At 75.4% G+C, this 56,783-nt stretch carries 50 protein-coding genes, 2 tRNA genes and 3 pseudogenes (2 of these 55 running past the window's edge); 39 read left to right on the forward strand and 16 right to left on the reverse strand.

Annotated elements, in window-relative coordinates:
- The 13 genes in view from AC1050_RS04745 to AC1050_RS04805 are tightly spaced (at most 50 nt apart) and all read left to right on the forward strand, a layout consistent with a single transcriptional unit that may run on beyond the window.
- Positions 1-305: the 3' portion of a TRAP transporter large permease gene (locus AC1050_RS04745; protein ID WP_482386221.1), read on the forward strand. Its footprint begins 970 nt before the window's first position; only the last 305 of its 1,275 coding nucleotides appear in the window; its start codon lies off the left edge, out of view; the stop codon is at positions 303-305.
- A complete protein-coding gene (locus tag AC1050_RS04750; RefSeq protein ID WP_482386222.1) occupies positions 302-1,225 on the forward strand; it encodes a shikimate dehydrogenase in 924 nt (307 codons plus the stop codon). Before AC1050_RS04745 ends, AC1050_RS04750 begins: the two co-directional genes overlap by 4 nt.
- Before the next feature lie 13 nt (positions 1,226-1,238).
- Positions 1,239-2,276, forward strand: a complete 1,038-nt coding sequence (locus AC1050_RS04755; RefSeq protein WP_482386223.1) for a DctP family TRAP transporter solute-binding subunit — start codon at positions 1,239-1,241, stop codon at positions 2,274-2,276.
- Positions 2,273-3,295, forward strand: coding sequence for a phosphotriesterase family protein (locus AC1050_RS04760; protein ID WP_482386224.1), 1,023 nt, complete (start codon positions 2,273-2,275; stop codon positions 3,293-3,295). Before AC1050_RS04755 ends, AC1050_RS04760 begins: the two co-directional genes overlap by 4 nt.
- Positions 3,292-5,103: a TIM barrel protein gene (locus AC1050_RS04765; RefSeq protein WP_482386225.1), complete on the forward strand. Its 1,812-nt coding sequence runs from the start codon at positions 3,292-3,294 to the stop codon at positions 5,101-5,103. Before AC1050_RS04760 ends, AC1050_RS04765 begins: the two co-directional genes overlap by 4 nt.
- 50 nt (positions 5,104-5,153) lie before the next feature.
- Positions 5,154-5,912 carry a protocatechuate 3,4-dioxygenase subunit beta gene (gene pcaH, locus AC1050_RS04770; protein WP_482386226.1) on the forward strand — a complete coding sequence of 253 codons (759 nt, stop codon included), beginning with the start codon at positions 5,154-5,156 and terminating at the stop codon, positions 5,910-5,912.
- Positions 5,905-6,468 carry a protocatechuate 3,4-dioxygenase subunit alpha gene (gene pcaG / locus AC1050_RS04775; protein ID WP_482386227.1) on the forward strand — a complete coding sequence of 188 codons (564 nt, stop codon included), beginning with the start codon at positions 5,905-5,907 and terminating at the stop codon, positions 6,466-6,468. Before pcaH ends, pcaG begins: the two co-directional genes overlap by 8 nt.
- Entirely contained in the window at positions 6,465-7,664 is a 1,200-nt protein-coding gene (locus AC1050_RS04780) for a lyase family protein (RefSeq protein WP_482386228.1), read from the forward strand. Before pcaG ends, AC1050_RS04780 begins: the two co-directional genes overlap by 4 nt.
- Positions 7,661-8,923, forward strand: a complete 1,263-nt coding sequence (pcaDC, locus tag AC1050_RS04785; RefSeq protein WP_482386229.1) for a bifunctional 3-oxoadipate enol-lactonase/4-carboxymuconolactone decarboxylase PcaDC — start codon at positions 7,661-7,663, stop codon at positions 8,921-8,923. Before AC1050_RS04780 ends, pcaDC begins: the two co-directional genes overlap by 4 nt.
- The gene (locus AC1050_RS04790; RefSeq protein WP_482386230.1) at positions 8,898-9,680 is read left to right on the forward strand and encodes a CoA transferase subunit A; all 783 of its coding nucleotides are present in this window, start codon (positions 8,898-8,900) and stop codon (positions 9,678-9,680) included. The genes pcaDC and AC1050_RS04790 overlap by 26 nt, the downstream gene beginning before the upstream one ends.
- A complete protein-coding gene (locus tag AC1050_RS04795; RefSeq protein ID WP_482386231.1) occupies positions 9,680-10,327 on the forward strand; it encodes a CoA transferase subunit B in 648 nt (215 codons plus the stop codon). Before AC1050_RS04790 ends, AC1050_RS04795 begins: the two co-directional genes overlap by 1 nt.
- Positions 10,320-11,534, forward strand: coding sequence for an acetyl-CoA C-acetyltransferase (locus AC1050_RS04800; protein ID WP_482386232.1), 1,215 nt, complete (start codon positions 10,320-10,322; stop codon positions 11,532-11,534). Before AC1050_RS04795 ends, AC1050_RS04800 begins: the two co-directional genes overlap by 8 nt.
- Before the next feature lie 47 nt (positions 11,535-11,581).
- Positions 11,582-13,471, forward strand: a complete 1,890-nt coding sequence (locus tag AC1050_RS04805) for a phosphoenolpyruvate carboxykinase (GTP) (RefSeq protein ID WP_482386233.1) — start codon at positions 11,582-11,584, stop codon at positions 13,469-13,471.
- Between the two features lie 43 nt (positions 13,472-13,514).
- On the opposite strand, the gene AC1050_RS04810 is transcribed toward AC1050_RS04805, so the two are convergent.
- A tRNA-Pro gene (locus AC1050_RS04810) sits at positions 13,515-13,588 on the reverse strand.
- 102 nt (positions 13,589-13,690) lie between these two features.
- Here AC1050_RS04810 and AC1050_RS04815 point away from each other — a divergent pair.
- Positions 13,691-13,761, forward strand: a tRNA-Gly gene (locus AC1050_RS04815).
- On the opposite strand, the gene AC1050_RS04820 is transcribed toward AC1050_RS04815, so the two are convergent.
- Positions 13,733-15,013: a TIGR03862 family flavoprotein gene (locus AC1050_RS04820; protein WP_482386234.1), complete on the reverse strand. Its 1,281-nt coding sequence runs from the start codon at positions 15,011-15,013 to the stop codon at positions 13,733-13,735. The two genes, AC1050_RS04815 and AC1050_RS04820, sit on opposite strands and share 29 nt — an antisense overlap.
- A gap of 50 nt (positions 15,014-15,063) precedes the next feature.
- On the opposite strand from AC1050_RS04820, the gene AC1050_RS04825 reads away from it, so the two are divergent.
- The 4 genes and pseudogenes from AC1050_RS04825 to AC1050_RS04840 form a co-directional block, all read left to right on the forward strand.
- A complete protein-coding gene (locus AC1050_RS04825) occupies positions 15,064-15,765 on the forward strand; it encodes an MSMEG_4193 family putative phosphomutase (RefSeq protein WP_482386235.1) in 702 nt (233 codons plus the stop codon).
- A gap of 9 nt (positions 15,766-15,774) precedes the next feature.
- Positions 15,775-16,329, forward strand: a complete 555-nt coding sequence (locus AC1050_RS04830) for a DUF3090 domain-containing protein (protein ID WP_482386236.1) — start codon at positions 15,775-15,777, stop codon at positions 16,327-16,329.
- On the forward strand, positions 16,326-17,093 hold the full coding sequence (locus tag AC1050_RS04835; protein ID WP_482386237.1) for an SCO1664 family protein: 768 nt from the start codon (positions 16,326-16,328) through the stop codon (positions 17,091-17,093). Before AC1050_RS04830 ends, AC1050_RS04835 begins: the two co-directional genes overlap by 4 nt.
- An 86-nt stretch (positions 17,094-17,179) precedes the next feature.
- A pseudogene (locus tag AC1050_RS04840) lies at positions 17,180-17,539 on the forward strand (cupin domain-containing protein); the annotation flags it as partial.
- 104 nt (positions 17,540-17,643) lie between these two features.
- Here the strand turns inward: AC1050_RS04840 and AC1050_RS04845 are convergent.
- A complete protein-coding gene (locus AC1050_RS04845) occupies positions 17,644-18,630 on the reverse strand; it encodes an alpha/beta hydrolase (protein ID WP_482386238.1) in 987 nt (328 codons plus the stop codon).
- Positions 18,631-19,061: 431 nt separating this feature from the next.
- Here AC1050_RS04845 and cysK point away from each other — a divergent pair, with 431 nt between their 5' ends.
- Together cysK and epsC are read left to right on the forward strand one after the other, a co-directional pair.
- Positions 19,062-19,997: a cysteine synthase A gene (cysK, locus tag AC1050_RS04850; RefSeq protein ID WP_482386239.1), complete on the forward strand. Its 936-nt coding sequence runs from the start codon at positions 19,062-19,064 to the stop codon at positions 19,995-19,997.
- A 5-nt stretch (positions 19,998-20,002) separates the two neighbouring features.
- Positions 20,003-20,710 (forward strand): serine O-acetyltransferase EpsC, encoded by a 708-nt coding sequence (gene epsC, locus AC1050_RS04855; RefSeq protein ID WP_482386240.1) that lies wholly within the window; start codon positions 20,003-20,005, stop codon positions 20,708-20,710.
- A gap of 102 nt (positions 20,711-20,812) precedes the next feature.
- On the opposite strand, the gene AC1050_RS04860 is transcribed toward epsC, so the two are convergent.
- Positions 20,813-21,259, reverse strand: a complete 447-nt coding sequence (locus tag AC1050_RS04860) for a methylglyoxal synthase (RefSeq protein ID WP_482386241.1) — start codon at positions 21,257-21,259, stop codon at positions 20,813-20,815.
- 177 nt (positions 21,260-21,436) lie between these two features.
- Here AC1050_RS04860 and AC1050_RS04865 point away from each other — a divergent pair, with 177 nt between their 5' ends.
- From AC1050_RS04865 to AC1050_RS04900, 8 genes are all read left to right on the forward strand, one after another.
- Positions 21,437-22,477: an LLM class F420-dependent oxidoreductase gene (locus AC1050_RS04865; protein ID WP_482386242.1), complete on the forward strand. Its 1,041-nt coding sequence runs from the start codon at positions 21,437-21,439 to the stop codon at positions 22,475-22,477.
- Between the two features lie 311 nt (positions 22,478-22,788).
- Positions 22,789-24,003, forward strand: a complete 1,215-nt coding sequence (locus AC1050_RS04870; RefSeq protein WP_482386243.1) for a benzoate/H(+) symporter BenE family transporter — start codon at positions 22,789-22,791, stop codon at positions 24,001-24,003.
- A 721-nt stretch (positions 24,004-24,724) separates the two neighbouring features.
- Positions 24,725-25,561, forward strand: coding sequence for an ABC transporter ATP-binding protein (locus AC1050_RS04875; protein ID WP_482387241.1), 837 nt, complete (start codon positions 24,725-24,727; stop codon positions 25,559-25,561).
- 45 nt (positions 25,562-25,606) lie between these two features.
- Entirely contained in the window at positions 25,607-26,674 is a 1,068-nt protein-coding gene (locus AC1050_RS04880; protein WP_482386244.1) for an aliphatic sulfonate ABC transporter substrate-binding protein, read from the forward strand.
- 44 nt (positions 26,675-26,718) lie between these two features.
- Complete coding sequence (locus AC1050_RS04885) at positions 26,719-27,600, forward strand: ABC transporter permease (protein WP_482386245.1); 882 nt, start codon at positions 26,719-26,721, stop codon at positions 27,598-27,600.
- A complete protein-coding gene (gene acs, locus AC1050_RS04890) occupies positions 27,597-29,675 on the forward strand; it encodes an acetate--CoA ligase (protein WP_482386246.1) in 2,079 nt (692 codons plus the stop codon). Before AC1050_RS04885 ends, acs begins: the two co-directional genes overlap by 4 nt.
- A complete protein-coding gene (locus AC1050_RS04895; protein WP_482386247.1) occupies positions 29,672-31,111 on the forward strand; it encodes an O-acetylhomoserine aminocarboxypropyltransferase/cysteine synthase family protein in 1,440 nt (479 codons plus the stop codon). Before acs ends, AC1050_RS04895 begins: the two co-directional genes overlap by 4 nt.
- Positions 31,108-31,605: a CoA-binding protein gene (locus AC1050_RS04900; RefSeq protein WP_482386248.1), complete on the forward strand. Its 498-nt coding sequence runs from the start codon at positions 31,108-31,110 to the stop codon at positions 31,603-31,605. The genes AC1050_RS04895 and AC1050_RS04900 overlap by 4 nt, the downstream gene beginning before the upstream one ends.
- Before the next feature lie 104 nt (positions 31,606-31,709).
- Here AC1050_RS04900 and AC1050_RS04905 read toward each other — a convergent pair whose 3' ends face one another.
- On the reverse strand, positions 31,710-32,372 hold the full coding sequence (locus tag AC1050_RS04905; protein ID WP_482386249.1) for a TetR/AcrR family transcriptional regulator: 663 nt from the start codon (positions 32,370-32,372) through the stop codon (positions 31,710-31,712).
- A 134-nt stretch (positions 32,373-32,506) separates the two neighbouring features.
- Between AC1050_RS04905 and AC1050_RS04910 the strand changes: the two genes are divergently transcribed.
- On the forward strand, positions 32,507-34,000 hold the full coding sequence (locus AC1050_RS04910) for an MFS transporter (protein WP_482386250.1): 1,494 nt from the start codon (positions 32,507-32,509) through the stop codon (positions 33,998-34,000).
- A 110-nt stretch (positions 34,001-34,110) separates the two neighbouring features.
- On the opposite strand, the gene AC1050_RS04915 is transcribed toward AC1050_RS04910, so the two are convergent.
- The 3 genes and pseudogenes from AC1050_RS04915 to AC1050_RS04925 form a co-directional block, all read right to left on the reverse strand.
- The gene (locus AC1050_RS04915) at positions 34,111-34,440 is read right to left on the reverse strand and encodes an MGMT family protein (protein ID WP_482387242.1); all 330 of its coding nucleotides are present in this window, start codon (positions 34,438-34,440) and stop codon (positions 34,111-34,113) included.
- Between the two features lie 2 nt (positions 34,441-34,442).
- Positions 34,443-35,567, reverse strand: coding sequence for a PP2C family protein-serine/threonine phosphatase (locus AC1050_RS04920; protein WP_482386251.1), 1,125 nt, complete (start codon positions 35,565-35,567; stop codon positions 34,443-34,445).
- A 142-nt stretch (positions 35,568-35,709) separates the two neighbouring features.
- Positions 35,710-35,985: pseudogene (locus AC1050_RS04925) on the reverse strand (GNAT family N-acetyltransferase); the annotation flags it as partial.
- A 60-nt stretch (positions 35,986-36,045) separates the two neighbouring features.
- Between AC1050_RS04925 and AC1050_RS04930 the strand changes: the two are divergent.
- Positions 36,046-36,945, forward strand: a pseudogene (locus AC1050_RS04930) (sterol carrier protein domain-containing protein); the annotation flags it as partial.
- 30 nt (positions 36,946-36,975) lie between these two features.
- On the opposite strand, the gene AC1050_RS04935 reads toward AC1050_RS04930, so the two are convergent.
- Entirely contained in the window at positions 36,976-37,428 is a 453-nt protein-coding gene (locus AC1050_RS04935; RefSeq protein WP_482386252.1) for a ribose-5-phosphate isomerase, read from the reverse strand.
- Between the two features lie 140 nt (positions 37,429-37,568).
- On the opposite strand from AC1050_RS04935, the gene AC1050_RS04940 reads away from it, so the two are divergent.
- Positions 37,569-39,545: a M13 family metallopeptidase gene (locus tag AC1050_RS04940; RefSeq protein WP_482386253.1), complete on the forward strand. Its 1,977-nt coding sequence runs from the start codon at positions 37,569-37,571 to the stop codon at positions 39,543-39,545.
- A gap of 77 nt (positions 39,546-39,622) precedes the next feature.
- On the opposite strand, the gene AC1050_RS04945 is transcribed toward AC1050_RS04940, so the two are convergent.
- The gene (locus AC1050_RS04945) at positions 39,623-40,180 is read right to left on the reverse strand and encodes a hypothetical protein (RefSeq protein ID WP_482386254.1); all 558 of its coding nucleotides are present in this window, start codon (positions 40,178-40,180) and stop codon (positions 39,623-39,625) included.
- Between the two features lie 26 nt (positions 40,181-40,206).
- Positions 40,207-40,836, reverse strand: a complete 630-nt coding sequence (locus tag AC1050_RS04950) for a mycothiol-dependent nitroreductase Rv2466c family protein (RefSeq protein ID WP_482386255.1) — start codon at positions 40,834-40,836, stop codon at positions 40,207-40,209.
- 236 nt (positions 40,837-41,072) lie between these two features.
- Here AC1050_RS04950 and pepN point away from each other — a divergent pair, with 236 nt between their 5' ends.
- On the forward strand, positions 41,073-43,703 hold the full coding sequence (gene pepN, locus AC1050_RS04955; protein WP_482386256.1) for an aminopeptidase N: 2,631 nt from the start codon (positions 41,073-41,075) through the stop codon (positions 43,701-43,703).
- A gap of 205 nt (positions 43,704-43,908) precedes the next feature.
- Here pepN and AC1050_RS04960 read toward each other — a convergent pair whose 3' ends face one another.
- On the reverse strand, positions 43,909-44,466 hold the full coding sequence (locus tag AC1050_RS04960; RefSeq protein ID WP_482386257.1) for a P-loop NTPase family protein: 558 nt from the start codon (positions 44,464-44,466) through the stop codon (positions 43,909-43,911).
- Positions 44,467-46,626: a 4-alpha-glucanotransferase gene (gene malQ, locus AC1050_RS04965; protein WP_482386258.1), complete on the reverse strand. Its 2,160-nt coding sequence runs from the start codon at positions 46,624-46,626 to the stop codon at positions 44,467-44,469.
- Positions 46,627-46,713: 87 nt separating this feature from the next.
- Between malQ and AC1050_RS04970 the strand changes: the two genes are divergently transcribed.
- Entirely contained in the window at positions 46,714-48,927 is a 2,214-nt protein-coding gene (locus AC1050_RS04970) for a prolyl oligopeptidase family serine peptidase (RefSeq protein ID WP_482386259.1), read from the forward strand.
- Positions 48,928-48,933: 6 nt separating this feature from the next.
- Here AC1050_RS04970 and AC1050_RS04975 read toward each other — a convergent pair whose 3' ends face one another.
- On the reverse strand, positions 48,934-49,449 hold the full coding sequence (locus AC1050_RS04975) for a MarR family winged helix-turn-helix transcriptional regulator (RefSeq protein ID WP_482386260.1): 516 nt from the start codon (positions 49,447-49,449) through the stop codon (positions 48,934-48,936).
- Positions 49,450-49,556: 107 nt separating this feature from the next.
- On the opposite strand from AC1050_RS04975, the gene AC1050_RS04980 reads away from it, so the two are divergent.
- Together AC1050_RS04980 and AC1050_RS04985 are read left to right on the forward strand one after the other, a co-directional pair.
- A complete protein-coding gene (locus AC1050_RS04980; RefSeq protein WP_482386261.1) occupies positions 49,557-50,348 on the forward strand; it encodes an SDR family NAD(P)-dependent oxidoreductase in 792 nt (263 codons plus the stop codon).
- A 169-nt stretch (positions 50,349-50,517) separates the two neighbouring features.
- Positions 50,518-51,525, forward strand: coding sequence for a mechanosensitive ion channel family protein (locus tag AC1050_RS04985; RefSeq protein WP_482386262.1), 1,008 nt, complete (start codon positions 50,518-50,520; stop codon positions 51,523-51,525).
- 256 nt (positions 51,526-51,781) lie between these two features.
- On the opposite strand, the gene AC1050_RS04990 is transcribed toward AC1050_RS04985, so the two are convergent.
- Entirely contained in the window at positions 51,782-52,012 is a 231-nt protein-coding gene (locus AC1050_RS04990) for a PTS sugar transporter subunit IIB (protein WP_482386263.1), read from the reverse strand.
- A 239-nt stretch (positions 52,013-52,251) separates the two neighbouring features.
- Between AC1050_RS04990 and AC1050_RS04995 the strand changes: the two genes are divergently transcribed.
- The 3 genes from AC1050_RS04995 to AC1050_RS05005 are packed head-to-tail and all read left to right on the forward strand — an operon-like array spanning position 52,252 to position 54,661.
- Positions 52,252-52,671 (forward strand): globin, encoded by a 420-nt coding sequence (locus AC1050_RS04995; protein WP_482387243.1) that lies wholly within the window; start codon positions 52,252-52,254, stop codon positions 52,669-52,671.
- 51 nt (positions 52,672-52,722) lie between these two features.
- Positions 52,723-53,622: an acyl-CoA thioesterase gene (locus tag AC1050_RS05000; RefSeq protein WP_482386264.1), complete on the forward strand. Its 900-nt coding sequence runs from the start codon at positions 52,723-52,725 to the stop codon at positions 53,620-53,622.
- Between the two features lie 43 nt (positions 53,623-53,665).
- Entirely contained in the window at positions 53,666-54,661 is a 996-nt protein-coding gene (locus AC1050_RS05005; RefSeq protein ID WP_482386265.1) for a DNA topoisomerase IB, read from the forward strand.
- Between the two features lie 7 nt (positions 54,662-54,668).
- Here AC1050_RS05005 and AC1050_RS05010 read toward each other — a convergent pair whose 3' ends face one another.
- On the reverse strand, positions 54,669-55,343 hold the full coding sequence (locus AC1050_RS05010) for an O-methyltransferase (protein WP_482386266.1): 675 nt from the start codon (positions 55,341-55,343) through the stop codon (positions 54,669-54,671).
- A gap of 27 nt (positions 55,344-55,370) precedes the next feature.
- Here AC1050_RS05010 and AC1050_RS05015 point away from each other — a divergent pair, with 27 nt between their 5' ends.
- Positions 55,371-56,783 carry the 5' portion of an SDR family oxidoreductase gene (locus tag AC1050_RS05015; protein ID WP_482386267.1) on the forward strand. 312 nt of this gene lie beyond the right edge of the window, so the window shows 1,413 of its 1,725 coding nt (coding positions 1-1,413); its start codon is at positions 55,371-55,373; the stop codon falls past the right edge of the window.

Below are 56,783 nucleotides of genomic sequence, written 5' to 3' on the forward strand. Positions count from 1 at the left end.
TCGGTACGGCTCTCGACGCGATCGCGGTGCTGACCCTCACCGTGCCGATCCTCATGCCGATCGCGGCGGCCTACGACGTGGACCCCATCGCGCTGGGCGTCCTCATGATCCTCTCGCAGATGATCGGCCTGCTCACGCCACCGGTCGGCACGGTCATCTTCGTGCTGCAGGCGATCGCCAAGGCGCGCATGTCGGAGGTGTTCTGGGGCTCGCTGCCGTTCATGGTCCCCCTGCTGCTGCTGTGCGTCGCGATCATCCTGTGGCCCGACGCGATCCTCTACCTCCCGCAGAGGCTGGGGCTGTGACCGCGCGACGGTCCGTCCTCGCGGGCCTCCTCGGCCAGGGCGTCGGACCCTCCCTCACACCCGAGCTGCACGAGCGGGAAGCCGTGCGCCAGGGCCTGCGCTACGTCTACAAGACCGTGGACCTCCGGGACGACCGCCTGGGGCACGAGCGCCTGCGGGAGCTGCTGGGTGCCGCCGTGGAGCTCGGCTTCGACGGCCTCAACGTGACCCACCCGGTCAAGCGGGCCGTGGTGCCGCTGGTCGACGAGGTGTCGCCGGCGGTCGCCGCGATCGGGGCGCTGAACACCGTCGCCGTCCGGGACGGGCGCACCGTCGGGCACAACAGCGACGTCACCGGGTTCGCCGCGGCCTTCCGCGACGGCCTGCCCGACGTCGACCTCGGGGAGGTGCTGCTGCTCGGCGCGGGCGGCGCGGGGACGGCGGTCGCGCACGCGCTGGGCGGGCTGGGCGTCCAGCGGCTCCTCGTCGCCGATCCCGACCCGAAGCACCTCGAGGCGCTCCTCCGCTCCCTGGAGGACGCCCGTACGGAGATGCGCGTGGACGCCGTCCGGGGGCCCGACCTCGCCCAGGCCCTCGCCCGGGTCGCCGGCATGGTGAACACCAGCCCCGTGGGGATGGCCGATCACCCGGGCGCGCCGCTCGACACCGACCTCCTGCACCACCGGCTGTGGGTGGCCGACATCGTCTACCGCCCGCTCGACACCCCGTTGCTGCGCCGGGCGCACGACCGCGGGTGCCGGACGCTGTCCGGGGCCGGGATGGCCGTCCACCAGGCGGCAGACGCGTTCGAGCTGATCACCGGCCGACCAGCCGACCGGTCGGCCATGTTCCGCGACTTCGACGAGCTGGTCGCCGGCGAGCCCGGCGGTCGTCGCCACACCCCGGGGCTCCCGGCTCCGGGGACCTCCACAACGAAGTGAGGTCGAGATGTCCATGCGAGGGAACACCCGAGCCGCCCTGCTCGCGGGAGCGGTCGTCACGCTCACCGCGCTCACGGCGTGCGGCGGGAACGGCGATCCCGCCGACGAGACCGACGGGGGCGGTGGCGGTGCCACCACCGAGGAGGTCACGCTCCGGCTGGCGCACAGCTACACCGAGGCCCAGCCGCAGCACCGCTGCGGCGCGCAGGTCATCGCCGACGAGGTCGCGGCCGCCGACGTCGGACTCACGGTCGAGGTCTTCGCGGGCAGCCAGCTCGGCGGGGACGCCGACCGCATCGCCTCCGTCGTCTCGGGCGACATCGACATGGACATCCAGGGCGCTTCCGCCCTGGGTGCGGTCTACGAGCCGGTCAGCGTGCTCGACGCGGCCTACGCGTTCGACGACGGCGAGCACCTCGCGCGGTTCTTCGCCGACGACGCCTCCGACGAGCTCCTGACGGGCTTCGAGGACGCGACCGGCGTGCACACGCTCGGGGCCTGGTCCGCGGGCATGCGCCACTTCACCGCGAACGAGCCGATCCGCGCGCCCGAGGACCTCGAGGGGCTGCGCATGCGGTTCCCCGCCTCGGAGCAGTTCCTCATGAACGCCAAGGCCCTCGGGGCGGAGGCGACCGAGGTGGCGTACGAGGAGCTCTTCCTGGCGCTGCAGCAGGGGACGGTGGACGGCCAGGAGAACCCGATCGTCAACATCGACGCGAGCAACCTGCAGGAGGTGCAGGACTACATCAGCATGTCCTCCCACCAGGCGAACTCCAACCTCGTGATCATCGGCGAGGTGTGGGGCGACCTGTCCGCCGAGCAGCAGGACGCGCTGCAGTCGGCCGTCGACACGGCGATGGAGCAGGTGCCCGACTGCGTGACGGAGGACGAGGAGGCGACGCTCGCCGAGTGGCAGGAGACCGGCGCCATGGAGGTCGTCGACGACGTCGACGTCGAGGCGTTCCGCACGCAGGCCGACGAGTACCTGCGGGAGAACTTCACGCCGGAGCAGCTGGCCGTCTACGAGGCGATCAGGTCCGCCGCGGAATGACAGCCGACGGCCAGGTGCAGACGTTCCGGGGCCCGGTCCGCGCGGCCGACCTCGGCACGACGCTGGTGCACGAGCACGTGTTCGTGCGCGACCACGAGCTGGAGGTGAACCTGCCGGACCCGGAGTGGGACCGGGAGGCGCTGGTCACCACCGCGGTCGACGGCCTGCGCCGCCTGCACCGTCTCGGCGTGCGCACCGTCGTCGACCTCACCGTGCCGGGGCTCGGACGCGACGTCGCCCTGGTCGCCCGGGTGGCCGCCCAGGTCCCGGTCCACCTGGTGGCCAGCACCGGCTGGTACGCGCCGCAGGCGCTGCCGGTCACCTTCGCGGTGCGCGGTCCCGGTCGCCTGCTCGACGGCCCGGACCCGCTCGAGGAGCTGTTCGTGGACGACATCCGGCACGGCATCGCGGGCACCGGGGTGCGCGCCGCGATGCTCAAGGTGGTGCTGGACCGGCCGGGTGCGACGCCCGACGTGCTGCGCGTCCTGCTCGCGGCGGCCGCCGCGCACCGGCGGACCGGCGTGCCGGTCACCGTCCACACCGATCCGGCGACCCACCGCGGCCGGGAGGCGCTCGACCTGCTGGTGCGGCAAGGCGTCGACCCCGGTCGCGTCGTCCTGGGGCACAGCGGCGACAGCGAGGACCTCGACGAGCTGCGCGCCCTGATGGACGACGGCGCCACGCTCGGCATGGACCGGTTCGGCATGGAGCACCTGCTCCCGGACGACCGCCGCGTCCGCACGGTCCTGGCACTCCTGCGCCTCGGGTACGCCGACCGCATGGTGCTCTCGCACGACGCCGCGTACTACAGCCGGGTCACCCCGCCGTCCTGGCGGCGCACGCACGCGCCGCACTGGCACGCCGCCAACCTGCCGGACCGGGTGCTGCCGATGCTCCGCGCCGGCGGCGCGAGCGACGAGGACCTGCACCAGATGCTGGTGACCAACCCGGCCCGGCTGCTCGCCGGTCGACCGGCCGTGGCGCACGCCGGGACGGCGCGCGGGGAGGAGGAGCGGTGAGCCTGCGGACGTCGATCGCCACGGTCTGCCTCAGCGGGACGCTGACCGAGAAGCTGCACGCCTGCGCGGAGGCCGGGTTCGACGGCGTCGAGCTGTTCGAGCCGGACCTGCTGGCGTCACCGTCGAGCCCCGAGGAGGTCGCCGCGCTGGCCCGGCGGCTGGGCCTCGGCATCGACCTCTACCAGCCCTTCCGGGATGCCGAGGGCGTCACCGAGAGCGAGTTCGCCGCGGTCCTGCACCGGGCCCGCGCCAAGTTCCGGCTCATGCAGCGCCTCGGGGCCGAGACCGTGCTCGTCTGCTCGAACGTCGGCACCGCCTCCGTCGACGACGACGCCGTGTCGGCCGACCAGCTGCGCCGGCTCGGCGACGAGGCGGCGGCGCACGGCGTCAGGATCGCCTACGAGGCGCTCGCCTGGGGTCGCTTCGTCGACGACTACCGGCGCGCGTGGCGCATCGTCGAGCGGGCCGACCACCCGGCGGTCGGGGTGTGCCTCGACAGCTTCCACATCCTGTCCCGCGGCCACGACCCGGCCGCGATCGAGCAGATCCCGGCCGACAAGATCTTCTTCCTGCAGCTGGCGGACGCACCCAGCCTCACCATGGACGTCCTGTCCTGGAGCCGGCACCACCGGCTGTTCCCGGGCGAGGGCTCGTTCGACCTCCCGTCGTTCCTCGGGCACGTGCTCGACGCCGGGTACACCGGTCCGGTCTCGCTCGAGGTCTTCAACGACACGTTCCGGCAGACCGACGTCGAGCGCACCGCCCGTCAGGCCAAGCGCTCGCTGACCTGGTTGGAGGACCAGGTCGCCCGGCGGCCCCTGCGGACCCGGCGGCCCGACGGCCCGAGCAGCCTGCCGGACGTGGGCCAGCCGGTCGCGTTCGACTTCGTCGAGGTCAAGGCCGAGGACGCCGGCGAGGTGGACGAGATGCTCCGGCTCCTGGGCTTCACGTTCCGCGGCCACCACCGGAGCAAGCCGGTGCGCCTTTGGAGCCAGGGCACGGCCCGCGTGCTGTGCAACGAGCACCTGGCGCGCGAGTGGTCACCGACGCTCGCCGCGATCGGCGTGGAGGTCACCGACCCCGTCGCGTCCGTGCGCCGCGCCCGTCTGCTGGGGGCACCGTCGGTGTTCCGCCGCACCCGCGCCGGCGAGCAGGACCTGGTGGCGTTCCGGACGCCCGAGGGCACGGAGGTCTTCTTCGCCGAGCCCTCGGTCCGCGAACCCGCGTGGGTCCCCGAGTTCGACGGCGGGGACCAGCCGCGCCGCGGGCCCGCCCTCACGATCGACCACGTCAACCTCGCGCACCAGTGGCAGGCGTTCGAGGAGTCCGCCCTCTTCCACACCAGCGTGCTCGCGCTGCGCTCGCAGGGCACGCAGGAGGTCGCCGCGCCGACCGGGCTGGTGCGCAGCCGGGTGATGCGCTCGGACGACGGAGCCGTCCGGCTGGCGCTCAACGTGGCGCCGGTGCTGGACCACGGGCTGCCGCAGCACGTCGCCTTCCGCAGCCCGGACGTCATGGCGGCGGCGCGGGCCGCACGCGCGCGGGGGCTGCGTCCCCTGCCGATCCCCGCGAACTACTACGACGACCTGGCCGCCCGGTTCGACCTGCCCGAGGCGCTCCTCGACGAGATGCGCGAGCTCGGCGTGCTGTACGACCGCGACGACGCGGGCGGCGAGTTCCGGCACTTCTACACGCGCACGGTCGGTGCGGTGTTCTTCGAGCTCGTCCAGCGGGACGGCGGCTACGACGGCTACGGAGCAGCCGGTGCACCCGTCCGGCTCGCGGCCCAGCACCTGGCGCGGCGCTGACCGGGACAGGACCTCACCGCCCCCGACCCCGCACCCCCGAGAGGAGCGACATGACAGAGGCGACCCAGGAGCGCATCTCGGCCGAGATCGCCGAGGCGCACCGGAGCACGGACCGCGGCGGCGCCCTGCACCCCCGCCGGGACTTCGCGCCGTACCGGTCCTCCGTGCTGCGGCACCCGACGCACGAGCTCGTCCGCGCCGACCCCGAGGAGATCGAGCTCACCTCGCCCGCGTTCGGGCACACGGACGTGGCGTCGTCCGAGTCCGACCTCACCGTCCAGCACGCCGGCGAGCCGCTCGGCGAGCGCATCGTCGTCACCGGCCGCGTCCTGGACGGCGACGGGCGGCCCGTGCGGCGTCAGCTCGTCGAGGTCTGGCAGGCGAACGCGGCCGGCAGGTACGCGCACAAGCAGGACCAGCACCCGGCGCCGCTCGACCCGCACTTCACCGGCGTCGGCCGGATCGTCACGGGCGACGACGGCTCGTACCGGCTCACGACGATCAAGCCGGGTCCCTACCCGTGGCGCAACCACCGCAACGCCTGGCGCCCCGCGCACATCCACTTCTCGTTCTTCGGCACCGCCTTCACCCAGCGGCTCGTCACGCAGATGTACTTCCCGGGCGACCCGCTGTTCGGGCTCGACCCGATCTACCAGTCGATCGCCGACCCGGCCGCGCGCGCCCGGCTCGTCGCGACGTACGACCACGAGGTCGGCGAGCCGGAGCGGGCGCTCGGGTACCGCTGGGACGTCGTCCTGACGGGCCCGCGGTCGACCTGGTCGGAGCCGGAGCACGACCACGATGCCTGACCACCTGCCGACCCCCGGTCAGACGGTCGGACCGTTCTTCGGGTTCGCCCTCGCGTACGACGGCGGTCCCGTCGTCCGTGCCCCGTGGCAGCCCGACGCCGTCCGGCTGCACGGCCTCGTCCTCGACGGGGCCGGCGCGCCCGTCCCCGACGCCCTGATCGAGCTCTGGGGTGCCCGGGCGGGCGGCGAGCCGTCCCGCGAGCGCGGCTCGCTCGACCGGGACCCGCACGGGTTCACCGGGTTCGGCCGGGCGGCGACCTCGCGCGCCGGCGCGTACGCGTTCAGCACCGTCAAGCCCGGGGCGTCCCGCCGCGGTGCGGCACCGTACGTCGTGCTCGCCGTCTTCGCCCGCGGCCTGCTCGACCACCTGCTCACCCGCGCCTACTTCGCCGACGAGGACGCCGCGAACGCGGCCGACCCGCTCCTGAACCGCGTGGACCCCGCCCGTCGCGCGACGCTCGTCGCCGCCGTCGACGGCCCGCGGTCCTACCGCCTGGACCTCCGGCTGCAGGGACCCGGCGAGACCGTGTTCCTCGACTACGGCGCGCCGCGATGACCGCCGCCGACTGGGGCCTCCTGCAGCCCGTCACGGCGGGCACCCCCGACGCGCCGGGGGACGACGACGTGCTCGCGGCGATGGTGCGGGTGGAGGCCGCCCTCCTGCGGGCGTGGGTGGCCGAGGACGGAGGCGGCGACGACGACGCCGCCCGGGTGCTCGAGCAGCCGGCGACGCCGCAGCGCCTGGACCGCGACGCGCTCGTCGCCGGCGTCGCCCGCGACGGCGCCCCGGTCGTCGCCCTGGTCGAGCAGCTCCGGGCGCTGCTCGACGAGCACGGTGCCGCGGCGGGACGGCTGCACGCGGGCGCGACCAGCCAGGACGTGCTCGACACGGCGCTCATGGTCGTCGCGCGGGAGTCCTTCGCACGGCTGCGGGTCTCGCTGGTCGCGACCGGGAGGGCGTTGGCCACCCTCGCCGACGCCGAGCGGGCCGCACCCCGCCTCGCCCACACGCTGGGTCGTGCCGCGGCGCCGACGACCCTCGGGGCCCAGGCGGCGGTCTGGCTGGACGGCGTCAGCTCGGCCGTGGCGGCCGTGGACGCCGTGCACCTGCCCGTCCAGCTCGGTGGCGCGGTCGGCACGGGCGAGCAGGCCGACCGCGAGGCCGGGCGGGCCGGGACGGCCGCGTCGCTCCGGGCGTCCGTCGCCGCCGGCCTCGGGCTGGAGGACCCCGGCCGGTCCTGGCACACCGACCGGACGCCGGTGCTCGGCGTGGCGACGGCGGCGGCGACCGCGAGCCTGGCGCTCGGGCGGATCGGGCGCGACCTGCTCGCCGGCGCGCGCGACGGGGTCGACGAGATCGGGCTGGCGGGTTCGGGCACGTCGTCGGCGATGCCGCACAAGCGCAACGCGGTCGGCCCCGTCGCGATGTGCGCCGCCGCGGTGCAGGCCCCGGGCCTGCTGTCGACGGTCGCCCGCGCCGCCGTGGCGGTGGACGAGCGGCCCGCGGGCGAGTGGCACGCGGAGTGGCGCGCCCTGCTGGACCTGCTCCGGCTCGGCTGCGGATCCGCCGGCACCGCGGACCGCACGGCCCGGACCCTGGCCGCGCACCGCGAGGCCGCGCTGCGCAACCTGCGCGCGGCCGGACTGCCCGAGCCCGACGCGGTCACGCTCGTCGCGTGCGGCCGTGCGGTGGACGACGCCCTCGCGCGGTTCGAGCGCGTCGTCCACCGCTCGGACGGGGGCCCCCGATGAGCCCGCCCCGGCTGCGCGGCTCCTTCGCGCCCGGAGCCGTGCCCGCGACGCACCAGGACCTGCTGGTCCTCCTCCCCTCGCTCGGCACCACCGGCGAGCTGTGGGACGGCGTCGTGGCGCACCTGCGCGCCGACCCGGCCACCGCACCGCTGCGGGTACTGCGGGTCGACCTGCCGGGCCACGGCGCGAGCCCGCCCGCGCACGGGCCGTTCACCGTCGCGGACCTCGCCGACGGCGTCCTCGCCGTGGTCGACGAGGCCGGTGGCGGGTCGTTCCACGTCGCAGGGGTGTCGCTCGGCGGAGCCGTCGCGCTGGAGCTCGCCCTCGCGCACGCCGACCGGGTGCGGACGCTGACGATGTGCTGCAGCGGCGCGCGGATCGGCACCCCCGCGGGCTGGGCAGACCGCGCGGCGGGCGTCCGCGCCGGGGGGACGGCGTCGCTCGTCGCCGCGAGCGCCGCGCGCTGGTTCGCACCGGGCTTCCCCGAGCGGCACCAGCGCGTCGTGGCGCGCGCCCTCGACGCGCTGATCGGGGTGGACGACGAGTCGTACGCGCGGTGCGCGGAGGCGCTCGCGCGGTTCGACCGGTCGGCGGCGTCCGCGGCGGTCTCCGTCCCGACGCTGCTGGTCAGCGGCGGGTACGACGAGGTGACGCCGCCGGCGTCCGTGCGCGAGCTGGCCGCGGTCCTCCCCCGCTCCACGCACGTCACGCTCGAGCCCGCGGGCCACCTGGCACCCCTCGAGGCGCCCGCCGAGGTGGCCGCGCTGGTCCGCGACCACCTCGGCCCGTCCGCCGGCCCGGACGCCCCGGACGCCCGGGCGCGGGGGACGCGGGTCCGGCGTGCCGTCCTCGGAGACGCCCACGTCGACGCCGCCGTCGCGGCCACCACTCCCCTGACCGCCGCGTTCCAGGACCTGCTCACCCGGTACGCGTGGGGCGAGGTCTGGGACCGCCCGGTGCTGTCCCGGCGGGAGCGCTCGATCGCCACCCTGGCCAGCCTCGTCACGGGCGGGCACACCGCGGAGGTCCGGCTGCACGCGCGCGCGGCCGTCCGGAACGGGCTGCGACCCGAGGAGGTCGCCGAGGTGGTCCTGCACACCGCCCTCTACGCCGGCCTCCCCGCGGCGAACAGCGCGATGGCCGTCGTCCGGGAGGCCCTCGCCGATCCGGAGCACGTTCCCCCGGGCACGGACACGGGCACGGAGACGAACACGGACACGGACGGAGGCAGGCATGGACAAGACCGTCGCGACGGCTGACGAGGCCGTCGCGGACATCGCCCCGGGCTCGTCGCTCGCGGTCGGCGGCTTCGGGCTGTCCGGGGTCCCCGTCACCCTGATCCGCGCCCTGCTCGCCCGGGGCGTCGACGGCCTCGAGGTCGTCTCCAACAACTGCGGCCTCGACGGCTGGGGGCTGGGCGAGCTGCTCGCCGCGGGCCGGATCCGCCGGGTGGTGGCCAGCTTCATCGGCGAGAACAAGGAGTTCGCCCGGCAGTACCTGAACGGCGAGCTCGAGGTGGAGCTGATCCCGCAGGGCACCCTCGCCGAACGGCTGCGGGCCGGTGGCGTGGGCATCCCGGCCTTCTACACCCCCGCCGGGGCGGGCACCGCCGTCTCGGACGGCGGGATCCCCCTGCGGTACGCGACCGACGGCACCGTCGCCCGGGCGAGCCACCCCAAGGAGCTGCGTCCGTTCGCCGCGCTCGGGCCCACCCGCCACTACGTCCTGGAGGAGGCCATCCGCACCGACTACGGCCTGGTGCGCGCGGCGGTCGGCGACCGCCACGGCAACCTGCGGTTCGAGAAGTCGGCCCGCAACTTCAACCCGCTCGCGGGGATGGCCGGCCGGCTCACGGTCGCGGAGGTCGACCGGCTGGTCGAGCCCGGGGACCTCGACCCCGACGACATCCACCTGCCCGGCATCTACGTCGACCGGGTCGTGCTGCTGACGCCCGCCCAGGCGGCCGAGCTGCCCGTCGAGAAGACCACGGTCCGGCCCCGACCCGAGGAGTCCTGATGCCACGCACCCGCGACCAGATCGCCGCACGCGCGTCCCGCGAGCTGCCCGACGGCGCCTACGTCAACCTCGGCATCGGGCTGCCGACCCTGATCCCGAACCACCTGCCGCCCGGGGTCGAGGTGGTCCTGCACTCCGAGAACGGGATCCTCGGCGTCGGGCCGTACCCGTGGGAGGGCGAGGCCGACCCGAAGCTCATCAACGCGGGCAAGGAGACCGTCACGGTCCTGCCCGGTGCCGCCTACTTCGACTCCGCCGCCAGCTTCGGGATGATCCGGGGCGGACGCATCACGCACGCGGTGCTCGGCGCGATGCAGGTCTCCGCGCGCGGCGACATCGCCAACTGGGCGGTGCCCGGCAGGATCGTCAAGGGGATGGGCGGGGCGATGGACCTCGTCGACGGCGCCGCGCACGTGCTGGTGGTGATGGAGCACGTCGCCAAGGACGGGTCGGCCAAGCTCGTCGAGCAGTGCACGCTCCCGCTGACCGGCCGGGCCTGCGTCGACCGCATCATCACCGACCTCGCGGTGCTCGACGTCACCGACGAGGGCCTCGTGCTGGTGGAGCTCGCCCCGGACGTGAGCGTGGACGAGGTGCGCGACGCGACGGCGGCGCGCCTGACCGTGGCCCTCGACGGCGATGCCTGAGCTCCGCGAGGTCGTCGTCTGCGAGCCGCTGCGCACGCCGGTCGGGCGCCTCGGCGGCTCGCTCGCGCCGCTCACCGCCCGGGACCTCGCCACCACGGTGCTGCGGTCCCTCGTCGAGCGGACCGGGCTGGACCGCGCCGCCGTCGACTCGGTGGTCGGGGCGCAGAGCTACCCCACCATGGAGTCGCCGGCGATCGGCCGCGTCGCCGCCCTCGACGCGGGCTTCCCGGTGACCACGACCGGCTACCAGCTCGACCGGCGCTGCGGCTCGGGTCTGCAGGCCGTGCTCAACGCCGCCATGGAGGTGCAGACCGGGGTCGCCGACGTGGTGGTGGCCCTCGGCGTGGAGTCGATGTCGAACGCCCCGTTGTACACCGAGCAGGGCCGGCGGGGGCTGCCTCCCGGCGGTCTCGTGCTGCACGACGCGCTGTCCCGCGGGCGGCTGACCGTGGGCGGCGACGCCTACCCGACGCCCGACGGCAACGTCGGGACCGCGGAGGCGCTGCGCGCCGAGTACGGCATCGGCCGCCACGAGCAGGACGCCCTGGCGCTGCGCTCGCACCAGCGTGCCGTCGCGGCGCAGGAGGCGGGCGCGTTCGACGCCGAGACCGTCCCGGTCGTGGTGCCGGGCGGACGGGGTGACACCGTCGTCGATCGCGACGAGCACCCCCGGCCCGGCTCCTCCCTCGACGCCCTCGCGGCGCTGCGGCCGGTCCTCGCCGGCAGCGACCCCGAGGCGACGGTGACCGCCGGCAACGCGAGCGGGCAGAACGACGCCGCCGCGGCCTGCGTCGTGACGACTCCCGAGCACGCGCGCGCCCTCGGGCTCGTGCCGCGCCTGCGCCTGCGCTCGTGGGCGGCCGCCGGCGTCGACCCGCGGCGGTTCGGGGTCGCACCCGTCCCCGCCACCCTGCTGGCGCTCGACCGGGCCGGCGCGACCCTCGGCGACCTGGACGTCGTCGAGCTGAACGAGGCGTTCGCCGTCCAGGTGCTCGCGTGCCTGGCCGACTGGCACATCGACGCGGAGGACCCCCGCGTCAACCCGCGCGGGAGCGGGATCTCGCTGGGGCACCCGATCGGGGCGACCGGGATCCGGATCCTCGCGACCCTCGCCCACGAGCTGCCCGCCGTCGACGGCACCCTCGCGGTCGAGACCCTGTGCATCGGCGGCGGCCAGGCGCTCGCCGCCGTCCTCGAGCGGGTCTGACGGCCCGGCCCCCCTCCCCCGACCCCCCGACCCGAGGAGACCGCGAGATGAGCAGGCCCGCCGACGCCACGGCCACCCCGCCCGGTGCCTCGACCCTCGCCGAGGTCGCGGCCGTCGCCGCCACCGGGGACGTGCACGCCTGGGTGGACGCCGTCGCCGCCCTGACCGAGCCGGATCGGGTGGTGTGGTGCGACGGCTCGGAGGCGCAGCGCGCCGGGCTGCTCGCCGAGATGGTGCGCGCCTCGACCCTGATCCCCCTCGACCCGCGGCGGCGCCCCAACTCGTACCTGGCCCGCTCGGACCCCGACGACGTCGCCCGCGTCGAGTCCCGCACGTTCGTCTGCCCGCGCCGCCAGGCCGACGCGGGACCCACCAGCAACTGGCGCCCGCCGGACGCGATGCGCGCCGAGCTGGGCGAGGTGTTCGCCGGCGCCATGCGCGACCGCACGATGTACGTCGTCCCGTTCTCGATGGGCCCGGTCGGCGGCCCGCTGTCCCGGGTCGGCGTGCAGGTCACCGACTCGCCGTACGTCGTCGTCAGCATGGCGGTCATGACGCGGGTGAGCACGGGCGTGCTCGACCTCGTGGCCGCCGGCGAGCCGTTCGTGCCGGCCGTGCACTCCGTCGGGGCGCCGCTGGTCGACAGCGCAGGCGCCCAGCGCCCGGACGTGCCGTGGCCCTGCAACCCGACCAAGTACATCGTGCACTTCCCCGAGTCCCGGGAGATCTGGTCCTACGGCTCCGGCTACGGCGGCAACGCGCTGCTCGGCAAGAAGTGCTTCGCCCTGCGCATCGCCTCCGTCATCGGTCGCGACGAGGGCTGGCTGGCGGAGCACATGCTGCTCATCCGCCTGACCTCGCCGCGGGGGCGCCGGTACCACCTCGCCGGCGCGTTCCCGTCGGCGTGCGGCAAGACCAACCTCGCGATGCTCCGCCCCACCCTGCCCGGCTGGCGGGTCGAGACGCTGGGCGACGACATCGCCTGGCTGCGGCAGGGGCCCGACGGGACGCTGCGCGCGATCAACCCCGAGACCGGCTTCTTCGGCGTCGCGCCCGGCACCGGGCCGAGGACCAACCCGGCCGCCGTCGAGATGCTCGCCCGCGACGTCATCTTCACCAACGTGGCGCTGACCGACGACGGCGACGTGTGGTGGGAGGGCCTGACCCCCGAGCCACCCGCGCACCTGGTCGACTGGACCGGCGCCGACTGGACGCCCGCGGACGGCGCCGCCGGTCGCCCCGCAGCCCACCCGAACTCCCGCTTCACCGTGTCCGCGGACCGGTGCCCCACGATGGCGGCGGACTGGGACGACCCCGACGGTGTCCCCGTCGACGCGATCGTCCTGGGCGGGCGCCGGGCGACGACCGTGCCGCTGGTCCTGCAGGCCGAGGACTGGGAGCACGGCGTGCTCATGGGAGCGAGCATCGCGTCCGAGCGCACCGCTGCCGCCGAGGGCGACGTCGGCGAGCTCCGCCGGGACCCGTTCGCCATGCTGCCGTTCTGCGGGTACGACCTGGCCGGGCACTGGGCGCACTGGCTCGAGGTCGGGGCGCGGCTGGACCCCGCCCGCCGCCCCCTGGTGTTCCAGGTGAACTGGTTCCGCACGGACGCCGACGGCCGGTACCTGTGGCCGGGGTTCGGCGAGAACGTCCGCGTGCTCGCCTGGGTGGCCGACCAGGTGGACCACGCCCGGCAGGAGCACGCCGACGTCGGCGCGGTCGCGAGCCCCGTCGGCGTGCTGCCCGCGCCCGGCGCCCTCGACACCCGCGGGCTCCACCTGGGCGGGGCGACCCTGGCCGAGCTGCTCACGGTGGATCGCGTCGCGTGGCTGCGGGAGGTCGAGCAGACGGAGAAGTTCTTCGCCGAGCTCGGGGACCGGGTGCCCGCGGTGCTGCTCGCGCGGCTTGCGCGGATGCGGGCTGCGCTCGCCGCGTGAGCCGGGCCCGGCAGTGCGAGGCGGGCCTCTGGCCCGTCGGCGGTCGGGATGGCGGGATTCGAACCCACGACCTTCCGCTCCCAAAGCGGACGCGCTACCAACCTGCGCCACATCCCGTGTCGCGGGCGAGTCTAGTGGCGGCCCCGTCCCGGGGGCGCTGGTCCGAGCACCGCCGGAGGACCCGGTACCCTGGTCCGGCGGCCTGCTCGGCAGGCCCGCGCGGGTGTAGCTCAATGGTAGAGCCCCAGTCTTCCAAACTGGCTACGCGGGTTCGATTCCCGTCACCCGCTCCGACCCCCGGTCCGGCGTCCGATCCAGCCACCGCAGCATCCCGTGCGCCGCGGCCACCCCCGAGCTGAACGACGCCTGCAGCAGGTACCCGCCGGTGGGCGCCTCCCAGTCGAGCATCTCCCCCGCGACGAACGTGCCCGGCAGCGCGTGCAGCATCAGGTGGTCGTCGACCTCGGACCAGCGGATCCCGCCCGCGCTGGAGATCGCCTTCTCGATCGGCATCGTCCCGGCCACCGGCACCGGCACCGCCTTGACCAGCGCGGCGGCCGCGGCAGGGGCGTCCGGGACCGCGTTGCCCGTGGCCTCGCGCAGCAGCGCGACGGCGACCGGGTCCAGCCCGATCGAGCGCTGCAGCCACGTGGAGCGGGAGTCCTTGGGCCGGCGCCGCGCCAGCCGCTCGGTCAGCCGCTCGACGGGCAGGTCCGGCCGCAGGTCGACCTTGAGCGCGCAGGCCCCAGCGTCGAGCGCGGCGCGGACGGCGGCGCCGAGCGCGTAGACGGGACCGCCCTCGACGCCGGTGCGGGTGACCATCGCGTCGCCGCGGACGGGCGGACGGTCCTGGCCCCGCACAGCCAGCGCGACGCTCTTGAGCGGGACGCCCTCGAACCGGTCGGCGAACACCGGGCTCCAGCCGACCCGCACCCCCACGTTGGCGGCACGCAGCGGCGCGGACGCCACGCCGCGGGCGGCGAAGGCCTCGACCCAGCCGCCGTCGGAGCCGAGCCGTGGCCAGGACGCGCCGCCGAGCGCGAACAGCACCACGTCGTGCCGCACCTCGCGCCGCGTGCCCTCGGCGGCCGCGCCGACGCCCACGAGCCGCAGGCCGGTCCCGTCACCGGTCCAGCCGGTCCACTGCTGCCGCTTCTCGATCGCGACGCCGAGCGCCTCCAGCCGGGCCAGCCAGGCGCGGACCAGGGGCGTCGCGCGGAACGACAGCGGGAACACCCGGCCGCTCGACCCGACGAAGGTCTCCTCCCCCAGGCCCGCGCACCACTCCCGCAGGTCGGTCGGGGTGAACGCCTCGACCATCGGTGCGAGCCGCGCGGCCGCGTCGCCGTCGCCGTACCGGGCGAGCAGCCGCGGGAGGTCCTCGGAGTGCGTGATGTTGAGGCCGCCGTGGCCGGCGAGCATGAACTTGCGTGCGACGGACGGCATCCGGTCGTAGACGGTGACCGCCACGCCGGCCCGGGCCAGCACCTCGGCGGCGATCAGCCCCGCGGGGCCGCCCCCGACCACTCCTGCCGTCCGCACCGGGCGACGGTAGCCCACGCGGGCCGTCGACCGTGCCTAGGCTCGCCCCCATGGCCACCGTCCTCATCGTCCGTCACGGCCGCACCACCGCGAACGCCACCGGCGTGCTCGCCGGCCGCACCCCCGGCGTCCTGCTCGACGCCACCGGCCACGAGCAGGCGGCCCGCACCGCCGAGCGGCTCGCCGTCGTCCCGCTGGTCGCCGTCGTCACCAGCCCCATGGAGCGCTGCCGCGAGACCGCCCAGGCGATCCTCGACCGGCAGGACCCGACGCCCCCGACGCTGGTCGACGAGCGCGTGACCGAGTGCGACTACGGCACCTGGCAGAACCGCCCGCTCGCCGAGCTCGCGAAGGAGCCGCTCTGGCGCACCGTGCAGACCCAGCCGAGCGCCACGATCTTCCCCGGCGGGGAGTCGATGGCCGCGATGCAGGCGCGCGCGGTCGCGGCGGTCCGGGAGCACGACGCCGCGATCGAGGCCGAGCACGGTCCCGGAGCGGTGTTCGCGGTGGTGACGCACGGCGACATCGTCAAGGCGCTGCTCGCCGACGCGCTCGGGATGCACCTGGACCTGTTCCAGCGGATCGGCGCCGGCCCCGCGTCGGTGTCGGTGGTCCGGTACGGCGCGACCCGCCCCGACGTGGTGGCGACCAACACGGACGGCGGCGACCTGTCGTGGCTGCGCGCGGCGGCGCCGGCCGGGGACGCCCCGGTCGGCGGGGGCGCCGGTGCCGGTGTCGGCGTCCGCTCCTAGCATGGGGGCATGCCCACGCTCCTCCACCTGCACGACTGGCCGGACCGCGTCGTCATCGGCACCGTCGGCCGCCCCGGCTCGCGCACGTTCTACCTGCAGGCCCGCACCGGCCGCCGGCTGACCTCCGTCGCCCTGGAGAAGCAGTGGGCCGCGACGCTCGCGGAGAAGATCGACGTCATCCTCGACGAGCTCATGTCCGACGAGGGCAACCGGTACAGCGTGCCGGCGCAGGCCATGTCGGAGCTGATGGACGCCGACCCCGTCGAGCAGCCGGTCGAGGAGGACTTCCGCCTCGGCTCGATGCGGCTGAGCTGGGACCCGGCCACCGCGCAGATCGTCGTCGAGGCGTACCCGCTGGTCCAGGTCGAGTCCGAGGAGGAGGCCGAGGCGCTGGAGGAGGCCGAGCCCGAGGAGGCGATGGTCGTCCGGATGCCCGTCGGCACCGCCCGCGCCTTCGCCGAGCGCGCCCGCCGGGTCGTCGAGGCCGGACGGCCCACCTGCCCGCGCTGCGGCGAGCCGATGGACCCGGACGGGCACGTCTGCGGGACCACCGAGGCCCCGTGACCGAGGCCGCCCCGGTCGACGGCGAGCTCGAGGTCGTCGGCCGCATCACCGTGGCGTCCAACGCCACGTTCCTGGCCCGGATCGCCGACGTGCAGGTGGTCTACAAGCCGACCGCGGGCGAGAAGCCGCTGTGGGACTTCCCCGACGGCACGCTGGCGCACCGCGAGGTGGCGGCGCACCTGGTCTCCGAGCAGACCGGCTGGGGCGTGGTCCCGCGCACCTGGTTGCGCGACGGGCCCCTCGGCCGCGGCATGGTCCAGCTCTGGCAGGAGCCCGACCGCGCGCAGGACCCCGTCGACGTGGTGCCGTCGGACGCCGTCCCGGACGCGGGCTGGCGCACGGTGCTGGAGGGCGGCGACGAGGAGGGCCGGCCGGTGACCCTGCTGCACGAGGACTCCCCCGCGCTGCGCCGGATGGCCGTGCTGGACGTGCTGCTGAACAACGCCGACCGCAAGGGCGGGCACGTGCTGCCGATGCCCGACGGCCGCCGGCTCGGCGTCGACCACGGCGTCACGTTCCACGTCGAGCCGAAGCTGCGCACCGTGCTGTGGGGCTGGCTCGGCGACGAGCTGACCGACGACGAGGTCACCGGGGTGGCGGCCGTCCGCAGCGGGCTGGACGGCGACCTCGGTGCCCGCCTCGCGACGCTGCTCGCCGCCGAGGAGGTCGCCGCGCTGGCCGACCGCTGCGACCGGCTTCTCGACGACGCACGGTTCCCGGGCCCCGAGGGCGACATGCCCGCGGTGCCCTGGCCGCTGTTCTGAGCTGGGCCCAGGTCGCGCCACCGGAAGCCGGCGCCGCGGGCGGGCGAGCTGCGCGCGGGGCTGCGCGGGTCGATAGCGTGCGGCGCATGAGCGAGGACGTCCGCAACGTGCACGAGGCGCTCTCGGCGATCGCCGAGCACTGGCAGCCGCACCGCCTGACCAGCGTCAACGACTACGACGTCAAGGTGGTGAAGCTGCTGGGCGAGTTCGTCTGGCACACCCACCCGGACACCGACGAGCTGTTCCTGGTCGTGAGCGGGCAGCTGACGATCCAGCTGCGTGATCGTGACGTCGTGCTGAACCCGTCGGACGTCTTCGTCGTCCCGCGCGGGGTGGAGCACTGCCCGAAGGCGCCCGAGGAGGTCCAGGCGATCCTGTTCGAGCCGAAGGGCACGGTGAACACCGGGGACGCAGGCGGCGACATGACCGCCGAGCTGCGCGAGCTCGACCGAACGGCGCCAGGCTGCACCCGCGACAACCACCGACCCCGCACCGGCATCGACGGCGCCGTCCCCGCACACCGCGTTCCGGACGTCCCGCGGAGCTGCACCTACGCCCGCCCGCGCCCGGCGGACCGCGTCGCCAGGCTCACGTCGAGCCAGCCGACCACCTGGTCCAGGTACCGGGTGCGCGCCGGCAGCGGCGACAGCGCGAGGTCGTGCGCTCCCCCGGTGATCTCCTCGTACGTGACGTCGCGTCCCAGGCGCGGCGCCAGGCGGCGCATGTCGGCGGGGTCCAGCACGGAGTCGGTCGTGAGCAGGCGGTCGTGCCAGCGGTCGTCCGGGCCGCTCGCGTCCGAGGCCAGCACCAGCACGGGGACGTCGATGTCGAGGCCGCGCGCGACCTCGGCCTGCCCGCGCCGCACGGCCCGCACGAAGCCGGCGCGTACCGGGAAGCCCTCGTACGGCTTCCAGGTCAGGTCGTAGGCCCACTCGCCGCCGCCCTCGGCGTGCAGCGCCCGGCCGTAGTCCGGACCCACGTGCGACACCACCAGCCACGGGGCAACCCGGGCGATGCCGTGGTCGATGAGCGGGGCCAGCACCCGGCGCTCGAACCACGACCCCCGCACGGCCAGCCACGGGCTGTTCAGCACGACGGCGTCGACCAGCCCGCGGGCGCGGCGGTGGTGCGCCCACAGCGCGGCGACCAGCCCGCCGGTCGAGTGCCCCAGCAGCACCACCCGGGAGTGCGCGGCCCGGACGAGGCGCAGCGCGGCGTCGACCTCCTCGGCGTACACGGCGAGCGACCGGGTGTCGTTCGGCTCGCGGCCGCTGCGGATCGAGCGCCCGTAGTCCCGCAGGTCGAGCGCGTACAGGTCGTAGCCCCGGTCCGCGAGCGCGTCGGCGACGTGCGTCTGGAAGAAGTAGTCGACGAAGCCGTGCACGTAGAGCACGGCGGGCCGGCCCGGGTCCGCGCCCGCGTCGCGCCGGTGCACCAGCGTGGCGACCGCGTCGCCCTGGGCGTCGGGGACCAGGTGCAGGGTGCGCTGCACCCAGTCGTCGCCCAGCACGTCGGGAACCGCGTCGTCGACCCTCATGACCGGCATCGTCCCACCGCGGGCCCGCGCGGCGGCAGACCCCCGCCGGTGGCGGTCTCCGCGCCGGTGACGCACGGTGGGAGGGTGCGACGCCGACGCCCCGGGATTTCTTGGGGGCCGTCGCGTGTTGGGGCTACTGTCGGGCCTGTCGGACCTGACGCCGACCTGACGGGAGAGGGAGCCGGGCATGCGCAACGCGTCGAGCACCGCTCCGCTCGTGCCCGCCCCGGCCACGCCGCACGTCCCCGCCGAGCGCGGCTGTCGCTGTCCGTAGAGCCCTGGCCGCACCGCCGCACGCCGGCGGACGCCCACCGGACCCTCGCGGGCCCGCGTGACCGGCCAGCGCTCGCCCTCGACCCGCGGCCGGGCGTGTCCCGGCTGCGCCCTCCCGCTCTCCCGCCAGCTCGACCCGAAGGACGGATGGATCTCCCATGGCACGCATCTACGACGACGCGACGCAGCTCATCGGCAACACGCCGCTGGTGCGGATCAACAAGCTGACCGCGGGCGTCGACGCGACGATCGTCGGCAAGCTCGAGTTCTACAACCCCGCCAGCTCGGTGAAGGACCGCATCGGCGTCGCCATCGTCGACGCGGCGGAGGCGTCCGGCGAGCTGCAGCCCGGCGGCACCATCGTCGAGGCCACCAGCGGCAACACCGGCATCGCGCTGGCGTTCGTCGGCGCGGCCCGGGGCTACGACGTCGTGCTGACCATGCCCGAGTCGATGTCCAAGGAGCGCCGCGCGCTGCTGCGCGCCTACGGCGCCGAGCTCATCCTCACGCCGGCGTCCGAAGGCATGAAGGGCGCCGTCAGCCGGGCGGAGCAGGTCGTGGCCGAGCGCCCGGGCGCCATCCTGGCCCGCCAGTTCGCCAACGAGGCCAACCCCGCGATCCACCGCCGCACCACGGCCGAGGAGATCTGGGCCGACACCGACGGCGCGGTCGACATCCTGGTCGCCGGCATCGGCACCGGCGGCACCATCACCGGCGTCGGCCAGGTGCTCAAGGAGCGCAAGCCCGGCGTCCAGGTCGTGGGCGTCGAGCCGGCCGAGTCGCCGATCCTCAACGGCGGCGCCCCCGGCCCGCACAAGATCCAGGGCATCGGCGCGAACTTCGTGCCGGAGATCCTGGACACGAGCATCTACGACGAGATCATCGACGTGGACGCCGAGACCGCCGTCGCCGTCGCCCGCAAGGCCGCCACCGAGGAGGGCCTGCTGGTCGGCATCTCCTCCGGCGCCGCCCTGCACGCGGCGATCGAGCTCGGCAAGCGCCCCGAGAACGCGGGCAAGCTGATCGTCGTGATCATCCCCTCGTTCGGCGAGCGCTACCTCTCCTCCATCCTGTACGCCGACCTCCTGGACTGATCACCATGACCTCGACCGCACGGCTGCCCCGCCCGGGCGGCGCCTCCCGCCCCGAGGGACGGGACGTGCCCACCCCGGCGCGCGCGCCGTCCGACCCGCGCACGGCCACGGCCGGGCTGGGCGACCGCTGGCGGCGCGTCCGCCGGTTCGCTCGCACCCTGCGCGAGGACCTGGACGCCGCGCAGCGCCGGGACCCGGCGGCGCGGTCGCGGGTCGAGGTCGCGCTCGCCTACCCCGGCCTGCACGCCGTGTGGGTGCACCGGGTCGCGCACCGGATGTGGCGGGAGCCGGGCCTGCGCCTGCCGGCCCGGCTCCTGTCGCAGGTGTCCCGCGCCGCCACCGGGGTGGAGATCCACCCGGGGGCGACCATCGGGCACCGGCTGTTCATCGACCACGGCATGGGTGTCGTGGTCGGCGAGACCGCCGTGATCGGCGACGACGTGGTGCTGTTCCACGGCGCGACGCTCGGCGGCAAGACCATGAAGCGCGGCAAGCGGCACCCCACCGTCGGCGACCGCGTGGTGATCGGCGCGGGCGCCAAGGTGCTCGGGCCGGTCTGGATCGGCGACGACGCGCAGGTCGGGGCTAACGCGGTGGTGCTCAAGGACGTCCCCGCGGGCGCGGTCGCGGTCGGCGTGCCGGCGAAGATCCGGCAGAAGCCGGCCTCGGCGGCCCCGGAACCAGAGGTCGACGACCCGGCCATCTACATCTGACCGCCCCGCGCGTCCCCGCGAGGTCGAGGGTTCCGCGGGCGCCGACGGCGTGTCGCCGCGGCGTGTCGCGCAAACCCCTCGACCTCGGCGGCTCGCGACGCGTCAGGCGAGCGGGGCGCCGCCCTCCCACGCGCGGGGGGTGAACTCCGGGCGGCCGGTCCACGTCTCGCTGAGCATCGGCGACGAGATCAGCATGTCCGCGGTCGCGACGTTGGCGGCCATCGGGACGTTCCACACCGCGGCGATCCGCAGCAGCGCCTTGACGTCGGGGTCGTGCGGCTGCGGCTCGAGCGGGTCCCAGAAGAAGATCAGCATGTCGATGATGCCCTCGGCGATCTTCGCGCCGATCTGCTGGTCGCCGCCGACCGGGCCGGAGAGCAGCCGCGTCACGGGCAGCCCGAGCTCGAACTCGAGCATCGTGCCGGTGGTGCCGGTCGCGTACAGGACGTGCTGCGACAGCGTGCCGCTGTTGAACTCGGCCCAGCGCAGCAGCTCCACCTTCTTGTTGTCGTGGGCCACGAGGGCGATGTGGTGGGCGGCGCCGGACATGGCGGGGTCCTTCCGTGGGTGGTGCGACGTGCGCGGGCGCCCGGGGAAGCGCCTGGCCACAGCGTAGGGGGCCGTCGTGACGCGCCGGTGGAGCGGACGCTGTGCGTTCGGGCACCCGGCACGGCACGATGACCGGCGGACGCGCTCACCGGCGAGCGCGCCGGCGAAGGAGGCGGCATGCGGCTCGGCTACCACACCGGCTACTGGTCGGCGGGTCCCCCGCCCGGGGCGGCGGAGGCGGTGCAGGCGGCCGACCGGCTGGGCCTCGACTCCGTGTGGACGGCGGAGGCGTACGGCTCCGACGCGTTCACCCCGCTGGCGTGGTGGGGCGCGACGACGTCCCGGGTGCGGCTCGGCACGGCCGTCGCGCAGATCGCGGCGCGCACGCCGACCGCGACCGCGATGGCCGCCCTCACCCTGGACCACCTGTCCGGCGGGCGGTTCACGCTGGGGCTCGGCGTCTCCGGGCCCCAGGTCGTGGAGGGCTGGTACGGCCTGCCCTACCCGCGGCCGCTCGCGCGGACCCGGGAGTTCGTGGCGGTCGTCCGGGACGTGCTGCGCCGCGAGGGCCCCGTGCGGGCGGGCGGCCCGTTCTACCGGCTGCCGCTCCCCGAGGACGAGGGCGCCGGGCTGGGCAAGGCGCTGCGGTCGACCGTGCACCCGCTGCGCGCGGACCTGCCGATCCACCTGGCCGCCGAGGGGCCGAAGAACATCGCCCTGACCGCCGAGATCGCCGACGGCTGGCTGCCGCTGTTCTACACGCCGCGGCTCGACGGCGAGTTCCGCGGCCTGCTGGCCGAGGGGTTCGACCGGCGGCTGGCCGGCACCCGCCCCGTCGAGGAGTTCGAGGTCACCGCGACCGTGCCCGTGGTGCTCGGCCCGGACGTCGAGACCGCCGCCGACGCCGTGCGGCCGTTCGTCGCGCTGTACGCCGGCGGGATGGGCGCGAAGGGCGCGAACTTCCACGCGAACGCGCTGGCCCGGCTCGGGTACGCCGAGGCGTGCGCGGAGATCCAGGCGCACTGGTCCGCCGGCGACCGGGCGCGCGCCGCCGCTGCCGTGCCGACCGAGCTCGTGCGGGACGTCGCGCTGGTCGGGCCGCCGGACGAGGTCCGGGCGCAGGCCGCCGCCTGGCGGGACACCGCGGTGACGACGCTGCTGATCCAGGCCGCACCGGACCAGCTCCAGGACATCGCCGCGCTCCTGGCCGACGTCTGAGCCGGCCGGCGTCCCGCGCGGCCCGCTCGCGCACCGTCGCCCCCTCCGGCCCGTCGCCACGCGGACCTGGACCCGTCGCCCGACCGCCCGCTGCGCGACCGCCCGCCCGCCCCGAGGTCGTCATTCGTCGGCGAGGTCGTCACACGTACGTGACGACCTCGCCGACGTGTGACGACCTGGCCGCGCCGGTGGCGGCGGCACCGGCCGATGACGGCGCCGGCACGCCGTCGAGCGCCCGCCGGTGCCGGAGCGCGCACCCGGCGGGGCGCGGCGCAACGCCGGCGACACACGGGGCCGCTAGCGTCCGGCGGGTGACCCGGACCGCCCCGACCGACCTCCCCGACCGCGGTGCCGACCCGCGCGACGGCGCCACGCACGTCGCCGCCGGGGTGGTCACGGCGCTGGTCGGGTTCACCAGCGCGTTCGCGGTCGTGCTCGGCGGGCTGCGGGCGGTGGGCGCGTCCCCCGCGCAGGCGGCGTCGGGGCTGCTCGCCGTGACGCTCGCGATGGGGGCCGCCACCGTGCTGCTGGCGTGGCGGACGCGGCTGCCGATCACGGTCGCCTGGTCGACCCCGGGTGCCGCGCTGCTCGCGACCACCGGAGCGGCGGCGGGCGGCTGGGCGCAGGCGGTCGGCGGGTTCGTGCTGTGCGGGGTGCTGCTGGCCGCGGTCGGGCTGTGGCGGCCGCTCGAGCGCGCGGTGCAGCGCATCCCGGTGCCGCTGGCGAGCGCGATGCTGGCCGGGGTGCTGGTCGACCTGTGCCTGCAGCCCGTGCTGGCCGTGGCGGACCGGCCGCTGCTGGTCGGGCCGGTGGTGCTGGTGTGGCTGGTGCTGCTGCGGCTCGCGCCGCGCTGGGCGACGCCGGCGGCGATCGGGCTCGCGGTGGCGCTGGCGATCGCCTCGCCGGACGTGCGCGGGCTGGCCGCGCCCGACCTGGTGCCCTCGCTGACCTGGACGACGCCGGCGTTCAGCTGGCCGGCCGTGGTCTCGGTGGCGGTGCCGCTCTTCGTGGTGACGATGGCGTCGCAGAACATCCCGGGCGTCGCGGTGCTCGCCGGGTTCGGGTACGTCGCACCGCTGCGGCCCGTGATGCTGGTGACCGGCCTCGGCACCGTGCTGGCCGCGCCGTTCGGCGGGCACGCGATCAACCTCGCGGCGATCAGCGCGGCGCTCGCCGCCGGTCCGGAGGCCGGGCCGGACCCGCGGCGGCGGTGGCGCGCGGCGGTCGTCGCCGGGCTCGGGTACCTGGTGCTCGGCGTGGGCTCGGCCGCCGTCGCCGCCGTGGCGCTCGCCGCGCCCGCGGGGCTGATCGCGGCCGCGGCGGGCCTGGCCCTGGTCGGGACGCTGGCGTCGTCGCTCGGCGCGGCGTTCGGCGAGCCCGGGCACCGCGAGGCCGCGGCCGTGACGTTCCTCGTGACGGTCTCGGGCGTGGCCGTCGGCGGGATCTCCGCGGCGTTCTGGGGCCTGATCGCGGGCGTCGCGGTCCACCTGGTCCTCCACCCGATCCGCCGCTCCCCGGCCGGCTGACCAGGCGCGCCCGCCGCCGAGCGGGCAGCAGATGTCCCCTCGCCGCGGCACGAGGGGACAGCTGCTGCCCGCTCGGCGGTGCGCGCGGGAGCGGGTGCGCGCGGGGCGGGCGCGGGCGGGTTCCGGCGCGGCGGGGTTGTCCGGTGGCGCGCTCGGCGCTACTGTCGGCGGTGATCCCGAGACGTGAACGTTTGTGTCTCGACATGTAAGACGACGAGCGATGCGCGAGAGGAGGCGGCCCGTGACCCGGTCCACGCACCTGCGGACGACCCAGCGTCCGGGCCTGCCGATGGCCCCGCGCTGCCGCTGTTGTCGCCCCACGGCGAGCTGTCCGCGCTCCCGTCGCGCCGCCTGACCGCGTCCTCCCCGACACCCTCCGGCGACGCCCCGCGGCAGCACCCCCGCCGCGCCAGGCCCTGACCGCACCCGCGCGACCTCGCGCGTCCGTGCCGACGGTCACCCGGGCCGCGCCGGCCGCCCAGCGGCACGTGACCCCGCGGCCGCGCCCCGGTCCGCCCGGCGCACCGCGCACGCCGTCCCGCAGCACCCCCGACCGCCCGCGCCACCCGCGCGGCCCGACGTCCCGGGAGCCCCCGTGAGCCACGCCCGCACCAGCACCGCGCCGACCGGCACCGCCCCGGCCGGCGCCACGCCGGACGACGCCGTCCCCGCCGGCACCACGCCGACCGGCACCGCCCCGGTCGACACCGCGCCCGCCGACGTGCCCGCCGACGTGCCCGCCGACGGCGGCACCCTCGCGCGCCCGGTCACCCTGCGCGGCGTCGCCCGGACGTTCGCCACCCCGACCGGCCCGCGCCCCGTGCTGGCGGGTGTCGACCTGCAGATCGCCCCCGGCGAGATCGTGGCCGTCATCGGCCCGTCGGGCTGCGGCAAGTCGACGCTGCTGCGCCAGGTCGCAGGCCTGGACGCCCCCGACGCGGGCGAGATCCTGCTGGGCGGCTCCCCCGTCACCCCGTACGACGCCCGCACGGCCGTCGCGTTCCAGGAGCCGCGGCTGCTCCCCTGGCGGACGCTGGCGCACAACGTGGCGCTCGGGGTGCCGCGGGGCACGTCGCGCGCCGAGTCCCGCGAGCAGGTCGCCCGGCTGCTCGACCTGGTCGGGCTGTCCGGCTCGGCGGGCCTGCGCCCCCGGCAGGTGTCCGGCGGCATGGCGCAGCGCGCGTCGCTGGCGCGGGCGCTGGCCCGCCGCCCGGGCGTGCTGCTGCTCGACGAGCCGTTCGGCGCCCTCGACGCCCTGACCCGGCTCCGGATGCAGGACCTGCTGCTGGAGGTGCACGCCGAGCAGCCCACGACGGTGCTGCTCGTGACGCACGACGTCGAGGAGGCGCTGTACCTCGCCGACCGCGTCGTCCTGCTCGGCGGGCTCGAGGCCGAGCGCCCCGGTGCGTCGATCCGCTCGGTCATCACCGTCCCCGGCGACCGGCCCCGCGACCGCGCGGACGCCCGGCTCGGGGAGCTGCGCGCCGAGCTGCTGGACGGCCTCGGCGTGCCGACGCACCACCACCGGCACGACGCCGACGCGCACCACTCGATCTGACCCGCTCCCCCACCCGCGCACCACCCGACCACCCAGGAGACCGCCATGACCGCCCGAACCACCGCACGCCGCCTCGCGCGCCGCCCGATCGCCCTCGGCGCCGCAGCCGTCGCCGCGACCCTGCTGCTCGCCGGCTGCGTCGCCGGCGAGGGCGAGGCCCAGGCCGAGGAGCCCGCGGCCGACGCGTCCGCCGAGGGCTGGAGCGCCGACACCCTGACGGTCGACTTCGCCACGTACAACCCGCTGAGCCTGGTCATCAAGGACCAGGGCTGGCTCGAGGAGACGCTCGGCGACGACGTCACGGTCGAGTGGGTGCAGTCCGCGGGGTCCAACAAGGCCAACGAGGCGCTGCGCGCCGGCGCCGTGGACGTCGGCTCGACCGCCGGGTCCGCCGCGCTGCTCGCCCGGTCCAACGGCTCGCCCATCCGCACCATCGACGTCTACTCCCAGCCGGAGTGGGCCGCGCTCGTGGTGCCCGAGGGCTCGGACATCACGGACGTCGCCGACCTGGCCGGTCGCTCCGTCGCCGCGACCAAGGGCACGGACCCGTACTTCTTCCTGCTGCAGGCGCTGGAGGAGGCGGGCGTCGACCCGGCCGACGTCGAGGTGCAGAACCTGCAGCACGCCGACGGCAAGGCCGCGCTGGAGAACGGCTCGGTGGACGCGTGGTCCGGCCTGGACCCGCTGATGGCGGCGAGCGAGGCCGACGCCGGCTCGACGCTCGTGTACCGGAACGTCGACTTCAACACCTACGGGTTCCTCAACGCGACGCAGGACTTCCTGGACGCGAGCCCGGACCTGGCGCAGGTCGTCGTCGACGCGTACGAGAAGGCGCGCGCCTGGGCGCAGGAGAACCCCGACGAGGTCGTCAGCATCCTCGCCGAGGTCGCCGGCATCGACCCCGCGGTCGCGGAGAAGGTCATCACCGAGCGCACGACGCTGGACATCGACCCGGTCCCGGGCGAGGCGCAGCGCGAGGTGCTCGAGGTGGTCGGCCCGATCTTCGTGGAGTCCGGCGACGTCGCCAGCCAGGACCTGATCGACACCGCGCTCGAGGAGCTGTTCGAGCCCACGTACGCGGAGAACGCCGACCCGTCCTCGATCGCCGACTGACCCACCCCCGACCAACCCGAACCACGCCCAGGACGGAGCACGTGATGACCGACGCACCCGTGGTGACCGTCGCCGGCACCAGCGCACCGGTGACCGACGCGCAGGGTCGCCCCGTGCCCGGCCTGAACCCGTTCGCCCCCGGCGTCGCCCCGCGGCTGCGGCGCGGCCCGCTGGCCCGGCGGCCGGTCCGGGTCGGGCTCGGGCTGGTGCTGCCGGTGCTCCTGCTCGCGGCCTGGCAGCTGGTCACCAGCACCGGCCTGGTCGCGCCGTACCAGCTGCCCAGCCCCGCCTCGGTGTGGACGGCCGCGGTCGACCTCGCCGAGCGCGGGCTGCTGGGCCAGTACGTGGCGATCTCGACGCAGCGCGTCGTGCTCGGGTTCCTGACCGGGGCCGCGCTCGGCCTGGCGCTCGGGTCGGTGGTCGGGCTGTCCCGGCTGGCCGGCGCGGTGCTGGAGCCGACGCTCGGCGCGGTCCGGGCCGTGCCGTCGCTGGCCTGGGTCCCGCTGCTGATCCTCTGGATGGGGATCGGCGAGGACTCCAAGCTGACCCTGATCGCGATCGGCGCGTTCTTCCCCGTCTACACCACCGTCGTCGCCGCGCTGCGGCACGTGGACGCGCACCTGGTCGAGGCCGGGCGGGCGTACGGGCTGCGCGGGCCGCGGCTGCTGGCGGCCGTGCAGCTGCCGGCGGCGGTGCCGTCGGTGGTGGCGGGCCTGCGGCTGGCGCTCGCGCAGTCGTGGCTGTTCCTGGTGGCCGCGGAGCTCATCGCGTCGTCGATGGGCCTGGGCTTCCTGCTGATGGACTCCGGCAACAACGGCCGCGCCGACCGGATGATCCTCGCGATCGTCCTGCTGGCGCTGCTGGGCAAGCTGACCGACGCGCTGATCGGCCTGGCCGAGAAGTCGCTCCTGAGAAGGTGGGCATGACGAGCACGACGAGTACCGGCACCATCGACGCGCTGCAGAGCGAGACGCGGGCGTTCGGCCCCCCGGCGGGCGACTGGAACATCGGCCCGGCCGAGCACGCGGCGCTGCTCGCGCGCGCCGAGGCGGACCCGGTCGGCTTCTGGGAGGACGCGGCCCGGCGCCTGGACTGGGCCGAGCCGTGGCACACCGCGCACACCTGGTCCCCCGCGGCCCCCGGTCCCGACGGCGAGCTCACCGTGCCGGAGGCGCAGTGGTTCGTCGGCGGCCGGCTGAACGCCGCCGTGAACTGCGTCGACCGGCACGTCGCGGCGGGCCGCGGCGACAAGGTCGCGATCCACGCCGAGGGCGAGCGCGGCGACCGCCGGTCGTACACGTACGCGGACCTGCAGCGGGAGGTGTCCCGCGCCGCGAACGCGCTGACCGACCTCGGCATCGGCCCGGGCGACCGGGTCGTGGTCTACCTGCCGGTGATCGCGGAGACGATCATCGTGACGCTGGCGATCGCGCGGATCGGCGCCGTGCACTCGCTGGTGTTCGGCGGCTTCTCGGCCGAGGCGGTGCGGTTCCGAGTGCAGGACACCGGCGCCACGCTGCTGGTCACGTCCGACGGCCAGTTCCGGCGCGGCCAGGCCGTCGAGGTGAAGTCCGCCGCCGACGAGGCCGTCGCCGGGCTCGACCACGTCGGGCACGTGCTGGTGGTCCGCCGCACCGGGCAGGACGTGGCGTGGACCGAGGGCCGCGACGTCTGGTGGCACGACGTCGTGGACACCGCGCCGGACCGGCACGAGGCCCAGGCCTTCGACGCCGAGCACCCGCTGTTCATCATCTACACGTCGGGCACCACCGGGAAGCCGAAGGGCCTGGTGCACACCACCGGCGGCTACCTGACGCAGGCGTCCTGGACGCACTGGGCGATGTTCGACGCGAAGCCGGAGGACGTGCACTGGTGCACCGCGGACCTCGCGTGGGTCACGGCGCACACCTACGAGATCTACGGCCCGCTGAGCAACGGGCTGACCCAGGTGATCTACGAGGGCACGCCGGACACCCCGCACCGGGAGCGGCACCTCGAGGTCATCGAGCGGTACGGCGTCACCGTCTACTACACGGCGCCGACCCTGATCCGGACGTTCATGACCTGGTTCCCGGACGGGCTGCCCGCCGGGCACGACCTGTCGAGCGTCCGCCTGCTCGGCACGGTGGGCGAGGCCATCAACCCCGAGGCCTGGATCTGGTTCCGCGAGCAGCTCGGCGCCGGCACCGCGCCCGTCGTCGACACCTGGTGGCAGTCCGAGACCGGCGCGGCCGTCATCGCGCCGCTGCCCGGGGTCAGCACCCTGAAGCCGGGCTCCGCGACCCGCGCGCTGCCGGGGTTCTCGGCCAGGGTCGTGGACGACGCCGGCGCCGAGGTGCCTAAGGGCTCCGGCGGCTACCTGGTCATCGACCGCCCGTGGCCGGGCATGGCCCGGACCGTGTGGGGCGACCCGCAGCGCTACCGCGACTCCTACTGGCGGCCGTTCGCCGCGCAGGGCTACTTCCTGGCCGGCGACGGCGCGTCGTGGGACCTGGACGGCGACATCTGGCTGCTGGGCCGGGTCGACGACGTGGTGAACGTCGCGGGGCACCGGCTGTCCACGATCGAGGTCGAGTCCGCCCTGGTCGCGCACCCCGCCGTCGGCGAGGCGGGCGTCGCCGGCGTCGCGGACGCCGTGGGCGGGCAGGCCGTCGCGGCCTTCGTCGTCCCCGCCGTCGCGCCCGGACCGGTCGAGGACGTCGCCGCGTGGCGCGCCGCCGCGGCCGACCTGCGCGAGACGCTGCGCGACCAGGTCGCCCGGGAGATCGGGCCGGTCGCCAAGCCCAAGCACGTCGTCGTCGTGCCCGAGGTCCCGAAGACCCGGTCCGGCAAGATCCTGCGCCGCCTGCTGGCCGACCTGCACGACGGCCGGCCGCTGGGCGACGTCACGTCCCTGCAGAACCCCTGGGCGGTGGACCAGGTCGCCGCGCTGCTGCCCTCCGGGGCTATCGTCGCGGCCACGCCCGCACCCGACCCGGCCGAGGAGGCCTCTCTCGCATGAGCTCCGAGCACCGCTTCGGCTTCCGCACCCGCGCCCTGCACGCCGGGGCCATCCCCGACGCCGCCACCGGCGCGCGTGCCGTGCCGATCTACCAGTCGACGTCCTTCGTCTTCAACGACACCACCGACGCCGCGAACCTGTTCGCGCTGCAGAAGTACGGGAACATCTACTCCCGGCTCGGCAACCCCACGGTCGCGGTGCTCGAGGAGCGGATCGCCTCGCTCGAGGGCGGCATCGGCGCGGTCGCCACGTCGTCCGGCATGGCCGCGGAGTTCATCACGTTCGCCGCGCTGGTCGGCGCGGGCGACCACGTCGTCGCATCCGCTCAGCTGTACGGCGGCACGGTGACCCAGCTCGACGTGACGCTGCGCCGGTTCGGCGTCGACACCACGTTCGTCGCGGGCACCGACCCGGCCGACTACGCCGCGGCGATCCGGCCCGAGACCAAGGTGGTCTACACCGAGGTGGTCGCGAACCCGTCCGGCGAGGTCGCCGACCTGGCCGGGCTGGCCGAGGTCGCGCACGCCGCGGGCGTGCCGCTGGTGGTCGACTCCACGCTGTCGACCCCGTACCTGGTGCGGCCGATCGAGCACGGCGCCGACATCGTCATCCACTCCGCCACGAAGTTCCTCGGCGGGCACGGCACCACGCTCGGCGGCGTCGTCGTCGAGTCCGGCCGGTTCAACTGGGGCAACGGCAAGTTCCCGCAGATGACCGAGCCCGTGCCGTCGTACAACGACGTGAAGTGGTGGGAGAACTTCGGGGAGTACGGGTTCCTCACCAAGCTGCGCTCCGAGCAGCTGCGGGACATCGGCCCGTCGCTGTCGGCGCAGTCCGCGTTCCAGCTGCTGCAGGGCGTCGAGACCCTCCCGCAGCGGATCGACGCGCACCTGGCGAACGCCCGCGCCGTCGCCGAGTGGCTGGACGCCGACCCGCGCGTCACCTCGGTGCAGTGGGCGGGCCTGCCGTCGCACCCGCACCACGAGCGCGCGCAGCGGTACCTGCCGCTCGGCCCGGGGTCGGTGTTCGCGTTCCGGCTCGCCGCCACCCCCGAGCGCGACGGCCGCGAGGTCGGCCGGCGCTTCATCGAGGAGCTGCAGCTGGCCAGCCACCTGGCCAACGTCGGGGACGCGCGCACGCTGGTCATCCACCCGGCGTCGACCACGCACCAGCAGCTGTCCGCCGAGCAGCTGGCCGTCGCCGGCGTGCCCGAGGACCTGGTCCGGATCAGCGTCGGCCTGGAGGACCCCGAGGACATCCTCTGGGACCTGGACCAGGCGCTCACGGCGGCGACCTCGCCGGCCGCCGCGGACCCCGGGCGGGACGGCGCCACCGCCGCGGCCGCCCGCCCGAGCACCACCGCCGCACCCGTCCTGGGTGCGGCCGTCACCGGCCTCGGTGGCGACGCCTGCTCCGTCCCGGAGGCCACCCGATGAGCACCGGCACCCCCACCCGCACCTGGCAGGGCCCGTCGGCGCCCGACCGGCTCGCGCTGCTCCGGCGCACCCGGTCGATCGCGATCGTCGGCGCGTCCAACAACCCGGCGCGCGCGTCGTACTTCGTGACGACGTACCTGCTGTCCAGCACCCCGTACGACATCTACCTGGTCAACCCGCGCGAGACCGAGATCCTCGGGCAGCCCGTCTACCCGTCGCTCGACGCGCTGCCGGTCGTCCCGGACCTGGTCGACGTGTTCCGCCGGCACGACGACCTGCCGACGGTGCTCGACGAGACGCTGGCCGTCGGCGCGAAGGCCCTGTGGCTGCAGCTCGGCTCGTGGCACGAGGAGGTCGCGCAGCGCGGCGAGGCCGCCGGCCTGACCGTGGTGATGGACCGCTGCGTGAAGATCGAGCACGCCCGGTTCCACGGCGGCCTGCACCTGGCGGGCTTCGACACCGGCGTGATCAGCTCCAAGCGCGCCCTGGGCTGACGCACCCGCGCTCGCGCGCGCCGCGCCGAGATGGCACTCCTCGCCTGCGCCCCGGCGCCGCTCCGCAGGCCGGGACTGCCATCTCGGCGTCGTCGTGCGGGCGGTCAGCGGGGGTCGGGCAGCAGGGCGTCCGGGGCGACGGCGACCGCGGCGCGGCCCGTGGCCAGCGGCAGGATGATCGTGTCGATCAGCCGCTCGGCGAACTCCGCGTCCATCGGCCGGTGCGCGACGACCTTGCGGTAGTGCACCATCGCGGGCGCCACGGCGGCGACCATGTCGAGGTCGACGCCGTCGGCGGTCTCCCCGCGCAGTCGGGCCCGCTCGAGCACCTCGCGCGCCAGCCGCACGCGGCCCGCGACGAACTGCTCGTGGAACACCGCCCGCACCTCGGGCTCGTCCCGGATCGCCGTGAGCAGGCCGGTCATGAGGTCGTCGTTCTTCATCCGGCTGGCGATCGTGAAGATGCGCAGCAGGTCCTCGCGCAGGGAGCCGGTGTCCGGCACCTCGTCGATCGTCAGCTGCTTGGCGCACAGCAGGCTGTCGACGGTGAGCTGCGCCTTGGAGGACCACCGGCGGTACACCGTGGCCTTGCCCGCACCGGCGCGCTCGGCGACGGCGTCCATGGTCATGCCGTCGTAGCCGCGCTCGATGAGCAGCGCGCGTGCCGCGTCCAGGATCACCTCGTCGAGCGACTCGTCGCGGCGCCGGCCGGGCCGGCGGGCGGGCTCGGGCACGGCTGCGGTCACGGCGTCCTCGCGCGCGGGCATGGTGCTCCTCTCGACGCGGCCATTCTGCCTGCCGCGTCAGCCGGAAACAAATCGAGACCGGGGGGTTCCGGAACTGACCGGTCTTGGTTTACGGTCGTCGCATCCCACACCGACGTCCTTCCCGGAGCACCACCATGTCCTCACCCGCAGTCCCCGGTACGGCGGACCGCCGTCGCTGGCTCGTGCTGGCCACCGTCGCCCTCGCCCAGCTGATGGTCGTGCTCGACGCCACCATCGTGAACATCGCCATGCCGTCGGCCCAGGCCGACCTCGGCTTCAGCGACAACGACCGCCAGTGGATCGTCACCGCCTACGCCCTCGCGTTCGGCAGCCTGCTGCTGCTCGGCGGCCGCCTGTCCGACATGTTCGGCCGCCGCCGGATGTTCCTGATCGGCCTGGTCGGGTTCGCCGTCGCCTCGGCGCTCGGCGGGGCCGCCGGGTCGTTCGAGCTGCTGGTCGCGGCCCGCGCGCTGCAGGGCGTGTTCGCCGCGGTGCTGGCGCCGGCCGCCCTGTCCGTGCTCACCACCACCTTCACGGTGCCGAAGGAGCGCGCCCGCGCGTTCGGCGTGTTCGGCGCGATCGCCGGCATGGGCGGGGCCATCGGGCTGCTGCTCGGCGGCTACCTCACCGAGAACTTCAGCTGGCGCTGGAACCTCTACGTCAACGTCGTGATCGCCGTGGTCGCGCTGGTCGCCGGCGCCCTGCTGCTCGAGCGCCGGGGCGGCGCCGCGGGTCACCGGCTCGACCTGCCCGGCGTGCTGCTCGGGTCGGCCGGCCTGTTCGCCCTCGTGCTCGGCTTCTCGCAGGCCGAGCCGCAGGGCTGGGACTCCGTGCTCACCTGGGGACCGCTCGCCGCGAGCGTCGTCCTGCTGGTCGGGTTCGTGCTGCGGCAGCGCACCGCCGCCAACGCGGTGCTGCCGCTGGACGTCGTCCTCGACCGGGACCGCGGGGCGTCGTTCCTGTCGATCCTGGTCGCCGGCTCGGGGATGTTCGGCGTGTTCCTGTTCCTCACCTACTACCTGCAGTCGACGCTGGGCTACAGCCCCATGCGCACCGGCGTCGCGTTCCTGCCGATGGTCATCGCGATCATCGTCACCGCGCAGATCCAGTCGAACCTGCTCCTCCCCCGGTTCGGCCCCAAGCTCCTGGTGCCGATCGGCATGCTCGTCGCCGGGACCGGCCTGCTGACCTTCACGCAGCTGGAGATGGACAGCAGCTACGCGGCGCACGTCCTGCCCGGGCTGGTCCTCATGGGCATGGGGATGGCGTCGATCATGCCGGCGTCCTTCCAGCTCGCGACGCTCGGCGTGGCGCCCCGCCTGGCCGGCGCCGCCTCGGCGCTGGTGTCCACCAGCCAGCAGGTCGGCGGGGCCGTCGGCACGGCGCTGCTCAACACGCTCGCCACCACGGCGGCGACCGCGTACGTCGCGGACCACGCGCCCGCCACCCCGGAGGTGCTCGCCGAGGCCGCGCTGCACAGCTTCGACACCGCGTACGCGTGGTCGGCGGCGATCTTCGGCGGCGGCGCGGTGGTCGCGGCCCTGCTGTTCCGCCGCCGCGCGGACCGGCAGGCCCGGCTCGCCGCCGCCCCGGCGACGCCGGCCCCGGAGGTCGTCGCCGCGCACTGACCCGGCCACCCCGGCCACCCCGGCCACCGGCCGGTGACGAGGTCGTCGGTTCCGCAGCCCCTCACGGCGCGCAACCGACGACCTCGCGGTCGGGCCCGCACCCCGGGGTGTCACTCCTCGGGGAACCAGACCGCGCGGCGCAGCGCGACCCGCGTGCCGTCGGCCGAGAGCGGCGTCCCCTCGGCGCGCAGGTGCTCCAGCGCGGCGCGGGCGTGGTGCGCGGGCGGCGACCCCGCGGCGTTCACGACCCGCCACCACGGCACGTCCGACCCCCCGCGCGACATGACCTGCCCCACCTGGCGCGGGCCGCCCCGCGCGGGCAGCCCGGCCGCGACGAGCCGGTCGGCGACGACCTCCGCGATCAGCCCGTAGGTCATCGCGCGCCCGGGCGGGATCAGGTCCACCACGTCGAGCACGGCCTCCAGGTAGGCGTCGTCCACGGCTACCCGTCCCGCCGGACCACGACGAGCGCGCGGTCGTCGCCCTCGTCGGCGTCGATCCGGGCGATCACGTCGTCCGCGTCGCCACGCCGGGTGGACAGCACGTGCTCCGCCGCGCCGCGCAGCCGGTCGATCCCGAGGTCGAGGTCCCGGCCCGGCGTCTCCACCAGCCCGTCGGTGTAGAGCAGCAGCGCGTCGCCCGCGGCGATCCGCCCGGACGCCGTCGGGAACCGCGCGCCCTCGACGACGCCGAGCACGGGGCCGCCGCCGTCGGCGCGCACCAGGTCCTGGCTGCCGGAGCCGGCGTGCAGGTGCACGGGCGGCAGGTGACCCGCCGACGCCACGACGTAGTCCCCCGTGTCCAGGTCGACCACGACGTGCACCGCGGTCGCGAACCCCTCGTCCCAGTCCTGGGCGAGCAGGTAGGCGTTGGCGGCCGGCAGGAAGTCCGGCGGCGGCACCTGGCCGAGCAGACCCGCCAGCGCGCCGGACAGCTGGAGGGACCGCACGCCGGCGTCCTGCCCCTTCCCGGACACGTCGACCAGCGCGATCTCCAGCACGCCCCCGTGCGCGCGGACGGCGCTCACCACGAAGTCGCCGGAGAACGCCTCGCGGTGCGCGGCGTGCAGCGCGCTCTGCACCTCCCAGCCCCGGGGCAGCTCGGGCACCACGGCGTGCGACGCGAGCCGGTCCCGCAGGTCGACCAGCATCAGGTCGCCGGGCGCACCCTGCAGGCCGAGGCGCTCCCGGTGCGCCGCGAACGCCAGCAGCGCCCCGATCGCGATCGCCTGCAGCAGGTAGGTACCGGGGGTGAAGTCGCCCAGCCCGGCCAGGCGGATCGCCAGGACCTGCACCACGATCACGCCGCAGAGCAGGACCATGCCGCGGATCCGGAGCAGGAACGCGCCCAGCAGCTCGATGAGGATGAACGTCGACGGCGGCACCCAGGGCCGCGCCCAGACGATGCCGGCCGACGCGGCGAACGTCAGCGCCACCAGGACCACGACCAGCGCCTGCTGCGAGCCCAGGCCGTGCCGCCGCAGCCAGGCACGGACCGTCTGGAGCGCGCTCGGCGTCCGGCGACGCCCTGCCGGCACCGGCCGCTGCCTCGGGTCCGGACGCGTCACGACGTGAGGGTACCGAGCACGCCGATCCCGCGGACAGGTCCGCCCAGGGGACGGTCACGGCGGATTTCGGCGTGACGCGCCCGCGCCCCAGGTGCGTGCGGATCATCGTCGACAGCAGCCGGCGCCGGCGGTGGTCGGGCCGGACCCCTACCCAGGTCAGGCCGGAGCACGGCACCGAGCCGCCCGGCGTGGGCAGGGTGAACGCGTACGACCCGTGCACGGCGACCATCTCGCCGGCGTCGGTCTCGACCGCGACCGCCCGGTCCAGCGGGATCGCGAACGGCACCGCGGCGTCGGTCGTCGCGTCGGGCGCCGCGGAGGCGAACGCCATGGCGTCGACGGCGCGGAACTCCTCGACCCGCTCGGCGGTGAGGTCGGTCAGCCGGTAGCCGGCGGGCGCGGTGGTCATGCCCGCCATCCTGGTCGGCGGCGAACAGCGCCGAGACCGGCTCCCCGCGCCCGAGCGACCGGTCCCGAGCCCGGGATCTACGGCCGGTTCGGCTACGGCTCGGCCGCGGACCACGCCCGGCTGACCGTGCCGCGCGGCGCGGCCCTGCGAGACGTGCCGGGCTCGGAGGCGCTGACCGTCCGGTTCGCGACCCTGGACGCCGACCGGCACGTGGACCTGGTCGCCCAGGTGCACGAGGCCGCCGGCGCGGGCCGGCCGGGCTGGATCGCGCGCGGCTCCGACGTCCTGCGCCGGATCGCGGTCGCCGACCCGCCCGCGTGGCGCGGCGGCGGCGAGCCCGCGCGCCTGGTCACGGTGCACGACGCGGCCGGCGGTCCCCGCGGGTACGCGATCTTCCGCCGCAAGGACACGTGGAACGACCCCGGGCCGGAGTACCCGGTCCAGGTGCGGGTCGCGGCCGCGGTCGACGCACCGGCGGCGCACCGGCTCTGGTCGTTCCTGCTGGACCTCGACCTCACCTCGACGGTCACCACCGGGCTGCTCGCGGTGGACGACCCGCTGCTCGCGCTGCTGGTGGACGTCCGCAAGCCGGTGCCGAAGGTGTCGGACAACCTCTGGGTGCGGCTGCTCGACCTGCCCGTCGCGCTGGCCGGGCGACGGTACGCCGCGCCCGTCGACGTCGTGCTGGGCGTGCAGGACGACCTGCTGCCGGCGAACGCGGGCGCGTGGCGCCTGGTGACGGGCGGGGCGGCGGCGGACGGCACGTACCCCGCGCGGGTCGAGCGGACCGGCGACGCGCCCGACGTCGAGCTGGACGTCCGCGAGCTGGGCGCGGCCTACCTCGGCGGCCGGAGCCTGGTGGCGCTGGCCGCGGCGGGCCAGGTCACGGGCGCCCGGCCCGAGGCGCTGCACCGCGCGGCCACCGCGTTCGGCTGGCCGGTCGCCCCGGTCTGCCCGTGGGTGTTCTGAGGCGGGCCGGCCGCGGGCCGTCGTGCCGGCTCAGGCGCGCGCGGCCTCGTACGCGGCGAGCTGGTCGATGCGGCGCTGGTGGCGCGGGTCCTGGCTGAACGGCTCGTTCACGAACACGTCGACCAGCTCCAGGGCCTCGTCGACCGAGTGCTGCCGGGCGCCGATCGCGACGACGTTCGCGTCGTTGTGCTGGCGGCCGAGGCGCGCGGTGTCGGCGTTCCAGGCCAGCGCGGCGCGCACGCCGGTGACCTTGTTCGCGGCGATCTGCTCGCCGTTGCCGGAGCCGCCGATCACGACGCCCAGGCTGCCCGGGTCGGCCACGACGGCCTCGCCGGCGGCGAAGCACACGGCCGGGTAGTCGTCCTGCGGGTCGTACTCCGGGGCCCCGTGGTCGACGACGTCGTGCCCCGCGGCGCGCAGGTGCTCGACCAGCGCGACCTTCAGCTCGAACCCGGCGTGGTCAGCGGCGACGTGGATACGCATGGGGACATCCTGCCGCACTCCGGGCGGACGTCGACCCGGGCGTCCACCGACGGGTCCGTGTGCGGGGGCACCGGGGCGTCCTAGGCTGGCTCCCGGCGCGTGCCCGCGCGCCGGCCCGACGGAAGGGACCCCTCCTCACCATGACCCGCAGCGGCATCGACTCCTCGGCACTCGACCCGGACGTCCGCCCCCAGGACGACCTGTACGCGCACGTCAACGGCCGCTGGGTCGCCGCGCACGAGATCCCGGCGGACCGCGCGATGGACGGCTCCTTCCGCGCCCTGCACGACCAGGCCGAGGAGCAGGTCCGCGACATCATCACCGAGGCCGCCGAGCAGGCGGCCGGCGGCGGGGTGCAGGCGCAGATCGGCGCGCTCTACGCGTCGTTCATGGACACCGAGGCCGTCGAGGCCGCCGGCACCGACCCGCTGCGCCCGGACCTGTCCGCGATCGAGGCGGCGACCACGCGCCAGGACCTCACCGACGTGCTCGGCGCCCTGCAGCGCACCGGCGCCGCCGGCGGCACCGGCTTCTGGGTCGACAACGACGCCAAGGACCCCGAGCGGTACGTCGTCTACCTGTACCAGTCCGGGCTCGGCCTGCCCGACGAGTCGTACTACCGCGACGAGCAGTACGCGTCCGTCCTGGCCGCCTACCGCCCGCACGTCGCCCGGATGCTGCTGCTCGGCGGCTGGTCCGCCGACCAGGAGGCCGCCGACGCCGCCGCCGACCGGGTGCTCGCGCTGGAGACGAAGCTCGCCGCCGAGCACTGGGACGTCGTCAAGGACCGCGACGCCGACCTCACCTACAACCCGACGACGCTGTCGGCGCTGGCGACCACCGCGCCCGGTTTCGACTGGGAGGCGTGGTCCCGCGCGCTCGGCGCCCCGCAGGGCTCGCTCGACGACCTGGTGGTCCGCGAGCCGTCGTTCGCGACCGCCTTCGCCGGGCTGTGGGCGTCCGAGCCCGTCGAGGACTGGCAGGCCTGGATGGCGTACCACGCCATCACCTCGCGGGCGCCGTACCTGTCGTCCGCGCTGGTCGAGGCGAACTTCGACTTCCACGGCCGCACGCTGACCGGCGCGCAGGAGCTGCGCGACCGCTGGAAGCGCGGCGTCTCCCTCGTGCAGGGCGTGCTCGGCGAGGCCGTCGGCGAGGTCTACGTGGCCCGGCACTTCCCGCCCGCGCACAAGGAGCGGATGGAGGAGCTGGTCGGCCACCTGGTCGAGGCGTACCGGGAGTCGATCCAGGCGCTGGACTGGATGGGCGAGGACACCAAGGCCAAGGCGCTCGCCAAGCTGGACGCGTTCACCCCGAAGATCGGCTACCCCGTCAAGTGGCGCGACTACTCGGCGCTGCAGCTCGCCGCCGACGACCTGGTCGGCAACGTGCGCCGCGCCTCGGCGTTCGAGCAGGACCACGAGCTGCACAAGATCGGCAGGCCGATCGACCGCGACGAGTGGTTCATGACCCCGCAGACGGTCAACGCCTACTACAACCCCGGCATGAACGAGATCGTGTTCCCCGCCGCCATCCTGCAGCCGCCGTTCTTCGACGCCGACGCGGACGACGCGGTGAACTACGGGGGCATCGGCGCGGTCATCGGCCACGAGATCGGCCACGGGTTCGACGACCAGGGCTCCAAGTACGACGGCCAGGGCCGCCTCGAGGACTGGTGGACCGAGGCCGACCGCGCCGAGTTCGAGAAGCGCACCTCCGCGCTGATCGAGCAGTACAACGCGTTCTCCCCCGCGCAGCTGAACGGCTCCCACCACGTCAACGGCGCCCTGACCATCGGCGAGAACATCGGCGACCTGGGCGGCCTGTCGATCGCGCTCAAGGCGTACCGGATCGCCCTGGGCCGGCCGCTGGACGAGGCGCCCGAGGTCGACGGGATGACCGGCGTGCAGCGCGTGCTGCTCGGCTGGGCGCAGGTGTGGCGCGCCAAGGGCCGCGACGAGGAGGTCATCCGGCGGCTCGCCGTCGACCCGCACTCCCCGGACGAGGTCCGCTGCAACGCGGTGGTGCGGAACGTGGACGAGTTCTACGCCGCGTTCGACGTGCAGCCGGGCGACGGCCTGTACCTGGCGCCGGAGGAGCGCGTGCGGATCTGGTGACCCGTGGCACGAGGCCCCGCCGGCGGTCGTCCGCCGGCGGGGCCTCGTGCCGTCCTGCTCGGTTCAGCGCGCGCTGGTCACGGCAGCGTCGTCAGCGCCGCTGTCGCGACCCGGAACCCCTCGCCCGACTCGTCCACGACGCACGACATGCCGTTCGACGCGCTGGTGCAGGTGTACGGCCCGACCGTCTGCGACCGGCCGTAGTCGAGCACCGGGACGTCGGCGCCCGCGGCGGCGGGCGCGGGGCCCTCGACGCAGGGCGTGGTCAGGCCGTCGGACTCGTTCAGGACGATCGTGTGCCCGGTGGTGCCGGTGCAGCCCTCCGCGGCCGGGACGTCGAACTGCTTGTTCGCAATCGTGCAGGTGACGCCGTCGGCCGACATCGTGCAGGCGATGTTGCCCGTCGGGGACGCGAACGACTGCGGCTCGGAGCTGGTCGCCCCGTCCGTGGGCGTGCCGGACGCACCGCCGCCCGCGGCCGGCTGGGAGCTGCCGGCGGACGGGCTCGCCACGGGGGTCTCGTCATCGGGCCCGCCGAGGACGACGATCGCCGCGACCACCAGGGCCAGCACGAGCACGACGTCGACGGCGAGGAAGATCTTCACGCCGCGGCTCAGGTTCGCGAGGGCTGCCATGTCCTACCTCCGGGTGGTGCGGGATGTCAGTCGAAGACCGGGCCCTTGGTGCGCGTGCGCTTGAGCTCGTAGAACCCGGGCACGCCGGTCACCAGCACGAAGCCGTCCCACAGCCGGCCGGCGTCCTCGCCCTTCGGGGCGGGGGTCATGACGGGGCCGAAGAACGCGGTGCCGTTCACGGCGACCACCGGGGTGCCGACCTCGTCGCCGACCAGCGCGATCGCCTCGGCGTGCGAGGCGCGCAGCTGCTCGTCGAACTCGTCGGTGTCGCCGTACGCCCGCAGCGACTGCGGCAGCCCGACCTCGTCCAGGGACTCGCGGATGATCGCCCAGGTGTCCGTGCGGCCGCCCGGGTGCCGGCGGGTGCCCAGTGCGTCGTAGAGCGGCTTGAGGTGCTCGGCGCCGTACAGCTCCTTGGTGGCCGTGAGCACGCGCACCGCGGCCCACGAGTCGTCCATGAGCTCGCGGTACTCGTCCGGCAGGTCCCGGCCCTCGTTCAGCACGGACAGGCTCATCACGTGCCAGCGCACGTCCACGTCCCGGACCCGGGTCACCTCGTCCATCCAGCGCGACGTCATCCAGGCCCAGGGACAGGCCGGGTCGAACCAGAAGTCGGCGGTGTCGCGGACGGGCGCGGTCGGCTGCGTGTCGGTCACGGGGGGTGCTCCTCACGGGGCGGTCGTGGTGCGGGGTCGGGCTCGGGCGACTGCTCCGGGTGGACCGCCGCGCCCGCCATCATGCCCCGTGACCCGGGGTGCGTGTCACGCCGGGGGCACCCCGGGCGCACCCCGGGCCCACGCCGGGCGCCGCCTGCGCGGGCGCGTGCACCGGCGGGTTGGTGGAATGATGCGGCGGACGTGCGCCCGATCCGAACCCCACGAGGAGACACCGCGTGCCCGCAGAGAACCTGACCCGCGACGAGGCCCGCACCCGGGCAGCACTCGTCGACGTGCAGTCGTACGACGTGACGCTGGACCTGACGACGGGCCCGGCGACGTTCGGGTCGACGACGACGATCCGGTTCACCAGCCGGGAGGCCGGCGCCGGCACGTTCCTGGACCTCGTCGCGCCGACGGTGCACCGCGTCGTCCTCAACGGCACCGAGCTCGACCCCGCCGACGTGGTCGCCGACTCGCGGATCCGCCTGGACGGCCTCGCCGAGCAGAACGAGGTGGTCGTCGTCGCCGACGCCGCCTACATGAACACGGGCGAGGGCCTGCACCGGTTCGTCGACCCGGTCGACGACGAGGTCTACCTGTACTCGCAGTTCGAGGTCGCCGACTCCCGCCGCGTGTTCGCGGTCTTCGAGCAGCCCGACCTCAAGGCGACCTTCGCGTTCACGGTGACGGCGCCGGCGCACTGGGTCGTCGTGTCGAACTCCCCCGCGGTCGGCGACCCGGTCCCCGTCGAGGGCGGCACGAACCGCAACGGCGGCGTGGACCAGGGCACCGCGACCTGGACGTTCGAGCCGACGCCGCGCGTCGCGTCCTACGTCACCGCCGTCGTCGCCGGCCCGTACCACCACGAGCACGGCGAGCTGACCTCGAGCGACGGGCGCACGATCCCGCTCGGCGTCTACTGCCGCGGGTCGCTCGCGCAGCACCTCGACACCGACAACATCCTCGAGATCACCCGCGCGGGCTTCGCGTTCTACGAGGAGCAGTTCGACTTCCCGTACCCGTTCGCGAAGTACGACCAGCTGTTCGTCCCCGAGTTCAACGCGGGTGCGATGGAGAACGCCGGCGCGGTGACCTTCCTCGAGTCCTACGTGTTCCGGTCCAAGGTGCCCGAGGCCACGGTCGAGCGCCGCGCGGTGACGATCCTGCACGAGCTCGCGCACATGTGGTTCGGCGACCTGGTCACCATGCGCTGGTGGGACGACCTGTGGCTGAACGAGTCGTTCGCGGAGTACGCCTCCACGCTAGCGACCGCCGAGGCCACCCGCTGGACGTCCGCCTGGACGACGTTCTCCTCCCTGGAGAAGGGCTGGGCCTACCGGCAGGACCAGCTGCCGTCGACGCACCCGATCGCCGCGGACATCCGCGACCTCGAGGACGTCGAGGTGAACTTCGACGGCATCACCTACGCCAAGGGCGCGAGCGTGCTCAAGCAGCTCGTCGCCTGGGTCGGCCAGGAGCAGTTCTTCGCCGGGGTCCGGTCGTACTTCGCCAAGCACGCCTGGGGCAACACCGAGCTGCGCGACCTGCTGACCGAGCTCGAGGCCACCTCGGGCCGCGACCTGTCGGCGTGGTCCGCGCTGTGGCTGGAGCAGTCCGGCGTCACGCTGCTGCGCCCGGAGATCACTTCCGTGGTCGGCGAGGACGGCGTCGAGCGGATCACCGCCCTCGCCGTCACCCAGGAGGTCCCGGAGATCAACCCGGTGCAGCGCCCGCACCGCCTGGTGGTCGGCGGCTACGACCTGGTGGCCGACGAGTCCGGCGAGACCCGGCTCGAGCGCACCGTGCGCGTGGAGCTGGACGTCGACGGCGCCCGCACCGAGGTGCCCGAGCTCGTCGGGACGAAGCGCCCGGACCTGCTGCTGCTGAACGACGAGGACCTGGCCTACGCCAAGGTCCGCCTCGACGAGCGCTCGCTGGCCACCGCCATCGCGCACCTCGGCCACTTCACGCAGTCGCTGCCCCGCACGCTGGTGTGGGCGGCGGTCTGGGACGCGACCCGCGACGGCGAGACCCCCGCACGGGACTACGTCGACCTGCTGCTCAACAACATCGCGCACGAGACCGACTCCTCCGTGGTGCTCGTGCTGCTGCGCCAGCTGCACACGGCGCTCGACCTGTACGTCGCCGCCGAGCACCGGCCCGCCACCGAGGTCGCCGCGGCCGACACGCTGTGGACGCTCGCGACCGACGCCGACGCCGGCAGCGACACCCAGCTGCAGCTGGTCAAGGCGTTCGCGGCCCGGGCCTCGACGCCCGAGCAGCTGGACGCGGTCGCCGCCCTGCTCGACGGCGGCACCCGCCTGGAGGGCCTGTCGATCGACACCGACCTGCGCTGGGAGCTGCTGACCTCGCTGGTCACCGGCGGCCGCGCGGGCGAGGCCGAGATCGACGCGCAGCTCGAGGCGGACCCGACCGCGACCGGCCAGCGCGCCGCCGCGGCCGCGCGCGCCGCACTGCCCACCGCCGCGGCCAAGGCCGCCGCGTGGGCCGCGGCCGTCGACTCCGACGCGCTGCCCAACGCGCTGCAGGCCGCGACCATCAACGGCTTCGGCCGGGTGCACGACCGCGCCCTGCTGCGGCCGTACGTCGGCCCGTACTTCGACGGGCTCGAGCGGGTCTGGGCGGAGCGCACCAACGAGATGGCGCAGAACATCGTCACCGGGCTCTACCCGACCGAGCTCGCGGACGACGCCGACGCCGACGTGGCCGGTGCCACCGACGCGTGGCTCGCCGCGCACCCCGACGCGGCGCCCGCGCTGCGCCGGCTGGTGGTCGAGGCCCGTGACGGCGTCCGCCGCACCCTCGCGGCCCAGGCCGCCGACCGCCTCTACCACGAGGACTGACCTCGCTAGCCCGGCCGGGCTCGGTCCGCGCCCGGCCGGGCTCGGACCGAGCCGCTCGCCGAGATAGGGCGCTCCCGCCGAGATAGGACCCGCGTGGGTCCTATCTCGGCGCCCGGGCCCTATCTCGGCGCGCTGGACGCGGGTAGGGAGGCGCGGGTCAGGGCGACGCGGGTCAGGGCGACGCGGGTCAGCGAGACGGCTGGGGTCAGCGGAGCGGCGGCGGGAGGGTCGCGAGCCAGCGGCGGGCGGCGGCCGGGGTGCGGAGACGGACCACCGGGACCGGGCCGGTCGCCGCCTCACGGAGGTAGCGCTCGCGGTTGGGCGCGAAGCTCGTCCACGCCCAGCGCACGATGTTCTGCTCCGGGTCCCGCCGCATCAGCCTGCGCAGGTCCTCGCGGTTGCCGTGCCAGAGCTCCCGGCGCAGCAGCCCGCGGGCCAGGGTGCGCCGGACGACCCGGGCCATCACGACGGGCCGCGGGTAGTCGAGCCACACCAGCACGTCGGCGTCGTCGCCGAGGCCGGCGCGCAGCGTGTTCCAGTTGCCGTCGACCATCCAGCCGGCGTCCCCGTCCAGGAACTCGCGCAGGATGGCGCGCGCCACCTCGGGGTCCTTCGTGGTCCACGCGGGACCCCAGAACACCTCGTCCAGCTCCCGGTGCGGCACGCCGAGCCGGACCGCGAGGTCGCGCGCGAACGTGGTCTTGCCCACGCCGCTGGTGCCGACCACCCGGACCCGCCGGGGCGGCCACGGCGGTGTCGCCACTCAGCCCTCCGCGAGCACCGCGGCCAGGGAGCGGAACCGCGCGTTCGTGAACAGGTCGTCGAGCAGCACCAGCCGCCCCGCCCCGTCGGCCAGCGGCACCCGCCAGTTCGGGTACTCGTTGTCCGTTCCGGGCTGGTTCTGCGCGCGCCGCTCCCCCACCGCGTCGGCCAGCGAGACGCCGACCAAGACGCTGGGGGTGCGCAGGACGTACCGGTGCAGGGCCTCGACGACCTCGCGCTCGGTGGGGTCCTGGCCGAGCAGGCCGCGCTCCTGCAGGATGCCGAGCATCTCCTCGCGCTCGGCCCTGGCGGCCCGCCGGACGTCCTCGACGGGCTCGGTCAGCAGGCCGAGCCGCTCGCGCAGGGCGACGTGCTCCTCGGCCAGGTAGCCGGCGGTCGGCGGCAGGTCGTGCGTCGTCACGGAGGACAGCGCGAGGCGGCGGTAGGCGTCGGGCGGCAGCGGGACGCCCTCGGAGTCCTTCTCGAACCACAGGATCGAGGTGCCCAGGACGCCGCGCTCGGACAGGTAGTCGCGCACCCACGGCTCGACGTTGCCCAGGTCCTCGCCGATCACGACGGCGCCGGCGCGGTGCGCCTCGAGCGCGAGGATGCCGATCATCGCGTCGTGGTCGTACCGGACGTAGGTGGCGGCGTCCGGGCTGTTGCCCTGCGGGATCCACCACAGCCGGAACAGCCCGATGATGTGGTCGATCCGCACGGCGCCCGCGTGCCGGAGCACGGTGCGCAGCAGGTCGCGGTACGGCCGGTACGCCACGCGCTCGAGCTCCGCAGGGTGCCACGGCGGCTGCGACCAGTCCTGGCCCTGCTGGTTGTACATGTCGGGCGGTGCGCCGACGGACGCGCCGCGGGCCAGCACGGAGCCGAGCGCCCAGGCGTCCGCACCCGCCGGGTGCACCCCGACGGCGAGGTCGTGCATGACGCCGATGGACATCCCGGCCTCGTGCGCGGTGCGCTGCGCGGTCGCCAGCTGCTCGTCGGCCAGCCACTGCAGCCAGCAGAAGAACTGCACCCGGTCGGCCAGCTCCGTGCGGGCCCGCAGCGCCCCGGGGGCGGCCGGGTCGCGCAGGTCGGCGGACCACGGCGGCGGGCCGTGCTTCTCCACCAGTGCGCACCAGAGCGCGAAGTCCTCGAGCCCGCGGCCCTCGCGGCGGCGGAAGTCGTCGAACGCCGACTGCCGGGCGGCGGACCGCGGTGCGGCGAACACCACCTCGAGCGCCGCCTTCTTGGCGGCCCACACGACGTCCCGGTCGATCGGGCCCTCGTCGCCGTTCAGCGCGAGCGCCTGCTCCGCGGACCACTCGACCAGGGCCCGGTCGGCGGAGGACAGGTAGGCGGTCTCGTGAACGTCCTCGACCCGCAGGTACAGCGGGTTGACGAACCGCCGCGTCGTCGGCAGGTACGGCGACGGGGTCAGCGGCGGGACCGGCTCGGCGGCGTGCAGCGGGTTGATCAGCAGGAACTGCGCCCCGGCCTCGTGGCCCGACAGCCACGCCAGGTCGGCGAGGTCCCGCAGGTCGCCCGCACCCCAGGACGCCCGCGAGCGCACGGAGTAGAGCTGCACCATCAGGCCCCAGGCCCGGCGCTCGTCGAGCGCCGCGGGCAGCTCCAGCCGGTCCGGCGTCACGGCGATCGGGCTGGCCGCCTCTGCGGACGGGCCGGTGGTGCGCAGCAGGTGCCAGCCCAGCGGCAGCCCGGCGGGCACCACGAACGTCGCGCGGCCGACCTGCCGGCCGTCGACCGTCCGCGGCTCCACGAGCACGTCCGCCTGCTCCAGCTCCACCCGCTCTGCCGCGGCGCCCGCGGCGCGCCGGCCGCGACCCTCGGCGGCGTCGATCTCGATCCACGCCTGTACCGGGTCGCCGTGCGTGACGTGCACCGGGACCTGGACCGTGTCGGACTGCTTGACGACCAGCACCGGCGGCAGGACCCGCCGCCACGGGGTGTCCTCGGCGTGCTGCAGGGCGACCTGGATCCGCTCGGGCGACGTCGCGTCGACGCCGAGGGCGCCGAGCACGGACACCAGCGTCTCGGGGCGCACCTGCTCGACCCCGCCGTTGAAGGCCTCGAACTCGGGCGCGACACCGTGCGCCTCCGCGAGACGGACCAGGGGATCGGACTCCTGCGGGGTGTGCTCGTCCACGAGGCCGATCCTGCCAGAGCGGCCTGGTTCCCGCCGGTCGCCGCGCAGGTGGGGGGCACGGCTGCACCGCGCCGTAGGGTGGCGCGCATGACTGCTGCGTCCTACCCCGCCGCCCGCCGCCTCGACCTGGTGGACGACCTGCACGGCCGGGCCGTGGCCGACCCGTACCGCTGGCTGGAGGACGCCGCGTCCGAGGAGACCGAGGCGTGGTCCACGGCGCAGGACGACCTGTACACGGCGTACCGGGCGCGGGCGACCGGAGGCGACCTCGCGTCGGGCCCGCTGGCGACCGGGCCGCTGACCGCCCGCCTCGCGGAGCTGCTGGGTGCCGGCTTCGTCGGCGCCCCGGCCTGGCGCGGCGACCGCCGGTTCTTCGCGCGCCGCACCGGCGAGCAGGAGCACGCGGTCGTCGTGGTCGCCGAGCCCGACCCCGGCGCGCCCGGCGGCGAGCGCGAGCGCGTCCTGGTCGACCCGGTCGTGCTGGACCCCGCCGGCACCACGACGCTCGACGCGTGGCAGCCCAGCAAGGAGGGCGACCTGCTGGCCTACCAGGTGTCGCACGGCGGCACCGAGGAGAGCGTGCTGCACGTGCTCGACGTCGCCACGGGCGAGCTGGTCGACGGGCCCGTCGACCGCGCCCGCTACGCCCCCGTCGCCTGGGAGCCGGGCGGCGGCGCCTACTTCTACGTGCGCCGCCTCGCGCCCGAGCTGCTGCCCGAGGGCGAGAAGCAGTACCACCGCCGCGTGTGGCGCCACGTCGTCGGCACCGACCCGGCCCAGGACGTCGAGGTGTTCGGCGACGGCCTGGACCTGACCAACTACTACGGCGTCTCGGTGTCCCGCGACGGCCGCTGGCTGCTGGTGTCCGCGTCCGCCGGCACCGCGCCGCGCACCGACGTGTGGATCGCCGACCTGGCCGCCGCCGAGCCCGGCGCCGTGCCCGCGTTCCGCGAGGTCGCCGTCGGCTACGACGCCGAGGTCGCGGCCTGGGTCGGCCGGGACGGCCGCCTCTACCTGCACACCACGCTCGACGCCGACCGCGGCCGGCTCGCTGTGGCCGACCCCGAGGACCCGGCGGTCCCGCACTGGCGCACCCTGCTGGCCGAGGACCCGGAGGCGGTGCTCGAGGACGTCGCGTTCGTCGACGGCGGCGGGGACGACACCGCCCCGCGGCAGCTGCTGGCGTCGTGGCGCCGGCACGCGGTCAGCGAGATCACCGTGCACGACCCGGCCACGGGGGCGCGCCTCGCGGGCGACGCCGGCACCGTGGCGCTGCCCGGGCTCGGGTCCACCGGCGGGCTGGTCACCCGGCCCGACGGCGGCACGGACGTGTGGTTCACGTACACGGACCACACCACGGTCACCGAGGTGCACCGCTACGACGCCACCACCGGCACCACCGCGCTGTGGGCCGCGCCCCCCGGGGCCGTCGCCGACCTGCCCGACGTCCGCGTGCAGCGCGTCGTGGCGGCCAGCGCCGACGGGACCGAGGTGCGGGCGTTCGTCGTCGCCCGGGCCGACGCCCTCGACGCCGACGGCCGGCCGCTGGCCCCGGCGCCGACGATCCTCTACGGCTACGGCGGCTTCCAGATCTCCCTCGACCCCGCGTTCTCCGCCACCACGCTCGCGTGGGTCGAGGCCGGGGGCGTCTACGTGGTCGCGAACCTGCGCGGCGGCGGCGAGGAGGGCGAGGCCTGGCACCGTGCCGGGCGCCGCGGCGAGAAGCAGCACGTGTTCGACGACTTCCACGCCGTCGCCGACCTGCTGGTCGACGAGGGCTGGACCACGACGGACCGCCTGGCGTGCTGGGGCGGGTCGAACGGCGGCCTGCTGGTCGGCGCCGCGCTGACCCAGCGCCCGCAGACGTTCGCCGCGGTGGTCTGCTCCGCGCCGCTGCTCGACATGGTGCGCTACCAGCAGTTCGGACTGGGCACGACGTGGTCCGACGAGTACGGCGACGCCGCGAACCCGCGCGAGCTGGACTGGCTGCTGTCCTACTCGCCGTACCACCGCGTGGTCGCGGGGACGGCGTACCCGTCGACGCTGTTCACCATCTTCGACGGCGACACCCGGGTCGACCCGCTGCACGCCCGCAAGCTGGGCGCGGCGCTGCAAGCGGCGACCTCGGCGGTCTTCGACGAGGCCCCCGTGCTGGTCCGCCGGGAGAAGGGCGTCGGGCACGGCGGGCGCGCGCTGTCCCGGACCATCGGGCTGACGGTCGAGCAGCTGCAGTTCGTCGCCGACCGCACCGGCCTGGCGGCGGCGCTCGCCGGCCGGGACGAGGAGCGCGCCGCGGGCTGACGGCTGTCAGGCTCCCCCGCCCGGGCGGTGCTGCCCGGCGGGGGCCTGCCACCCGCCCTCGTCGCGGATCCCGCGCGCGATCCGGTCGCTGATCTCCCGCAGCTGCCGGGTCTGCGCCGGGGTCAGGCGGTCGAGCACCAGCCGGCGCACCTGGCGGACGTGCCCGGGACCCGCCTCCTGGACCGTGCGGCGCCCCGACTCCGTCAGCACGGCGAGCGTGAACCGGCCGTCCGCGGGGTCGGGCGTGCGGCGCAGCCACCCTCGCGTCTCGAGCCGGGTGGCGGCGCGGGACAGCCGGGACAGGGAGCTGTTCGCGTAGTCCGCCAGGACGCTCATCCGCAGCGTCCCCTCGGGGGCCCGGTCCAGCGCGTACAGGACGCCGTACTCGAAGTGCGTGAGGCCGGCGTCCCGCTGCAGCTGGGCGTCCAGGGCCGGCGGGAGCCACTCCAGCACGGTGGCCAGGGCCGACCACGTCTCCAGGTCCGCCCCGGTGAGGGTGTCGTCGGCGCCGGGTCCCGTCATGGCGTCCACCCTAGGCGCGATGACTTGATCGAGAAAGTCAAGCCTGCCTACGATGACTTGACTGAGCAAGTGATCGCGACCCGCTCGGGTCGCAGGAGGAGGACGTCGTGGATCTGGGACTGGCAGGCAGGCGGGCGTTCGTGAGCGGCTCGACGCAGGGCATCGGCTTCGCGATCGCCGAGGCGCTGGTGCGCGAGGGCGTGGAGGTCGTCGTCAACGGGCGCGACCAGGACCGGGTGCAGGACGCGGTCGACCGGCTGCGCGGGGCGGTGCCCGGCGCGGTGGTCTCCGGCATCGCCGCGGACTTCGCCGACGCCGCGCAGGTCGAGGACCTGCTCGACCGGCTGGGTGACGTCGACGTGCTGGTCAACAACGTGGGCGTCTTCGAGGTCGCGCCGTTCGACCGGATCACCGACGCCGACTGGCAGCGCTACCTCGACGTGAACCTGATGAGCGGCGTCCGGCTGTCCCGGCGGCTGCTCGGCCCGATGCTGACGCGCGGGTGGGGCCGGGTGCTGTTCATCAGCAGCGAGTCGGGCGTGGACGTCCCCGGCGAGATGACGCACTACGGCGTGACCAAGGCGGGCATGCTCGCGCTCGGCAACGGCCTGGCCAAGCTGACCCGCGGCACGGGCGTCACCGTGAACACGGTGCTCGGCGGGCCCACCTACTCCGACGGCGTCGCGCGGACGGTGGCCGGCATCGCCCGCGCCCAGGACGTCCCGGAGCAGGAGCTGAAGGACGTGCTCGCCACCGCCCGCACGACCTCGCTGCTGCAGCGCTTCATCGAGCCGGAGGAGATCGCCCGGCTCGCGCTGTACCTGGCGAGCCCGCTCGCGTCGGCGACGAACGGCGCCGCGGTGCGGGCCGACGGCGGCGTGCTCACGACGCTGCTCTGAGCGCGCCGGCCGTGCGGGTTCCGTGCGGGGTCCCGTGCGGGGTCCCGCACGGGGTTCTGTGCGGGGTTCCGTGCGGGCGACGTGCAGGCCGGGTGCGGACGCCGTGGGGGTCCGCACCCGGCCCGCGGCGGGGCGGCGCCACCGGGCGGGCATTGGCTAGCGTGTCCGGGTGATCTTCTCGTCCCCCGCCTCCGTGCTGCCCGCCGCGACCGACCCCGACTTCACCGGCGAGATCGGCGCCAACGCGAACGCCGTCGTCACCTGGCTGCTCGGCCCCGGGCTTCGGATCGCGCTCATCATCCTGATCGGTGCGATCTCGCTGCTCGTCATCCGGCGGCTGATCAAGGCCGTCACCGAGCACATCGCCGACGGCACCTCGCTGCTGCAGCGCGGTCTGGCCCGCCCGCTGGCCGGCACGGAGGTCGCCGCCGCGCTGCGCAAGGTCACCCCGATCACCAACGCCCGCCGCACCCAGCGCGCCCGCACCATCGGCTCGGTGCTGCGGTCGACCGCCGGGATCGTCGTCGGCTCGATCGTCGTGCTGCTGATCCTCGACCAGGTCGGCGTCAACATCGCGCCGTTCATCGCGTCGGCGGGGATCATCGGCGTGGCCTTCGGCTTCGGCGCGCAGAGCCTGGTCAAGGACTTCCTGTCCGGCCTGTTCATGCTGCTCGAGGACCAGTACGGCGTCGGCGACGTCGTGGACGTGGGCTCCGCCCAGGGCACGGTCGAGGCCGTCGGGCTGCGCGTGACGAAGGTCCGCGACGCCGACGGCACCCTCTGGTACGTCCCGAACGGCTCGATGCTCAAGGTCGGCAACAAGACCCAGGGCTGGGCCAACGCGGTCGTCGAGGTCAAGGTGGACTACTTCGCCGACCTGGACCAGGTGCAGGAGCTGCTGGTCGGCGCGGCCGCGGAGCTCGCCAAGGACCCCGCGCTCGGCCCCTCGATGGAGGGCAGCGCGACGGTCAACACCGCCGAGGACCTGACCTTCGACGCGGTGACGGTCAAGCTGGTCCAGCGCACGGCACCCGCGCGGCAGTGGGCGGTGGCACGCGCCCTGCGGTCCGCCGTGCGGCAGGCGCTCGAGGCGGCCGACGTCCCGCTGGCCGGCCAGCGCGAGGCGCTCGAGGCGCACCGCGAGCGCGCCACGACCACGGACGGCACCGCGGACTGACCCGGGTCGTGGCGGCCCGCGGCCGTCACCTGGCGCCGCGTCGTCACACCGCGGCGAGGTCGTCACTCCGCGGCGAGGTCGTCATGCAGGAGTGACGACCTCGCCGACGTGTGACGACCTCGCGGGGCGGAGCGGGGCGGGGTGGGGCGCGGCGGGCACGGCGCGCGCACGCCGCGGGCCCGCACGACGACGGCCCCGGGTCGCGCGGACCGAGGTCCGTGCGACCCGGGGCCGTCGGGGCGTGCGTGCGCCGGTGTCAGCGCAGGCCGTCGAGCTCCGCGGCCAGGGTGTCGGCCTCGGGGCCGACGATGACCTGGACGATGCGCCCGGAGCGCACGACGCCGAACGCGCCGGTCGCCTTGAGGGCGTCCTCGTCGACCTGCTGCGGGTCGGTGACCTCGACCCGGAGCCGGGTGATGCAGGGCTCCAGGTCGACGACGTTGCCGCCGCCGCCCAGGGCCACCAGGATCTGCTGCGCCTTGCTCATGGAACCCCCGTCGTGGAGTTGGTGCTGACTGTGCCCCGCTGCTGCTCAGCCTAGTCCGCGCACCGGCCCGCGCCGCGCCGACACGGTGCGGGCGGCCGGCGCCCCGGTGCGAGACTGTCGCCATGACCGACCAGCCGTCGCTCCCCGAGCCCCGCCCGGCCGGCGCCACGCTGCCGCTGAGCGCCGCGGCCCCCGCACCCGTCGCCCCGGCCCCGTCCGCCCCGGGCCGGCCCGCCGCCCTGCAGCCCGCCGAGCCCGGCAGCTCCGAGGCGCGGCGCCGGGAGTCGTTCCACGAGGCCGTCGGCGGGCACGAGACGTTCGTCCGCCTGGTCGACGCGTTCTACGAGGGCGTCGCCGGCGACCCGGTGCTCAAGCCGATGTACCCCGAGGAGGACCTCGGCCCGGCCGCGCGCCGGCTGACGATGTTCCTGGAGCAGTACTGGGGCGGCCCGACCACCTACTCCGAGGAGCGCGGCCACCCGCGGCTGCGGATGCGGCACATGCCGTTCACGGTCGACCCCGACGCCCGCGACCGGTGGCTGCTGCACATGCGTGCCGCCGTGGACCGGCTGGGCCTCGCACCGATGTACGAGGCGACGCTCTGGGACTACCTGGAGCGCGCCGCGCACTCGCTCGTGAACAGCGCCGGGCCCCGCTGAGCGCCCCGGCCGGGCGCCGCCCGGTCCCGCGGCCGTGAGAGGCTGGCGGGCGTGACCGAGGCTGCACCGACGGGCGCGACGACCGCCCGCACCACCCCGACCGACACGATCGCCGCCCTGCTCGGCGTCCTGGACCTGGCCCCGACGGGCTCGGCGGACGCGTTCACGGCACGCAACCTGCCCAAGCCGGGCGGCCGGGTGTTCGGCGGCCAGGTGATCGCCCAGGCGCTGGTCGCCGCGGGCCGGACGGTCCCGGAGGGCCGGCTGCCGCACTCGCTGCACGGCTACTTCCTGCGCGCGGGCGAGGTCGCCACCCCCGTCGACCTGGCCGTCGAGCGGCTGCGGGACGGCCGGTCGTTCTCCGCCCGGCGCACGCACGCCTCCCAGGACGGTGACCCGATCCTGTCGATGATCGCGTCGTTCCAGGAGGAGCAGCCCGGCGTCGAGCTGACCCAGGAGATGCCCGACGTGCCCGCCCCGGAGGACGTCGAGTCGGCGATGGACCGGATGGGCCACCTGGACCACCCGGTCGCCCGGTTCTGGACCCACGAGAGCGCGTTCGACGTCCGGCACGTCGGCGGGTCGATCTACCTCGGTCCCGCGAGCGAGGCCACGGGTCACCAGCAGGTCTGGATGCGGACCAAGGGCGCGCTGCCGGACGACCAGCTGCTGCACCGCGCCGTGCTGGCGTTCGCCTGCGACCAGATCATGCTCGAGCCGGTGCTGCGCCGTGCCGGGCTGTCCTGGCTGACGCCCGGCCTGTCGGTGGCCAGCCTGGACCACGCGATGTGGTGGCACCGGGACGTGCGCGTCGACGGGTGGCTCCTGTTCGACCAGGAGGGCCCGACGGCCCAGGGCGGCCGCGGCCTGGGCACCACGCGCGTGTTCGACACCTCGGGCGCGCTGGTCGCGACCATCGCGCAGGAGGGGATGGTCCGGGTCCCGGCCTGACCTTCCGCTGGCGAGGGCCCCGCCCCGGGGGCACAGTGTCCGCGTGGTGAGGCTGCGACGGGTCCGGATCGACTCCCCCGGGTGGACCCGGCGACGTGCCGGGGACGCCTTCTGGTACCTCGACGTCGACGGCCGGACCCGCATCGAGGACGCCGAGCACCTGGAGCGGATCCTCGCCCTGGCCATCCCGCCCGCCTGGCAGGACGTCTGGATCAGCCCGTGGCCCAACGGGCACATCCAGGCCGCCGGCCTCGACGACGCGCAGCGCCGCCAGTACCTCTACCACGAGCAGTGGCGGCGCCGGCGGGACCGCCTCAAGCACGACCACGTGCTCGACGTCGCGCGCCGGCTGCCGGCTGCCCGCCGCTCCGTGCGCCGCGACCTCGCGCTGCCCGGCTTCCCCCGGGCCAAGGCGCTCGCGCTGGCGTTCCGGCTGCTCGACCTGGCGTACTTCCGTGCGGGCGGCGAGGGCTACGCCCAGCGGAACGGCTCGTACGGCCTGGCGACGCTGCGCCGCGAGCACGTCCAGGTGCTCACCGACGACGACGGTGCCGCGACCGCGGTCCGGTTCCACTACCCGGCCAAGTCGGGGCAGGTCCGGGACGTGACCGTGGAGGACGCCCAGGTGGCCGAGCTGGTCGGCACCCTGCTGCGGCGGCGCGGCGGCGGGCCCGAGCTGCTCGCGTGGCAGGACGACGACGGCTGGCACGACGTCACCAGCGCCGAGGTCGGCGCCGACGTCAAGAGCCGGCTCGGCGACGACGCGAGCCCCAAGGACTTCCGGACGTGGCACGCGACCGTGCTCGCCGCGCGCGGCCTGGCCGCGGCGGGTGCGGCACCACCGTCGGAGCGCGCCCGGCGCCGGGTGATCAGCCAGGTGGTCAAGGACGTCTCCGGCGAGCTCGGCAACACCCCCGCGGTGTGCCGGGCGTCCTACATCGACCCGCGCGTGGTGGAGCTGTGGCAGCACGGGACGACCATCCGGCCGACCCGGTCGCAGGCGGTCGCGGAGAAGGAGACGCTGGCGCTGCTCGGGTGACCCGCGCTCAGGCCGTGACGACCGCCAGGGCGAAGCCGTCCCAGCCCTTGCTGCCGACCGTCTGCAGCGCGGTCGCGGTGAGCCGCGGGTGGCTGCCCAGGTCGTACAGCACGGCGCGGGACCCCACGACCCGCTCGTCCCGGGAGCGCGCGTCGGCCACGGCACCGCCGCGCACGACGTTGTCGACGACGACCACCGTGCCCGGGTGCGCCAGCTCGAGGGCGAGCTCGAGGTAGCGCGCGTTGCCCGGCTTGTCGGCGTCGATGAACACCAGGTCGAACGGCTCCTCGCCCGCGTCGACCAGCGCCTGCGCCGAGTCGGCCGCCGGCCCCTCCACCAGGCGCACCCGGTGCGCGACGCCCGCGCGCGTGAAGTTCTCCCGTGCCACCGCGGCGTGCCGCGGGTCGATCTCGAACGTGGTGACGTGGCCTTCCGGACCCACGGCCTCGGCGAACCACAGCGTGCTGTACCCGGCGAGCGTGCCGAACTCCAGCACCCGCCGCGATCCCGAGATCCGCACCAGCAGCGCCAGCAGCGCGCCCTGCGTCGGCGACACCTCGATGGCCGGCAGCCCGGCGGCGCGGCCCGCGTCCCGCGCGGCGACCAGCCGCGCGTCCTCGTGCACCAGCTCGCCCGCCAGGTAGTCGTCGACCCGCGCCCAGTCCCGCTCGTCTCCCGCCATGCCCCGATCATCCACCCGCGGCAGCGGATGCGGGACGCCTCGGCGCGCCGCAGACTGCGGAGCGTGCCCCAGGACCCCACCGTGACCAGCCCCTCCGCGAGCGCTCCCTCCGGCGAGGACCTGCTCCCCGAGCCCGTCGCCCGCACGCTGCAGGGCCGGGTCCCGGGCGTCGGCGACGACGGCCGGCCGCGCCCCGACGCGCCGCTCGTCGCGGTCACCGGCGTCACCGGCTACGTCGGCGGCCGCCTGGTCCCGGAGCTGCTGGCCGCGGGCTACCGCGTGCGCGCGATCGCGCGCCGCCCCGAGCGCCTGCGCGGCCGGCCCTGGTACGACGCGGTCGAGGTCGCGCAGGCCGACGCGGGCGACGCCGACCAGATCCGTGCCGCGCTGACCGGCACCGACGTGGCGTACTACCTGATCCACTCCCTGGGCACGGGGCGCCGCTTCGAGCAGCGCGACCGGTCGACGGCGCTCACGTTCGGCCGGGCCGCGCGCGAGGCGGGCGTCGGGCGCATCGTCTACCTGGGCGGGCTGTCCCCCGACGTCGAGGACCTGTCCCCGCACCTGGCGTCCCGCAAGGAGGTCGGCGAGATCCTGCTGGCGTCCGGCGTCCCGACGACGGTGCTGCGGGCGGCGGTCATCCTCGGGTCCGGGTCCGCGTCCTTCGAGATGATGCGGTACCTGACCGAGCGGCTGCCGGCGATGACCGTGCCGAAGTGGCTCGAGAACCGCATCCAGCCGATCGCCGTCCGCGACGTGCTGCGCTACCTGGTCGGATCCGCGTCGATGCCGCCGGAGGTCAGCCGCGCGTTCGACATCGGCGGCCCGGACGTCCTCACCTACCGCGACATGATGCAGGGCTACGCCAAGGCCGCCGGGCTGCCCAGGCGGCTGATCGTCAAGGTCCCCGTGCTCACCCCCCGGCTGTCGAGCCACTGGGTCGGCCTGGTCACGCCGGTCCCGTCGGGGATCGCCCGGCCGCTCGTCGAGTCGCTGATCCACGAGGTGGTCTGCGAGGAGCACGACATCGCCCGGTACGTCCCCGACCCGCCCGGCGGGCTGATCGGCTTCGACCGCGCCGTGCACCTCGCGCTGGAGCGGATCCGCGACGCCGACGTCACCACGCGCTGGTCGTCGGCCGGCATCCCCGGCGCCCCGAACGAGCCGCTGCCGTCCGACCCCGACTGGGCCGGCGGGTCCCTCTACGTCGACGAGCGCCGCATCGTCGTCGACGCCTCCCCCGCCGCGCTCTGGCGCGTGCTGGAGTCGGTCGGCGGCGAGCGGGGCTGGTACTCGTGGTCGCTCGCGTGGCGGCTGCGGGGGCTGGCCGACCGCGTGGTCGGCGGGCCCGGGCTGCGGCGCGGCCGGCGCGACCCGCGGCACGTGGTCGTCGACGACGCCGTGGACTTCTGGCGGGTCGAGGAGGTCGACCCCGGCCGG

It is taken from the genome of Cellulomonas sp. NEAU-ZC6 (genome assembly GCF_056844425.1).

Bases quoted from the DNA above. Each gene is read 5' to 3' on its own strand.
- AC1050_RS04970 (WP_482386259.1), top strand. From the start codon at position 46,714: ATGACTGCTGCGTCCTACCCCGCCGCCCGCCGCCTCGACCTGGTGGAC.
- AC1050_RS04880 (WP_482386244.1), top strand. From the start codon at position 25,607: ATGACCGCCCGAACCACCGCACGCCGCCTCGCGCGCCGCCCGATCGCC.
- cysK (WP_482386239.1), top strand. From the start codon at position 19,062: ATGGCACGCATCTACGACGACGCGACGCAGCTCATCGGCAACACGCCG.
- AC1050_RS04800 (WP_482386232.1), top strand. From the start codon at position 10,320: ATGCCTGAGCTCCGCGAGGTCGTCGTCTGCGAGCCGCTGCGCACGCCG.
- AC1050_RS04940 (WP_482386253.1), top strand. From the start codon at position 37,569: ATGACCCGCAGCGGCATCGACTCCTCGGCACTCGACCCGGACGTCCGC.
- epsC (WP_482386240.1), top strand. From the start codon at position 20,003: ATGACCTCGACCGCACGGCTGCCCCGCCCGGGCGGCGCCTCCCGCCCC.
- AC1050_RS04905 (WP_482386249.1), bottom strand. From the start codon at position 32,372: ATGCCCGCGCGCGAGGACGCCGTGACCGCAGCCGTGCCCGAGCCCGCC.
- AC1050_RS04865 (WP_482386242.1), top strand. From the start codon at position 21,437: ATGCGGCTCGGCTACCACACCGGCTACTGGTCGGCGGGTCCCCCGCCC.
- pcaG (WP_482386227.1), top strand. From the start codon at position 5,905: ATGCCTGACCACCTGCCGACCCCCGGTCAGACGGTCGGACCGTTCTTC.
- AC1050_RS04885 (WP_482386245.1), top strand. From the start codon at position 26,719: ATGACCGACGCACCCGTGGTGACCGTCGCCGGCACCAGCGCACCGGTG.
- AC1050_RS04780 (WP_482386228.1), top strand. From the start codon at position 6,465: ATGACCGCCGCCGACTGGGGCCTCCTGCAGCCCGTCACGGCGGGCACC.
- pcaDC (WP_482386229.1), top strand. From the start codon at position 7,661: ATGAGCCCGCCCCGGCTGCGCGGCTCCTTCGCGCCCGGAGCCGTGCCC.
- AC1050_RS04895 (WP_482386247.1), top strand. From the start codon at position 29,672: ATGAGCTCCGAGCACCGCTTCGGCTTCCGCACCCGCGCCCTGCACGCC.
- AC1050_RS04935 (WP_482386252.1), bottom strand. From the start codon at position 37,428: ATGCGTATCCACGTCGCCGCTGACCACGCCGGGTTCGAGCTGAAGGTC.
- AC1050_RS04795 (WP_482386231.1), top strand. From the start codon at position 9,680: ATGCCACGCACCCGCGACCAGATCGCCGCACGCGCGTCCCGCGAGCTG.
- AC1050_RS04990 (WP_482386263.1), bottom strand. From the start codon at position 52,012: ATGAGCAAGGCGCAGCAGATCCTGGTGGCCCTGGGCGGCGGCGGCAAC.
- AC1050_RS04830 (WP_482386236.1), top strand. From the start codon at position 15,775: ATGCCCACGCTCCTCCACCTGCACGACTGGCCGGACCGCGTCGTCATC.
- AC1050_RS04755 (WP_482386223.1), top strand. From the start codon at position 1,239: ATGCGAGGGAACACCCGAGCCGCCCTGCTCGCGGGAGCGGTCGTCACG.
- AC1050_RS04975 (WP_482386260.1), bottom strand. From the start codon at position 49,449: ATGACGGGACCCGGCGCCGACGACACCCTCACCGGGGCGGACCTGGAG.
- AC1050_RS04945 (WP_482386254.1), bottom strand. From the start codon at position 40,180: ATGGCAGCCCTCGCGAACCTGAGCCGCGGCGTGAAGATCTTCCTCGCC.
- AC1050_RS04760 (WP_482386224.1), top strand. From the start codon at position 2,273: ATGACAGCCGACGGCCAGGTGCAGACGTTCCGGGGCCCGGTCCGCGCG.
- AC1050_RS04900 (WP_482386248.1), top strand. From the start codon at position 31,108: ATGAGCACCGGCACCCCCACCCGCACCTGGCAGGGCCCGTCGGCGCCC.
- AC1050_RS05010 (WP_482386266.1), bottom strand. From the start codon at position 55,343: ATGGCGGGAGACGAGCGGGACTGGGCGCGGGTCGACGACTACCTGGCG.
- AC1050_RS04805 (WP_482386233.1), top strand. From the start codon at position 11,582: ATGAGCAGGCCCGCCGACGCCACGGCCACCCCGCCCGGTGCCTCGACC.
- AC1050_RS04860 (WP_482386241.1), bottom strand. From the start codon at position 21,259: ATGTCCGGCGCCGCCCACCACATCGCCCTCGTGGCCCACGACAACAAG.
- AC1050_RS04910 (WP_482386250.1), top strand. From the start codon at position 32,507: ATGTCCTCACCCGCAGTCCCCGGTACGGCGGACCGCCGTCGCTGGCTC.
- acs (WP_482386246.1), top strand. From the start codon at position 27,597: ATGACGAGCACGACGAGTACCGGCACCATCGACGCGCTGCAGAGCGAG.
- pcaH (WP_482386226.1), top strand. From the start codon at position 5,154: ATGACAGAGGCGACCCAGGAGCGCATCTCGGCCGAGATCGCCGAGGCG.
- AC1050_RS04825 (WP_482386235.1), top strand. From the start codon at position 15,064: ATGGCCACCGTCCTCATCGTCCGTCACGGCCGCACCACCGCGAACGCC.
- AC1050_RS04790 (WP_482386230.1), top strand. From the start codon at position 8,898: ATGGACAAGACCGTCGCGACGGCTGACGAGGCCGTCGCGGACATCGCC.
- AC1050_RS04845 (WP_482386238.1), bottom strand. From the start codon at position 18,630: ATGAGGGTCGACGACGCGGTTCCCGACGTGCTGGGCGACGACTGGGTG.